Consider the following 53,595-nt stretch of genomic DNA (forward strand, 5'->3'; position numbering starts at 1 on the left):
AGCCAGTCATGCTGGGCATGCGGCGCGGCTGGCCCATGAGGGCCATCTTGTGCACGCCACATTCGCGCAGGATCTGTGCGCCCACGCCATAGGTGCGCAGGTCCATGCGGCCGCGTTCGGGCGCCTGGGCGGAGCGGGCCGTGCCTTCAAACTGCGCCAGCAGCTGGCCCGCGCTTTCGCCACAGTTGAGCAGCACCGCCACGCCCTTGCCTTGTGCGTTGAGGTATTGCAGGCTGGTGTCCAGGCCCCACGAGTGCATGGAGCGGTTGATTTCGAGTGCATCGAACACCGACAGCGGCTCGTGCACTCGCACGGGCACCACGTCGTCGGCGCTCCACTGGCCTTTGACCAGCGCCAGGTGCACCGCCTGGCTGGGCTTGTCGCGGAAGGCATGGGCGGTGAACTCGCCGTAGGCGGTTTGCAGCGTGCGCTGGCCCACTTTTTCGACCAGCGTTTCATTGCGGCTGCGGTGCTCGATCAGGTCGGCGATGGTGCCGATCTTGAGGCCGTGCTCGGCGGCAAACAGCTGCAGATCGGGCAGGCGGGCCATGGTGCCATCGTCCTTCATGATCTCGCAGATCACCGACGCAGGGCTGCAGCCGGCCATGGCAGCCAGGTCGCAACCGGCTTCGGTATGGCCTGCACGCATCAGCACGCCACCGTCCACCGCCTGCAGCGGGAAGATGTGGCCGGGCTGCACCAGGTCGGAGGGCTGGCTGCCACGGGCCACCGCCACCTGCACGGTGCGGGCACGGTCGGCGGCCGAGATGCCGGTGGTCACTCCCTCGGCGGCCTCGATGGAGACGGTGAAGGCCGTGCTGTATACGGTGCCGTTGCGTGCGGCCATGGGGGGGAGCTTCAGGAACTCGCAGCGCTCGCGGCTCAATGTCAGGCAGATCAGGCCCCGGCCGAAGCGCGCCATGAAGTTGATGGCCTCGGGCGTCACATGGTCGGCGGCCAGGACCAGGTCGCCTTCGTTTTCGCGGTCTTCTTCATCCACCAGGATGACGATGCGCCCGGCGCGCATCTCGGCCACGATGTCCTCGACGGGGGAGATCGGCACGGGGGTGAGGGGGGAGGTCATGGAAGGCTTGGGCTTTCAGAGGGGGCCGCTGGCGATTTGCCTGCTGGCGGTGTGCTGCAGCACAGGTTCCCGTGGCCGAAGGCAGCGGTGCCCCCAAGAAACCAACCCAAAGAACATGCGATGCGGCGCTGCCGCACGTCAAAGGGGCTGAGGGAGCCTCTGCACGAATCGCGCTGCGTGCATCTGCGGTCTCGGGCGGTCTGCTGCGTTGCAAATGCTCGCAATAGCCCCGCTATTGCTGCGCTTTGCGCTTTGCAACCCATCCCGATCCGCAGCGCACACTGCCGCGCGATTCATGCAGAGGCTCCCTTGCCCCCGAATGTGCGATTTTAGTGCACCGCGCCCCGGTTCGTATTCAAACGGGGGTGTGCCTGACGCAGATCAGATGGCACTGCCTTGCAGAACGACGTCCGACGCAGGGTATGCCACGCAGGGCAGCACGCAGCCTTCTTCCTTTTCTTCGGCCGTCAGGCCCGGCCATTCGATGGCATAGCGCACGCTGCCTTCCACCAGCTGGCCCATGCAGGTGCGGCAGGTGCCGTTGCGGCAGGAACTGGGCCAGTCGATGCCGCCTTGCTCCAGCGACAGCAGCAGGGGCTGCTCGGGCCAGGCGTCGCATTGTTGGCCGTCGGGTTCGACCTTGGCGATGAAGAAGGGGGCGGCGGTCGGGGTGCTCATGGGGCAGTTCCGTCAGAAGAAAAGAAGTTGGTCAGGCCGCAGTGGCGGGTGGGGCGCTGGTCCACACCAGCAGCAGGTTGTTGGCCGGCATCGCATGCCGTGCGGCCAGCTGCAGGCCGGCCTGGGCGGCCACAGCGGCCACGTCGTCGATGTGGCGGATGCCCCAGCTGGCGTCCTGCGCGCGCAGGCTGGTGTCAAAGGCCAGGTTGCCCGGGGCCGTGGGCACGCCGTCTTCCAGGTAGGGGCCGTAGGTGACCAGGCAGCCACCCGGCGCCAAGTGCCGGGCGGCGCCTTGCATCAGCCCCGCGCAGCAGGCCCAGGGGGCGATGTGCAGCATGTTGGCGCAGTAGATCAGGTCAAACGAGGCGGCGCCAAACGCCGGGCCCTCGCTGGGCCACGGGCTTTGCAGCACATCCAGCCGCAGCGGCGCCCGCACGTTGGCGGCGCCGGCCTGGGTGGCCCAGCCGGTGATCGAGCCAAAGTGGGTGGCCTGCTGGTCGGTGGGCTGCCAGGTCCAGCCGGGCAGGGCGGCGGCAAAGTGTGCGGCATGCTGGCCGGTGCCGCTGGCAATCTCCAGCGCGGCGCCGGCGGGCGGCAGCAGGGCCAGCAGCTGCGCCAGGATGGGGCCCTGGTTGCGTTCGGCGGCAGGGCTGTGCTGGAGGGGAGGGATGGGCACGGGGAATTCTGAGTGTTTTTGGCCGCTGACGCTTGTCTATAAAGCGCTGGTAGCTATGAAATAAAGAGCATTCCGAAGAGCGCCGACGTGGACTGTACCGCAGGCGCCTTGCCCGTACGGTGTTGCCTGTTTTTTAAGCGGTACAAGGAGTTTCCTTGTAAATCAATGACTTAAGACTGTCATACAAAGCTTGTGCAAGGTTATCCACACCATTGTCCAGTGTCGGCAGGGATAACCGGGGGTTTTGGGGAGGCTCTGCAAGGTGTCGGAGGGCGGATCAGAACAGATATCCGTATTGCCTGTTTTTTAAGCGTTACAAAGATAGTCCTTGTAAATCAATCACTTAAAACTGTCATACAAGGCTTATCCAAGGTTATCCACACCATTGTCCAGTGCAGGCTGGGATAACCATTGCCATGATTTTGTGTGCTGCCTAAAAATGAGGCATCGCAGGGTGTGCCCTTACAAATCAAGCACTTGGCACTGTCATACAAGGCTTGTCAAAACTTATCCACATGATTGTCCAGTGCTGAAAGGGATAACCCGCAGGCCGTGGGCTGCGGGTGGCTCAGGCGGAAACCTTCACGCCCTTCCAGAACGCCACACGGCCTTTGATTTCTTCGGCTTCGGGCTTGGGGTCGGCATAGAACCAGGCGGCGTCGGTGTTCATTTCGCCGTTGACCAGCAGCGACAGGTAGCTGGCCTGGCCCTTCCAGTGGCAGGTGGTCTTGTGGTTGCTGAAGGTGAAGTAGTCGCGGTGGAGCGCACTTTCGGGGAAGTAGTGGTTGCCTTCCACCACCACGGTGTCGTCGCTCTCGGCAACTACCACGTCGTTCCAGACTGCTTTCATGGGAAATCCTTGGTAAAAATGGTCGCTTGCGCTTAACAAATAAGCGCTGATAGCTATGAAATTGTGAGCAATCGGGTGCCGCAACAGGTGCTGCGCCCGAGGAGGGGGGCGAGGCCAATTATTCCCAATGCGCCGTGCCCGTGCACGCGGTACCTGACGACGCAGGGTTTTGGGCGCAGTGCACGCCCTTGCATTCATTCAGTCGCGTGCGCAACCGGTGACCTGTGCCGCGTGGCTTACAGTGCAGCGCGCGGCGCCAGCACATTGGGGCAGGCTGCCGGATACTTTTCTATTCCACCGATGGGTGGACCCACCAAGACAACAGGAGCACCTTCACCATGGGTATTGATTTCAAAGGCCGCGTGGCCATCGTGACGGGTGCCGGCGGCGGCCTGGGCCGCCAGCATGCGCTGGCGCTGGCGGCGCGGGGCGCCAAGGTGCTGGTCAACGACCTGGGTGGCACGGTGGACGGCAGCGGTGCCACCGTGGGAGCCGCCCAGGCCGTGGTCGATGAGATCCGCGCGGCGGGCGGCGAGGCCCTGGCCAACGGCGCGTCCGTCACCGACTTTGCCGCGGTCGAAGCCATGGTGCAGCAGGCCATCGACGCCTGGGGCCGGGTGGACATCCTGGTCAACAACGCCGGCATCCTGCGCGACAAGTCGTTCTCGAAGATGGGCATGGACGACTTCCGCCTGGTGGTGGATGTGCACCTGATGGGCGCCGCCCACTGCTGCAAGGCCGTGTGGCCGCACATGGTGGCGCAGCAGTACGGCCGCATCTTGATGACCACGTCGTCCACCGGCCTGTACGGCAACTTTGGCCAGAGCAACTATGGCGCCGCCAAGCTGGCCCAGGTGGGGCTGATGCAGACCCTGGCCATCGAAGGCGCCAAGTACAACATCCACGTGAACGCCCTGGCGCCCACGGCCGCCACGCGCATGACCGAAGGCCTGATGCCCCAGGAGGTGCTGGACGCCCTCAAGCCCGAGGCCGTGGTGCCCGCCATGCTGGTGCTGGCCCATGAAAGCGCCCCGACGCGCACCATCCTGTGTGCGGGCGCGGGCACCTTCGAGGCGGCCCACATCACCCTGACGCAGGGCATTCATCTGGGCATCGGTGCCGACGTGCCCGAGCAGCTGGCGGCCCGCCTGGCCGAGGTGACTGAGCGCGCGGGTGACCAAGTACCACAAAGTGGTGCAGCCCAAGGAACCAATGAAGTAGGAAAGGCTTTGGCCGCAAGGGCTTGACGCCCCTCTGGGCGGGCCAGCGCCCAACGTGCTAAGTTCCGGGCCGACAGAAGTTGGATCGGTATAAACATATGAGCAAATTGCACGAGAGACTGGCCGCCTACCCGGCGGACGCCCTGGGAGGGATTCGCCGCGGCATTGAAAAGGAAGGGCTGCGGGTGTTGCCCACCGGCGGCCTGGCCCTCACGCCGCACCCGCTGGCGCTGGGCTCGGCCCTCACACACCCGCTGATCACCACCGATTACAGCGAGTCGCAGCTCGAACTCATCACCGGCGCTCGCAAGGGCGTGCACGAATGCCTCGATGAGCTGACCGAGGTGCACCAGTTTGTGCACCACACCCTCAAAGACAGCGGCGGCGAACTGCTCTGGGCATCCAGCATGCCCTGTGGCCTGCCCACCGACGAGACGATTCCGATTGGCCGCTACGGCAGCTCCAACGTGGGCCGCGCCAAGAGCGTGTACCGCATGGGCCTGGGCCACCGTTATGGCCGGCGCATGCAGACCATTTCGGGCATCCACTACAACTGGTCGCTGCCGGGCGTGGACAGCGAGCAGTATTTTTCGCTGATCCGCAACTTCCGCCGGCACGCGTTTGTGCTGCTGTACCTGTTTGGCGCTTCTCCCGCGCTGTGCCCCTGTTTTGTGGAAGGCCGGGAGCACCGCCTGCAGCGCATGGAGGGCGGCAGCGCGCTGTACCTGCCCCATGCCACCTCGCTGCGCATGGGCCGCCTGGGCTACCAGAGCGACGCGCAGGCCACGCTGGCCGTGAGCTACAACGGCCTCACGGGCTACGCCAACTCGCTGCACGAAGCACTGACCAAGCCGTACCCCGCCTACGAAACCGTGGGCGTGCGCAACCCGGGCGGCGACTACAACCAGTTGGGCACCAGCCTGCTGCAGATCGAGAACGAGTTCTACGGCACCATCCGCCCCAAGCGCACCGTGCGCACCGGCGAGCGCCCGCTGCATGCGCTGCGCGAACGCGGCGTCGAATATGTCGAAGTGCGCCTGATGGACCTGGACCCGTTTGTGCCCGTGGGCATCACGGCGCCCACCATGCGCCTGCTGGATGTGTTCTTGCTGCACTGCCTGCTGTCCGACAGCCCGCCCGACACACCAGCCGAAATTGCCGAGCTCAAGCAGAACCAGCACCTCACGGCCGAGCGGGGCCGCGAGCCCGGCTTGCAGCTTTCGCGCAACGGCCAGAGTGTGTTGCTGACCGAATGGGGCGCCGAAGTGCTGGCCGCGTGTGCGCCTTTGGCTGCGGCGCTGGACGCCACCCATGGCACGGATGACTACAGCGCCGCGCTGCGCGACGCCCGTGCGCTGATGTCTGCGCCCGAGCGCACACCGTCAGCCCGTGTGCTCGACAGCATCGTGGGCGAGCATCACCACAGCTTTGAGTCTTTTGCCCGCCAACAGTCCATCGCTGCGCGTGACGCACTGCTGGGCCTGCCGTGGACGGCAGAGCAGCAGGCACGTTACCTGGCGATGGCGGATGAATCGATTGCCGCGCAGAAGGCCATCGAGGCGGCGGACACACTGCCGTTTGAGGAATGGCGCGAGCAGTACATGTCGGTGAAGGAGCTCGGGTGATGCGGCACGCAGGCTGCATTCACTCCTGATTTGATAGCTTCTTGCGCTTATCTTTAAAGCGCTAGAGGCCGATTTGGCTGAAAATTCAGCCCTCCAGCCGCAGCAGCGCCTCTTGCCGCCAGTATTCGGCGGCATCCAGAAACCCCTCCCACACGCAGCCATTGCAGCCACGTCCGCAGCAGGTGGTGGGCTCGGGCGGTGGGTTGCGCAGCGTGATGCCGGCCTGCGCGGCGCGTTGCTGCAGAGACTGAAACATTTGCTGCGCGGAGGCCCCGTCAACAGCCTGGGCTGGGGCGGGTGTGCTGGCGCCGGGCAACATCACGGCTGGCGGCGCGCGGCCTTGGCGCGGCGCATGCCGTACTGCACCCCGAACGCAATGCCCAGCACGAGCGCAAACCAGCCCACCAGGGCCGCCTGGCCCATGAGATCGCGCACGCTGGCGGAGCGCGCCACATAGGGCGCCAGCAGGATGACCAGGCCAATCAGTGCGCAGGTCACGCCTTTGAACAGCACTTCCTTGTCGGCCTTGCTGGCGGTGGCTTTGCGCGGGGTGTCGAGAGGTGCTGGCATGGAGGTCAAATAACGCGGCGGCGTGGGCAAGTGAGGACCGCGATTATCCTTGCCACCCTCAGACAGTATCGAAAACACAAGAAAGTACCCCCGCATGGCCATCCAGTGGTTCCCCGGTCACATGCACCTGACCCGTAAAGCCATCACCGAACGCATCAAGGACATTGACGTGGTGATCGAGGTGCTGGACGCGCGCCTGCCCGGCTCCAGCGCCAACCCGCTGCTGGCCGAGATCACGGGCCACAAGCCCACGCTCAAGGTGCTCAACAAGCAGGACGTGGCCGACGCCGAGCGCACGGCGCTTTGGGTGGACTGGTACAACGCCCAGAGCGACACCCGTGCCTTGCCGCTCGATGCGTCGGACCCGGCCCCCACGCGCAAGCTGATTGACGCCTGCCACCTGCTGTCGCCCAACCGGGGCGGCATGGCCAAGCCCATGCGTGTGCTGATCTGCGGTGTGCCCAATGTGGGCAAGTCCACGCTGATCAACACCCTCAGCAACAAACGCCAGGCCAAGACGGGCGACGAGGCCGGCATCACCAAGCTGGAGCAGCGCATCACGCTGGCCGACGACTTCTACCTGTGGGACACGCCCGGCATGCTGTGGCCGCGCATCATCGTGCCCGAAAGTGGCTACAACCTGGCCGCCAGCGGCGCCGTGGGCCGCAATGCCTACGACGAGGAACTGGTGGCGCTGGAGCTGCTGCGCCGCCTGCAGCAGAACTACGCCCCGTTGTTGGAGGCGCGCTACAAGCTGGGCCTGCCGCAGGGGGCTGTGGCATCCATGCACGACGAAGAGCTGCTCGAAGCCATTGGCCGCAAACGCGGCGCCATGCTGGGCGGTGGCCGGGTGAACCTGCAAAAGACGGCCGAGATCGTGATGACGGACTTCCGCACCGCCATCCTGGGGCGCGTGACCTTGGAGACGCCAACCGAGTTTGAAGCGTGGAGAGCTGCGGGCCTGGCCGAAGACGCCAAGCGCCAGGCCAAGAAAGACGCGCGCACCCACTCCAAGGGCAAGGGCTCCGGCGTGCGTGAACCGTCGTCCGGCGATGCGCCATAAACCCGGTTCATCGCCCGGCAGCACTGTGAGCGCGCTGAACTGATAGTACAACCCCCGGAGGGTATGCATGGCATCCACAGTCGTTGCCATTGGCCCGCATGGGTCAGTCGGGACAGCTGTGGTCAGGTGTCTTCCAAGGCGCCCGGTCACGGTGAGGGCCAGGGACTGTGCACATCGGTGTTTGCCATGGCAGCTGCCACGCGGGCCGCACCGCGTCCGCACCCACTCCCACACCAGTGGATATAGGGAAAACCTGCTGGCCGCCTGTTAAGAGATATGACATCGTATCTCTGCTCGCCAGCCGCGTGACGCCCTGATACCTCCGTCGTGAAGCAGGGCGCCACGCACCGGCGCCGCAGTGCTGTGCACCGCCGACTCGCAGGCCCTGCGATCGCGGTGACGATAACAACGACCGGGATTTTGTTCATGCAAACTTTGAGTGCAGTAGCGTGCGTGGTAGCCGCTTTGTCCGTGTGTTTCTCCGCGCCTGCCATGGCGCAGGAGACCTGGCCCACCAAGCCTTTGCGCCTGATCATCCCCTTCCCGGCAGGTGGCAGCAGCGACCAGCTGGGTCGGTTGATGGCCAAGGAGTTGGGGCTCAAGCTGGGGCAGCCGGTGCAGGTGGAAAACACCGACAGCAAAGGCACCAAAACCGCCGCTGGTGCCGCGCCGGATGGCTACACGCTGGTGCTGTCTGGCGTGGGGACCAATGCCATCAGCCATGCCCTCAATCCCCGGCTCGACTACGACTCCCTCAAGGACTTCGTGCACATCTCCCAGCTGTCCGAAGGCCCTAACGTTTTGGTCGTGGGCGCGGATTCGCCGCTCAAATCCCTGCAGGAGCTGATTACGGTGGGCAAGGCCCAGCCTGGCAAACTCACCTATGCGCAAGTGCATGCGTCGTCAGGGCACCTGGCGATGGAGTTGCTCAAGCAAACCATCAGCACCTGCGTGAACGGAGCATCCGGCACGCGCAACTGCACGACGCTGGGGCTGACCGGGGTGCCGTTCACCGGCGCCAAGCCCGCGTTGGATGCGGTGATGGACAACAAGGCAGGCATGATGTTCACCAATCTGGACGCCGTGGCCCCCCATGTGCGCAGCGGCAAACTCCGCGCGCTGGCGGTCACCAGCCTGTTCAGAAATCCGCAACTCCCTGACGTGCCCAGCATCTCGGAAGTGGGTTATCCGGGCTTCAAGGCCGTGTCGTGGGTGGGCATCTCTGCCCCCGCAGGCACACCCGCCGCCGTGGTGGGGCGGCTGGAAAAAGAGATGGATAGCGCTTTCAAGGCGTCCGAGACCCGCAAGCAGCTGGAGGCGCAGGGCCTGGTGGTTGTCGTATCACGGTCTGCGGAATACACCGATTTCATTCGCAGGGAAATGGAGCGTTGGCGCAGGGTGGTGAAGGTGGCCGGCATTCAGACGCCCTCATAGCACTCGTTGGCATTGGCCTCGGTGGTGCGAATCGAGAACCACCGGTAGCTGTGGGTGGATTGGTACAACGCCCAGAGCGACACGCGCGCCTTGCCGCTCGATGCCTCGGACCCGGCCCCCACGCGCAAGCTCATTGAAGCCTGCCACCTGCTGTCGCCCAACCGGGGTGGCATGGCCAAGCCCACGCGCGTGCTGATCTGCGGTGTGCCCAACGTCGGCACATCCACGCTGATCAACACCCTCAGCAACAAGCGCCAGGCCAAGACGGGCGACGAGGCCGGCATCACCAAGTTGGAGGCGCGCCACAAGCTGGGCCTGCCCGAGGGGGCCGTGGCCGCCCACGACGAAGAGCTGCTCGAAGCCATTGGCCGCAAACGCGCGGCGCCATGCTGGGCGGTGGCAGGGTCAACCTGCAAAAGACGGCCGAGATCGTGATGACCGACTTCCGCACCGCCATCCTGGGGCGCATCACGCGGGAAACCCCGCTGGAGTTTGAAGCCTGGCGTGACGCGGGGCTTGCCGAAGACGCCAAGCGCCAGGCCAAGAAGGACGCGCGCACCAAAGCCCAGGGCAAGGGCTCGGGCGTGCGCGAGCCTGCAGCGGGCGACGGCGAGTAAGCCGGAAAAAGCGCATTTCAGGGCGGGCATCGGCCTGTGCCTGCCCGGCGGTGGACATCGAAGACTCGATAGTCGCGATGTATCGGGTTACTATGCCAGCCTGGCTGTCACCGCCTTCACCATGCGCCCTGTTGACCCTTCCTGGCCTCCCGAGCGAGACGATGCCACCACTGAGCAGTTGGTGCGCGCCGGCTCATGGACGGTCATGCTCACGGGCACCCTCATTGCGGCCCTGCTGCTGCTGGACCGGCCCCTTTCCTGGACCCATGTGCTGCTCAATCTGGGCGCGGGCGCGATGGGCGGCATAGCGGTGCTGCTGGGCCGCTTGCACCGCTGGCACCAGGCTGCGCTGGTACTGATCTGGGGGGTGTGGGGCGTGGTCTCGGTGGTGGCCGCGACCAATGGGGGGTTGCGTGGCCCCAACCTGCTCAATTTCCCGGTGCTGATCGTGTTTGCCGGGTGGATCCTGGGGGCGCGGCCCACACTGATACTGACCGGTACCACGGGGGTGCTGTTCCTGTTGTTTGTCTGGGCGGACCTGCACGGCTGGCTGCCCCCGGCGCGTTATGGCAACCGGCTGGCGTATGTGGCCTACCTGAGCGGAATACTGGCAGTGACGGCCGCTGCGACCTTGCTGTCGCGGCGCAGCTACCTGCGCCGCGTGCAGGAGGCGCGGCACACGGCATCGAGCCTGGCCACCACCGATGCCGAGCTGCGCAAGCTGCAGCGGGCCGTGGAGCAGAGCCCCGAGAGCATCGTCATCACCGACCTGGAAGGGCGCATCGAATATGTCAATGCCGCCTTCCTCGTCCGCACGGGGTATGCCCGCGACGAGGCACTGGGCCAGCTGTCGGCCCAGATCTCCAGCAACGGCCTGACGCCAGCGCAGCTACAGGGGCTGCGCGATACGCTGGCGCGCGGCGAGAACTGGGCGGGCGAGCAGGTCAACCGCCGCAAGGACGGCGCCGAGATTGCCGAGGCCGTGGTGGTGGCCCCCATCCGCCAGCCCGATGGCCACGTCACCCACTATGTGGAGCTCAAGCAGGACGTCACCGAACGCAAGCGCGCTGCGCGCGAGATCCACCGCCTGGCGCATTTCGACAGCCTCACCAGCCTGCCCAACCGCTTCACGCTGATGGAGCGGCTGTCCGCGCTGCAGGGGCGCCGGGGCCGGGCGCCCACCACGCAGCACGCGCTGCTGCTCTTGGACCTGGACCGCTTCACCACCTTCAACGATGCGCGCGGCAGCGATGCGGGCGACCGCCTGCTGTGTGCCGTGGCGCTGCGCCTGTCCGAGATCCTGCCTGCCCAGGGCCTGCTCGTGCGCGTGGCGGGCGACGAATTTGCGGTGGTGCTCCACAGCCTGGGCGCAGATGCCTCGCTGGCCGGCCGGCATGCCCTGGCCTTTGCCGAAAAGCTGCAGTCCGCGCTGCTGAGGCCGCTGCGCCTGCAGGACAACGATGCCGAAGAGGCCCAGCTGGGCGCGAGCGTGGGCATCACGCTCTATCCGCAGAGCGCCAACGATGTCGCGCACGATGCCCTGCGCCGCGCGGGCACCGCACTGCACCGTGCCAAGCAGGCAGGTGGCGGGCGTGCGGCCTTCTTCGAGCAAGGCATGGGGGAGGCGGCCGAGCAGCGCTTTCGCGTGGAGCGCGAACTGCGCCAGGCCATCGGAGCGAACGAGTTGCGCCTGTACCTGCAGTCGCAGGTGGACGTGCAGGGCCAGCTCACCGGCGCCGAGGTGCTGGTGCGCTGGCAGCATCCGCGCGACGGCCTGGTGGCGCCCGGGGTGTTCATCCCCGTGGCCGAAGAGTCTGACCTCATCGTGAGCCTGGGCGGCTGGGTGCTCACCCATGCCTGCGCACTGCTGGCGCAGCCCGTGTTTCAGGAGCGCCGGTTGCGGCTGTCGGTCAACCTGAGTGCCCGGCAGTTCCGGCAGGCGGGGTTTGTGCCGCAGCTGCGCGCCATCCTGGCCGCCACCGGTGCCGACCCGCGCCTGCTGACGCTGGAGGTGACCGAAGGCCTGGTGATCGACGATTTTGACGACGCGGTGGCCAAGATGCACGAACTGGCGGCGCTGGGGGTGGACATGTCGCTGGACGACTTTGGCACGGGCTATTCATCGCTGGCCTACCTCAAGCGCTTGCCGATCCAGGAGATCAAGATCGACCGCTCCTTCGTGCGCGACGCACCGACCAATGCCGACGATGGCGTGCTGGTGGAGGGCATCCTGTCGGTGGCCCGCCACTTTGGTCTGCGTGTGGTGGCCGAGGGCGTCGAGACCCGCGAGCAGGCAGACTTCCTGAGCCAGCGTGCGCCCGACATCGTGTACCAGGGCTACCTCTTCGGGCGACCCGAGCCCGATACCGACTGGATCGCCCGTGCGGTGCAAACGGACGCGACAAGCACCCAGAGCTGAAGCAGAAAATCCAAATGAAAATAGCTGCTAGCGCTTGATGGTAGAGCGCTAGCAGCTATTGATGTGATAGCAAGCAGGTTGTGGGCGCATGCGCGCCACTGCGTTACTTGTTCTTTTCTTTGCCACGCGGAATGACGGAGGTCACCGGTGGCATGGGGCGGTCAGAGCCACCGCTTTCCTTGGGCAGCGAATTGTCCTTCTTGGGTTTCTTCGCCATCTTGTTGCTGCGTTGTTCGCCTTTTGCCATAGGGCCTCCTGTAAAGGTCTCGGAATGGGACCGTGCCGGCATGGTACGTCACAAACGGGGCGCTTTCGCGGTCACCTTTGCGGTGCTCACGCGGGCACTACCGCCGTGGCCTCGATTTCTATCAGCATGCCGTCGAGCGCCAGCCGGGGCACCGGGATCAGGGTGCATGCCGGTGCCGCCCCATCGGGCCACAGGCTGCGCGCCGCCTGGCTGAACAGCGCCAGCCGCTGTTCGGTGTGGTCCACCACCAATACCGTGAGTTTGGCCACGTCGTGCACGCTGGCCCCTGCGCCTGCCAGCGCCATGCGCAGGTTGGTGAATGCCTGGCGCAACTGCTCGCCAAAGTCGGGGACCAGCTGGCCCGCAGCGTTTTCGCCGCCCTGGCCCGCCACAAAGACGGTGCGCGACTGGGCGGGCGCCACCACCACATGGGTATAGCCATTGGCGCGTGGGTCGTACAGGCCGGGAGGGTTGATGAAGCGGAGTTTGGAAGCGGCCGTGGCAGGGCGCAGGGTCGTTGCGGAATCAGGGCGCATGGTGCAGAAGTCCAGAAGTGGGAGGTAACGGTGAAACCAAAAGCGGAATTGTCTAGAAAACCTGGGCGGCCGCCGCAGGAGCGGCGGCTTCACCGGTTTCGTGGGCTAGTATCAAACCTCAAGTTAAATTGAGGTCAATCACCATGAAGAAAACCTTTGAAGGAATGGTTGTGAAGCCAGGCAAGCCCAGCATCCCCGTTGCCCGTGTGGTAGCGGGCGCGCAGTCCGAACAATCCGAACAATCTGAGCTGTCGGTGGGCGAGGTCGCCAGCCGCAGCGGGCTGGCCGTGTCGGCGCTGCATTTTTATGAATCGCGTGGGCTGATCGCCAGCGTGCGCAATGCGGGCAACCAGCGGCGCTACCCACGCTCGGTGCTGCGCCGCGTTGCCGTGATCAAGGTCGCGCAGCGCATGGGCGTGCCCCTGGCCGCCATTGCCGATGCCTTGCAGGCGCTGCCCGCCGGGCGCACGCCCACGGTGGCCGACTGGCGCCGCCTCTCCGCCCGCTGGCGTGACGACCTGGACGAGCGCATCCGCACGCTGACGGCGCTGCGTGACCAGCTGGATGGATGCATTGGCTGCGGTTGTTTGTCGCTCAAGGTCTGCCCGCTGCGCAATGCGCACGACACGCTGGCCCAGGAAGGGCCTGGGCCTCATTTTTGAGGGATGGGGTGTGATTTGCGGCGTCTACCGACGCTGGTCAGCAATAGCACCGGTGAAGGCAGTGTCAAGAACCGACGAGCGGACTTGGTGCTGAAGTAGGCTGGTGGAACGGGTGGCTGCCATGCAGTGATTGCAGCAAGTGGATGGGGTGCGAACGGGGACTGGCCGCCAAAAGCCGCCCAACGCCCTGCGTCTGCAAGTTGACTTTCGTCCGAATGCGCGGTGGTATGGGGGCTTGTCTTGGTGGCACAGAGGTCCGGGGAACCGGGCCAACTCCTGCTCCACGGTTTATCGGTCGGCTCTTTGTGTTTTATGCCCGAATATCAATGCCGATGGCCTGGCCCTGATGCCGCTGGATGATTTGCATGGCTGATTCCAGCATCTTCAGGGACGTTTCGTCGTTGCGCGAGTGTGCGCCCTGGATGCCGTCACGCACCTTCTGTGTGAAGTCGTAACGTGTACCGTCGCTCTCGGCTGGCAGCTCGCCGCCCTGGCCGCCGCCGACCGGGATTTTCATGGTCATTGCCATGAAGGGCCGGCTGTCATCGAGCGACATTTCCCCGCTGCGAATCTGGGTATTGACCCAATCACGCATGTCCTGGCGGGTCATGTTGGTGAAGTCTGCCTGCATGGTGCCCTCTTTCTGGGTTTCGGCCAGCGCGGCCGAAAAGGACGTGGCCGAATGGTCGGCGGCCGAAGCCTGCAGGCGCTGGCCCGTGTGTATGTAGCTTGTTCCTGCATCAACTCTCATGGCATCCACCTTTTTCGATAGGGCAATCACAACACCATCACCTGCAAAACTTTTGCAAGGATGGCGCCTGCGATCACCGCAACGGACAAATAGTCTTAGTCTTCTCTGAATCGGCTTCCATCGAAGGCAGGAACAACAGGGGAATAGGTCTCGTATTTGGGGAATTGCCCGGGTGATGGATGGGGGACTTTGGTGGGGGCATTCCGCGTTGGTTCTTGGCCGACTGGCCGTGGAGACAGGCGCGGAGGGCGTTGCAGGCCCACCTGTTTGCACTGCGCATGAAAGAAGGACAGCCCCTCCAGATAGCGCTCAGCCATGGAGGCTGGTGTGCGAGCACTTCGCAAGAGAGAATCCGCCGCTGAGCACAGGCTTCTGATGAACTTCCGATACGGGCCCACAAGAGAGCATCATCTTTCAAGCGCTAAGCAGTCTGTCACACTGCCGTAGCGATCGTGTAAAGCGGACCCGACAGCGGAGACTTTCCTGGATCGGTTAAACCTCTCCATCCATTCAGAGCAGAGCAGAGCGCGAGCGCAGGTCCCTGGCGCAACAGCGATTTTCCGCACCGAAGATCCATGCCGGCCTGCATGTGGAGAGCCAGATTTGCCGAACACATCAACGTTAGACAACAGAAGGAAATTCCATGGAAGGCAGACCTACATTGATAGCCATCGACCACGATGACTACCATGCAGAGCACGTTGGTGTCACCAAAGACGGGCGTCAGTTCATTCTGACTACACCGTTTGATTCAGCTCGTGAAAACCATCCTGGATGTGAGTTTGTAGCACTGTATGTGTTCGACGAAACCGGACATCTCCTTGAAGCAAGGATCGATAGTTTTGGCCCACGTGCCAGCTTGGACCACAGTGCCCGTCGCAGCCTGGCCGATCAAAGACTGGCAAGTCTCGGGGACATATCCTTCGAGCGGGTGGAGGTCGTTCCGTTCAAGGTCGAGTATCTCGGAATTGACTTTGGCCTGGTCGTTCGAGAACCAGAAGATGAAGGCGATGTGTGGGCGGTAGAAATGCTGCCCGGGAACTACATGGCATTCTTTGAGCCATGGGACAGCGGCGAGTACGACACATGACGGCACGGTTGTCGAGTGCAGGTTGATCGTCTGGTCTGGCAAATGCGCAATGGCTGCTCCCGGCCGCTTGCCTTGCCGCATTCGCTACCAACACAACGGCGCCGCTTCATCACTCCAGAAAATCCACCGCCGCACCTCCGCATGCGGCGACGTACCGATGGAATACGGGTCCATCCCCGTCTCCACGCGCTCCAGGCGCACCAGGTAGCCGCCGTAGCTGGTGGCCCACAGCGTGCTGCCGTCGGGCGATATGTCCATGGCGCTGATGGTGCTGCCGATGTGGTGGCGCCACAGCGGGTGCCCGTCCTCGCTAAGGGCGTGCAGGTAGCCGTCGGCATCGCCCAGCACCACCATGCCGGGCAGGGTGGCCGAGGCGTAGACGCGGCAGCGTTCGTCGAGTGGCGGGGCGTCCTCGTCCGCAGCATCTTCCGGCGCCCCGCCGATGGGGATCGAGCGGGTGCTGCCCCAATACAGGTGACAGGAGTTGGCGAACAGGCGCGCGCTGTCGTGCGAGAAGGTGGCGTGGTGCGGGTAGGACGACAGCGTTTCGTATTCGGCCACCACAGAGCCCTGCGCATCGAGCAGGATGTGCTGGCTGTCCTGGTCGCCCACGGCGATGTGGCGCTCGTCCGGTGACAGGGCCATGTGCAGCATGTCGAGCGCCAGCACCGTGACCTCGGTGCCGTTCACCGATTCTTCCTGCTGGTTCTTGGGCCAGGTGTAGGGACCGTCTTCGTCGAAGGTCTGGGGGTGCAGGCGCTGCACGCTGGGGCTGCCCCCACTGCCCTGGCGGGCCAGGAGGTAGATGCCCGTGGGGTTGCGCAGCAGCACGCGCTGGCCGTCGTTGAAGGGGATGAGCTCGTCGCAGCGCTGGCCCAGCGGGCCCGGCGAACCCTCCACGTGGGGTGGCAGTCCTTCGTTGCCCTGGGGCAGTGCAAACCGGGCGATCACGGGGCCGTCAAAACCGTCGTGGGTGGTGATGTGCTGGCCGTCGCTTTGCGCAAAGCAGCGCCGGTTGGGTGAGCGGCCCAGGCCGTGCAGCGCAGGCAGGGGGGTGTGCCGCAGGCCCTGCAGTGCCACCCAGTGGGCGGCATCGTCGTAGGGGGCGCCGATGCGCGCCAGCACGCGGCCGTCCTCCAGCGCGAACACCGGGCCGATGAAGCAGCCCGCATCAGCGGCGCGCCGCACGAAAGCATCGGGGGCAAACGCAAAGCGCTGGCGAAAGCGGTCGGCCAGGTCTTCGTCGGCGTGGGTGTTGACCACGCGGGCCAGTTGCAGCACTGTGGCGGCCGCCGCCTTGCGCGGGTCGGAGGGCAGGTCGCTGTCTTCGTTTTCTTCTTCGCTACCTTCTTCGCCCCCGTCTTCGGTATTGCCTTCACTGTCGCCGTCTGCTGGGTTGGCGCCGCTGTTCTTTTGCGCCTCGGCCGCATCCCGGGCTAGCTGGTGGGTGCGAATGGCGGCTACATAGCCTTGCCCGTTGGCCTGCCATTGGTCGGACAGGGTCATCAGTTCCACGGGGAAGACCGCTGCGTCGGGCAGGTCGGTCGCCAGCGGGGGCGTGGCCAGCAGGTGCACGGCGGCTTCAATGCGCCGCGCCTCGGCCTGGCGGGCCTGCTCCTGTTCGTGCTGGGCGCGCACGCGCGATTGGACCGCACCGTAAAAACGCAGAAGCCGCGTTATGTGGTCAGCGGCGCTGCGCGGCAGGGTGCTGCGGGCATCGCTCTGGCGCTGGGCGTAGGTGAACTCCACCACTGCAGGCCCTTCCAGCGCGGCTTCCACGTTGATCTGGTAGGCGCTGTGGGCGTTGTCGTCTTCGTCGCCGGGGGCTTCGTCGCCGTTTTCCCAGCTGAGCTTGAGGGCGCGGCCCCAAGGCTCGCCTTCGTGCATGCAGGGCTGGCGCGCGCCCACCCACACATCGCCCTCCCACCAGCCGTTGCGGTCGCTGTCCCACCAGTCGTTGTAGCGCTCGGTGAACACGGGCAGGCTGGTGAAGTCTTCGATGCGTTCTGCGGTCAACTCGGCCAGCAGGCGCTGGTACAGCGGGTAGCGGGCGCGGTGCTGGCCCACGGCCTTGCGCAGGTAGTCCAACACGCCGCGCCAGGCCTTTGTGCAGGCCCGCCACGCCTCGGGGGCGGTGTCGGGCGCCAGGGGCAGCCACTCGCCGGGCTCGCCGTCGCTGTAGGCGCGGTGCACCAGCGTGAGCTGCGCGTTGGTCGGCACTTTGCGGCCCAGCACGGCGGCGGCCAGGCGTGCCAGCAGCCCCTGGCGTTCGGGCACCTGCGCCACCGACAGGTAGAAGTCCCAGGTCTTCCAGACGGTGATGAACACGTTGTCATCGCGCTGGTCGCCATCAGCGTCCACATGCCGCTGGCACAGCGAAAAATCGGTCTGCTGAAACCACCCGGTGGCCGTGTGCTCCTTGGGTCCGATCACGGGTGTACGCACTGCGGCGAGGATGTTGTGCACGCTGATCGCCTCATCGGCAAACAGGCCTGCCTCCAGTGGCAGGGTGGCGTGGATCTCGGCGTTGCTGCGCGTGGCGTTCTCGCCCGCACGCACGGCGGCCACCACGCGGGGGCGGCTGAGCATGCCGCTGATGCCGCTCTCTCCGTCGCCGCTGGGGTCATGGAACTCGGGCGCGAACACGATGCCCGCGATCTCGCTTGCGAACTCCGCAAGGTGCGGCACGCTGCGCACCTCGTCCATGAGGAACTCCACCTGCTCGGGCCCGGTGATGTCCACGTGGTATTCATCAGAGAACAACACCACCCGCGCGGTGAGCCCACCACGGACGGTGAGCCCGCCATGGTTGTAGTGGCCCCACAGGAGGTCGGCCACCTGCAGCGCGCCCTGCACATAAAACAGCTGGCCGCCCACCACGGCGTTGTGCATGCGCGCATCGCCCAGCACGACCAGGTGCGTGGCGCCATCGGTGTCGTCGCAGGTGAGCGCGCCGTCGATCTGCAGGTGCCCTTCGATCAGGATCAGAAAGGGCTGGCCCGTGGGAGCTTGGTTGGTGTTGTTGCCGCCCTGCAGCAGTGCCCGCAGCGGGCTGCCACTGGCCAGGGGCGCATCCAGGTGCAGCTCGGGCACCTGCACATCGCCCGTGATGCAGAGCACGGTTTCCGTGGCCAGCGCGTCCGGGTCCTCTGCAAGGCGCTGGGCGATCCAGCTGTCGGCAGGCAGTCGGGCGGCCACGTCGGCCAGCGGGCAAAGTCGGGCAGTGGGCATGGTGTGTCGGGGCGAGGGGACAACGGGCGGGGCATCGTACACCGCGCGCCATGTGGTTTTTGCTTTGCGCAGAGAATGATGTGTTGTCTTATTAGTTGCCATCCATGACGCAAAACTCTCCCGTCTTTGAAGTGCTTCCCCGTGACCTGTCTGCCTACCGCCAGGGCAATGTGGGTATCGACTACGTGCACCGTTTTGAATCGGGCCAGCCAGGCCCCCACGTGCTCATCAATGCACTCACGCATGGCAACGAAATCTGCGGCATGGTGGCGGCCACGCATCTGCTGGACACGGGCGTGCGCCCGCGCATCGGCACGCTGACCATCAGCTTTGCCAACGTGGCGGCGTATGCATCGTTTGACCCGACCCGCCCGTTTGAAAGCCGCCAGCTGGTGCACAACCTCAACCGCATCTGGTCCGCCGGTGAGCTGGACGGCACGGCCGCAAGCCCGGAGCTGGACCGCGCACGGGTGCTGCGCCCGGTGGTGGCTGCGGCCGACCACATTCTGGACATCCACTCCACCAGCCAGGACGTGCAGCCTTTCTGGGTGTACCCCGCTTATCCGCGCAATGCCCAGGTGGCGCTGGCCATCGGCCACCCGCCCGTGCACCTGGTGATGCCCAGCGGACTCGGCTCGGGCACGCCGCTCATCCAGCATGGCCGCCATGGGCTGGCGGAGAGCGAGGGGGTGGCTTTGGTGGTGGAGTGTGGCCAGCATTTCCGCCAGTCGGCGGCCGACGTGGCCACGGCCGTGGCGCTGGATTTTCTGGCGCACTTCGGTCTGGTCGAAGCCGCTGCTAACCGCCCCGCGCCAGGCCCACAGCGCCGCTATGAACTGCTGGAGACCTGCATGGTGCGCACGCCGGACTTTCGCTTCACGCGGCCTGTGCAGGGCTTTGAGGTGTTTGCCCAGGGCGAACTCATCGCCACCGATGGCCCGCACGAAATCCGCGCGCTGTGCGACGACTGCACGGTGCTGATGCCCACCCGCGAACCCATCGTGGGCCGCGAAGCGGTGTATCTGACCCGGCCGATCTGACCGGCAATCACCGGCAAGCTTAGAAGGACGATCCGGGCTGCGCGAGGAAGGCAATCTCCTGCGCGGTGGACGTGCGCCCCAGCACCACGTTGCGGTGCGGGTAGCGCCCGAAGCGCGCAATGATGTCGCGGTGCAGCACCTCGAACTTCAGGTTGTTTTCGAGCCCCGGCTGGTCAAATAGCACCATCGCCTGGGCGTGCACCACCAGCGACTCGCTGTGCATGTAGGGCATGTAGGCAAAGGCGCGTTCGGCGGGGGCCAGTGCCGTGTCATGCTGCCCGGCCACCAGTTCCTGCGCCAGGGCCAGCGCCTGGGTGTCCTGCGCAAATGCGAGCGGCGAGCCCCGGTGGATGTTGCGCGAGAACTGGTCCAGCACCAGGATTTCCGCCAGGCGGCCCTGGGGTGTGCTGCGCCAGCTCCACAACTCGCACCGCCGCGCCGCTTCCCAGGTGGCGCCGAAGCGGACACGGATCATCGCGTCGATGGCGTCCTCTTGTGCGAAGTGCTGGGCGGGGGTGAGTTCTTCGAACCAGAAATGAAGGATGTCTTCGGCGTGCATCGTGTTTTTTGAATGAAATAGGGCTCTAGCGCTTTATCATAAAGCGCTAACAGCTATCAATTTCATAGTATCCGGTGCTGCCGCACTGTGGGGCTCACCGACTGTCCTGCAGACGGATTTTCCCGTCGCGAACGTACTGGTTGAACTGGTCCTTCGGAATCGCGGCGGAGCCGACGGCATCGTTGTCGGCAGTCCAGCTCAGGGTGGTGCTGTCTTTGGAAGGCTCCAGCTCCACGGGGCCTTTCGGAATGGTCAGGGGGGCTCCGTCACCCGGGGTGTAGGTGACGTGGCCTGCAATGGTGGCGTGCTGGGTCATGGCGAAATCCTTTGCGGCGGTGCCGATGTGATGGAGCTTCCATTGCACTGCGCGCACGCGCACCGGGGTGTAAGACCATGCCGTGCGACGGCGCGGGCAGGTGCCGCCACCTGCGAGGTCGTCGTTGTCCTTGGCTCAGCGCATGAAACTGGCACGGCCCAGGCCAGTGCCACCGTGGAACTGGCTGTGCCAGGCCACCGGTGGCGTCCCCCTCCCGCGCAGCGAGAGACGGGGAAGGCGCCGAAGGCGACTCAGGGGGAGCTTCACCTTATGGAGGCACCACCGCCTGCGTCCGCTCCTGCCGCACCAGATACAGCCCGCTGCCGATGATGATCGCGCCACCCAGCAATGTGGAAACCCCCGGCACGGCCTGCCACAACACCCAGTCGAGCCCCATGCCCCAGGCCAGGGCTGTGTATTCAAATGGCGCCACCACCGATGCCTGCCCGTGCCGGAACGCCTCGGTGATCGCCAGCTGCCCCAGAAACCCCGTGACCGCCAGGCCCGCCACCAGCGGCCAGTGCGCCTGCGCCACACCCACCCAATTGGGCCAGGCCAGCGTGCCCGCACCCAGCGCCAGGAAGGCTGTGGTCCAGAAAACCAGGCTGGCGCTGGAGTCCGTGCGGCTGAGCACGCGCCCCGTGATGGCCGACACGGCATACCCACACGCCGCGCCCAGCACCGCCAGCGCGCCCAGCGTGAAAAAGGCCTCCTGGCTGGGCCGCAGGGCCACCACCACGCCCACCATGCCCAGCGCAATCGCCACCCAGTGCGCGGCGCGCACCTTCTCGCGCAGCACCACGGTCGACAGCGCCGTGATCAGCAGTGGCGCGATGAAGAACAGCGTGTAGGCCTCGGCCAGGCCCAGCTCTTTGAGCGCGTAGGTGAACAGGCCCAGCATGGTCACGTTGAGCACGCCACGCAGCAGGTGCAGCGGCCAGCGCACTTTGAGCAAGCTCCTCACCTCGCCGCGCCACAGCACATACAGCGCCACCAGCGGTAACGCAGCCCAGCCACGCAACGCCGCCACCTGCATGGCCGGGTAGCTGGCCGACAGGGTCTTGAGCAGGGCGTCCATCAACGAAAAACACCCCACCGCCGCGACCATGGCCACGATGCCGCGCAGGTTGGCCGAGGCTGCCGCCTGCGCTGTGGTGGCCGTCGCAGTCGCAGTTGTGGTCGCGGTCGCGGCTGCAGATGCCGCAGGCTGAGCCTCGGAGTCGCTCGTCCGCGTCATGGTTGTACCGCCGCAGGAAGGCTGCAGGCTGTGGCGGGTGGCAGGATGGTAAACGGCGCAGGGGCTGCGCCGCCAAGGCAGCGGTGCTGCGCTGGAAGACTGTGCATGGGATGACGGGAGGTGTCTGCCTGCGGCGCGTGGGCCTGCGCCGCAGCCAGGGGGTCGGTGGGCCAAAAAGTGTAGCGCAGCCCGCGCCAGCGGGCTGCCTCAGCTCGGCTCGGCCTGGATCAGTCCGACTTGTGGTTGGCCGCGTTGCGGCTCACCTTGTCGTGCAGCATCGGTATGGCCCACAGCACCACCAGCGCCAGCACCGTGCTCAGCACGGCCGTGGCTTCGCGGCCCAGCCCGGCGGCGACGCCGATGGCGGCCGTGAGCCAGATGCCTGCGGCCGTGGTCAGGCCCTTGACCTGGCTTTCGGCATCGCCCTTGAGGATGGTGCCCGCGCCCAGAAACCCCACGCCCGCAATGATGCCCTGCAGCACGCGGCTGTTGTCCGCCGCTTCAATGCCGGCCTGCTGCGCCACCAGCACGAACAGGGCCGCGCCCATGGCCACCAGCATGTGGGTGCGTACGCCGGCTGCCTTGCCGGCGTGTTCGCGCTCCCAACCCAGCAGCCCGCCCAGCAGCGCTGCCATGGCCAGGCGCACCACGATGCGCGTGGCCTGCTCCGCATCGGGCACGTCCGAGAATTCCGAGGCCACGGTGCTGGTGATCTGGTGCCAGAGGTCAGCCATGGCCATGTTCCTTGCACCCGGTGACCGGCGTTGTGGCAAGGGGGGGCGGTGTGCTCAGAGAGCGGTGCGCGTGTGGTGGCATGGCGGGGAGTCCAGCGGAGGAGGGGGCGCAGCAACAGTGCTGCCCTGCGACTGTGCTGCTCCGGCGCGGCAGCGTCTACCGGTGGCGGGCGAGCGCGGGGGTAGGACAGTGCCGACGCTGCCCACGATGTGCCTGGTGGCATGTGGGCGCCAGGTTTTGATAAAAAATGGCACCTGGCGCTTGATGGGAAAGCGCTGATAGCTATCAAAAGTGAAGCATCTGAGGATTGCAGTCCGTGGCCCCGTCCCTCCAGCGCTTCCCCCGCCCGTTTCTGCGGGTGGGGCACCTGCTGGGCGCTTGCGCCCCGGGGTGGCGCGTGTCACGATTTGCACTGGTGCCCCGCAGCGGCCGCCGCTACCGGCGGGCGTGGTTCCGTGAGGAGTGTTTGCCATGACGCCCAAGTGCATTGTTCTGATCCAGGGCCACCCGGACGCGAGTGCGCCCCACCTGTGCCACGCGCTGGCGCAGGCCTATGCGCAAGGGGCCATCGCGGCGGGCCATGAGGTGCGCGAGATCGAGGTGGCCGCCATCGACTTTGCGCTGCTGCGCAGCCAACACGAGTGGGAGCTGGGCCTGCTGCCCGCCGTGCTCAAGCCTGCGCAGGCGGACATCGGCTGGGCGCAGCACATCGTGCTGTTTTTTCCGCTGTGGCTGGGTGACATGCCGGCCTTGCTCAAGGGCTTTCTGGAGCAGGTGGCGCGGCCCGGGTTTGCCTTCAACACCGAAGGCAGCAACCCCTTTGGCCGCAAGGGGCTCACCGGCCGCAGTGCCCGGGTGGTGGTCACCATGGGTATGCCAGCGCTGGTCTACCGCTGGTACTTCCGCGCGCACAGCGTGAAGTCGCTGGAGCGCAATATCCTGGGCTTTGTGGGCATTGCGCCAGTGCACGAGACGCTGGTGGGCAGCGTGGAGCAACTGGGCGACGATGGGGTTGCCAAGTGGAAGGCGCGCATGCGCGCGCTGGGGGCCAAGGCGGCTTAGGCCGCAGGCTCAGTCCGTTGCGCGCCGCGGTGGCCTTCAGCCAAACGACCGCGCTGCGGCCAAGGCGCCCATGCGCTGGCTGATCGCAAAGAACTCTGCCACCGTCTCTTCAATGATCTGCTGGGCCGTCTTGACGGAGTCGATGAGACCGGCGGTCTGCCCCGCCAGCGCAGGCGCGGCCTCCATGTCGCCCTCAAAGTACACGCGCTGGATGCCCGCAAAGCTATCGGCGGGCATGAGGCCTGCCTCGTGGATGGCCTGGGTGCGCTGCGACTTGAGCGCGCGGATACAGGGGCTGGCCTTGGTGTTGAGCATCCAGGTGCCGGTCACGCCCGCATCGACGATGGCGTTCTTGTAGTTGGCGTGCACGGGGCTTTCGGCGCAGCTCACAAACCTTGTGCCCATCTGTACCGCCTCGGCCCCCAGCGCAAAAGCCGCCGCCATGCCGCGCCCGTCGCAGATGCCACCGGCCGCAACCAGCGGCACATCCACCCGCGCGCGGATGGCCTGCAGCAGCACCAGGGTGGAGACCTCTTCGGGGTTCTTGAAGCCGCCGCCTTCACCACCTTCGACCACCAGGCCGTCGATGCCTGCGTCCACACACCTGAGCGCGGTATCCACCGTGGGCACCGCGTGGTACACGGTGATGCCCGCATCCTTGAGCGGCGCGATGAACTTGGCCGGGCTGCCCGCCGAGGTGGTCACAAACTTCACGCCCGATGCGCAGACAAAACGCAGCATGGCGTCGTCTTTCAGAAAACGGATGGGCAGGTTCACGCCAAACGGCAGGCCGAGCGCGCTCATCTTCGTGATCTCGGCCTGGCAGTTGGCCGTCTCGCCGGAGGACGTCTCGATGATGCCCAGCCCGCCCGCGCGGGACACCGCCGAGGCCAGCTGCGTGCGCGCGATCCAGCCCATGGGCGCCTGGATGATGGGGTAGCGCGCGCCGGTGTGGGCGAGGACGCGGTTGGTGGCGGGTGGGGTCATGAACGGAGTCTCCTGTTTTTTGGAGAGCCCATTATTTCGACGGGCGTGGGGTCGCCGTGTCGCCCGGGTTACGGTGCTCCGGGCGTCCCCAGTGTCTCTTCCCATGGCAACCGTTCAAACAGGCGTTGCCAGTCGGCGCTGGGGCTGGTGTTTGTATCCTCTGCAGTGGTTTTCCCGGCACCCCATCCAGCAAGCCCTGGCCATGGCAGCCCGCTGTCGAAGGTCATGACCACCCCCGACACCGGGTGCGGCACCGTCAGCTGCCATGCATGCAGCCACAGCCTTTGCTGCCCCAGCCGCTCGGCCCACCAGCGGTTGAGGGGGCCTTTGCCGTGTGTCGCGTCGCCCAGGATGGGATGCGCCAGGTGCTTGAGGTGGCGCCGGATCTGGTGGCGCCGCCCGGTGGTGGGGATCGCCTCGACCAGCGAGGCGCGGGTGGTAGCAAAACGCACATCGCTGGCCTCGTCGAGCGTGAGCTGCGCCAGGCGCCGAAAGCGCGTGTGGGCCTCCTGCACGGCCGCATCGGCCGGGGCATCGTCGGGCTTCAAGGCGTGGTCCACCTCGATGACCCCGGGCGCCCAGCCGCGCACCATGGCCAGGTAGCGCTTGTGCGTGGCGCCGTGCTCAAAGGCCTGCGACAGCGCTCGCGCCGAGTCGCTGTGCAGCGCCATCACCAGCACGCCGCAGGTGCCCTTGTCGAGTCGGTGCACGGGGTACACATGCTGGCCCAGCTGGTCGCGCAGGGTCTGCATCACAAACCGTGTTTCGCCCGCGTCCAGCCCTGTGCGGTGCACCAGCCAGCCCGCAGGCTTGTAGACGGCCACCAGGTGCTCATCGCGCCAGAGAATGTGCAGAGGAGGCATGGAAGAAGAGAGAAAAAATGACGCGAGAAACTACGGACGGAGGCCCAACCGCACGACGGCATGGCCGATGCCGGGGGGCTGGGGCTTATCGGGGGCATCGTTTTTACTACACGGCGGAGGGCAGGGCGCCCGCATGGCTTGGTCTGCACACTGCTGACAGATTCTGGCAGCAGGGGCGATAAGCTCCCGGTCCACCAGAGGGGGCTTCATGATCCATCGCTTTCAATGCCAGTGTGCCAAGGTCGTCGGCGAAGTGGCCGACACGCGCTCCGCCATCCACGCCATCTGTTATTGCCGGGACTGCCAGGCCTATGCCCACCATCTGGGGCAGCCCGACGCGGTGCTGGACGCTCTGGCCGGCACCGAGGTGGTGGGCACGCATGCCCGCAACGTGTCTTTCACCAGTGGCACCGACCAGCTGGCCTGCGTGTCGCTGTCTGAGGCGGGATTGCTGCGCTGGTATGCGCGCTGCTGCAACACCCCCTTGGCCAATACGGGGCGCGACTGGCGCATGCCCTATGTGGGCCTGGTCCATCTGTGCCTGCGCGCGGGCGGCGCACCGCTTGCGCCTGCGTTTGTGCCAGTGCAGATGCACCTGGAGACCGCCAGCGCCAAGGGCACGCCGCCCCGCACGGGCTGGAGCCAGCTGAAGGCGCTGCTGGGCTTCATGCCCCGCATTGCCGCAGCGCGTTTCAATGGCAGCTACCGCCGCACACCTTTCTTCACAGCCGCTGGCGTGCCCGTGGTGGCGGTGCGTGTGCTGTCCGCCGCCGAACGCGAAAGGGCCATGGCAGCGGTGTAGCAGCTGGGCCGGGTGCAGTAGTTCTCTGCGCCACCAGCCATGCGCCAGGGCGTGCCAGAATGCCGACGGTTTACCGTGGAGCCCCCTGGCCTGGGTGCATGTGCATCGACCCGCGCTGCACTCTTCGCCAAACCGAAAAACAAAACAAGGAGACCCCATGTCGGCAGGAGACTGGAAAGACATGTATGCCGCCGCCGTGGCGGGCGACCTGGCGCTGGTGTGCCACCACATCAGCGCTGGCGTCAACCCCAACTACCAGCATCCCGAGATTTTGTGCACGCCGCTGGTGGCCAGCCTCATCCACGGCCACAACGAGATCGCGCACTACCTGCTGGCGCATGGGGCGGACCCAGAGCTCAAGTCCGACTTTGATGACATGACGCCCCTGCAGGCGGCCCGACGTTACCAGCGCAGCGAGTTCATTGCGCTGCTGCAGGCCAGGGGCGCCCGAGAAGAGCGTAAGCCGTTCTGGTGGCGCTGGCTGCCGGTGTAGCGGTGTCTGTGAATGGTCGAAAGCTTCCAGAGGCTCTTCGATCTGCGTGCAGCGGCTGATGTACGAGAAGCCTGGACAAACCCGACCCGACAGCTAGAAGCTTCCAAGATATCGTCCCAAAGCTGCGTTGAATTGCTGCGGGTCTTCCAGCGCCGGCAAATGCGCTGTGGCTCGAAGCACCATGCTTTGCGCCGCAGGTATGCGGTGCGCGAGCAGCTTGCATCTCTCCTGCAAGTGCGGCAGGTCAAGGTCTCCCCACATCACGAGGGCGGGGGGCTTGATCGCTTCCAGTTGCTCCCATGCCGAAGGTTCTTCGGATGCCATACCAGGATGTGCCGCCCGCAAGGCGGATCCGTTCATCGACAGAAAAAGTTGCCGAATCGCCCCTTCTACTCGCCCCGGTGGGCTCAAGGGGCCGTCCAGCCAAAGACGCGCCTGAAGCTCGTTTTTGGTGTCCAGATCACCCTGATGCGCAGCAGCGCTTATTGCGTTCATTAGGGCGTTCACTGAATCGCAGTGTTGGGGGACTGGCGCACCACTGACTCCGGGCGCGACAACCACCAGGCCCCTGACTCTGTCCGGTTGAGCCAGTGCGGCGTCAATGGCGACACGCCCACCCATGGAACAGCCGACCAGCACGGCACGGTCATATCCCAAAGAGTCCATCACTTTCCAAAGGTCTGCCACATGAGAGTGTGGCGTGGGGTTCAAGGTGTGTGACTCTCCAAAGCCCCGGCGGTCGTAGCTGATGACAGGATGGGAGGTTGCCAACCAGTCCCATTGCCCTTGCCACATGCGTCGATCCGCGACGTTGGCGTGCAAGAAAAGAACCGGAGTGGCTGTACCGCCATGATTTGCCTCGTACTCCACTGCCAGCAACGCGCCTTCGACTTCAACCAGCTTCATTGTTTTCATGGCAATGAAGATACTGATCGCGGCCTTTGGATGTCAAGACTGTCTACCCGCCGCTTGTGGCTCTTCGCAGTCTTCAAAGGCGTGCTGCTTCCTTCGCTCTCATCTTGGCCGCGATGTATTCACCATGCGTCACATGCAGCAGGCCCGCCACTTTGCTGATGGTGTGGTTCTCGTTGGCGTCGATGTGGGCGTCGGCGTACGCCACCTGCCACATGGCCTCGACCAATTGCACTTTCTGTGGCTGCGTGAAGTGCTCGTTCAGGCTGCTGGTAAAGCGCTGGTAGTCGTAGGCAGTCTTGGATGTGGTCACGGCCAGCTCCAGCAGGCGCTCCAGTTCATCGTCGCTCAGCGCAAATTTGCTGCGCAGGGCTGTCACCATGGCGGTGCGCTCGGCGTCGTCCATGGCGGCATCAAACCGCACCACCTCCACCAGTAGCACTGCAGCGGCCAGTTGCACGGCGTGGGCGCGCTCCTCGCTGGATGGGGCTGCGTTGGGCTGCATCAGGCTGTCGAGCAGGTCTTTGAGGGTCTGGAACATGGTGGTGGCCTGGTGGCAAAAGCGAGGTGATGGAGGGTGGAGGCAAAGCGGGCGGGCTTGGTTCCCAGGCGGGCAGGCGGCTACTTTGGTCATATAGCGCTCGCAGTGCGCCACCACCCCGGCGACAATTGCAGGCCATGACGAAGAAAACCATCCTCCCTCTGCAACTGCTGGTTGCCCCCGACAAGAACGATCCCCAGCCGCTCATCCTCTACCACGGGCGCAACTGCCCCGATGGTTTTGGCGCGGCGCTGGCCGCATGGTTGTACTACGGCGACCAGGCCGAGTACGTGGGGCTCGACCACGGCGATGTCAAGTCCGTGGACGACCTGCCGCCCGTGCAAGGCCGCGCGGTCTACATCCTGGACTTCTCTTTTGCCACCGAGGTGATGACCGCCATCGACGAGCGCGCCGCCAAGCTCGTGATGCTGGACCACCACAAGAGCGCCGCCGAAAAGCTCACAGGCTTTGCCTGCCGCTGCGGTGTGGTGCACTTCGACATGAGCAAGTCGGGCGCGCGCCTGGCGTGGGAGTTCTTTCACCCGCACGAGCCCATGCCCGCGCTGTTCAAGTACGTGGAAGACCGCGACATCTGGAAGTGGGAATTTGCCGAGAGCGCGGCGTTCCTTTCCGCCCTCGACATGGAAGAGCAGGGCTTTGCCCGCTGGCGCGAGATTGCAGCCTTCACGCCCGAGCAGCTCACCCTGTTCATGGCGCGTGGTGCGGCGATGGATGAGAAGTACCGCAAGCTCTGCGCCGATATTGCCGAAGGCGCGCAGCCGCTGGTGTTCAACGGTATCACCGGGCTGATGGTGAACGCACCTGGCATGTTCCACAGCCTGGTGGGCGACATCCTCTCGGCCAAGACCGGCACCTTTGCGCTGATGTGGAGCGCGGGCGACAAGGGCGTGAAGGTGGGGCTGCGCGCACAGCGCAACTTTGACTGCATCGCGCTGGCCGAAAGCATGGGTGGCGGTGGCCATGCGCAGGCCTGCGGTTTCAAGATGAAGGTCGAGCGCCTGCCTGAACTGCTGACCGGCACCTTCAATGCCTGAAGCCGGGGCGAAAATTTGAGTAGAAATGGCTGTGGGCGATTGATGAATAAGCGCTGATGGCTATTAAAAATATAGCTATCGAAGGTAGGGCGCTGGGGTGTGGCTACACAAGCCGAAGATCCGCGCCCTTCGTTCCCGGAAACACCCGCGCCACGGCGGCGGCGTTCAGCCCATACATCCGCGCGAACAGCCCGCCCAGCACGCTGCGGTAGTCGTTGAGCACCGGGTAGTCGCGGTTCTGAAAGAGCGTGCTGGCGGTGAGCGCCTGCTGTTCGCCCACAATGCGCCCGCCGCCCACGCCGCCGCCCAGCACCCAGAACACGGTGCCGTGGCCGTGGTCGGTGCCCCGGTTTCCGTTCTCGCGGAAGGTGCGGCCGAACTCGCTGACCACCACGACCACGGTGGATTTCCACGCCGGGCCCATCTCGTCGGCAAAGCCGGCCAGGCCCCGGCCCAGTTCCTCAAAACGGTTGGCCAGCGGCCCCGTGGCCGCACCCTGCGCCACATGGGTGTCCCAGCCGCCCACGTCCACAAACCCTAGCTGGTAGCGCGTCTGCATCAGCCGCGCCATGCGCCGGGCCGTGCCCTCGAAGCCTTTGGTGGAGAGCGCGTTGCGGCTGGCCGCCTCCATCTCGCCCTGCATGGTGCGGGCCACCTCATCGCGGGTGGCAAAACCTTCGTTCACAGGCGTGGCCAGCGCCGTGCCTCGGTACATGGATTCGATGAGTTCGGCCTGCCGCGCATCCACGCCGGTTCGCCCTGCGCCCGCACTGAGCGCCGTGTTGGGCACATCCACCGCGCCGCGCAGCACCAGCGGCAGGGTGCTGGTAAAGGCCATGGGCTGTACGGCCTGCAGCAGGCGCGCCAAGCGTTCGTCGCCTGCTGCTGCGGTGGCGGTGGAATCTGAGCCTGCGCGCGGGTTCAGCTCGGCCACCAGCCGGTTCAGAAAGCCCGATCGGAAGTCGCGCCGACCGCCCAGCGGCTGGCCCAGCTCCATGCTGTCCTGAGTATCGAAGTGGCTGCGCGAGAGGTCGTCCGTGCCCGCAAACGGCACAAAGGCCAGCTGGCGCTTTTGGTACAGCGGCAGCAACGATGGAGCCAGCGCAGGGTGCAGGCCCCAGTCGGCCGTGAGCTCCAGCGCGCCGCCGTCCTGCCCGGGTCGGGCGATGGCGATGTTCGGGCGCGTCTCGTAGTAGTAGCTGCTGGCCGTGGGCACAAGCAAGCTGGCGCAGTCATAGCCACCGCGCAGGAACACGAGCAGAAAGCGCGCGTCCTGGGCGCGGGGGGCAGCCATCGCGCTGGCGCTGTACACGCCGAGGGCGCTGGCGCCCAGGGCTTGAAGAAGGTGTCTGCGTTGCATCGTGATCTCCTCAGCCGTGCATGAATTCCGGAGATGCGAGGAACAGCAAGTTCCACTCGCGCGGCGACGCCGCCTGTGCCAGCGCATTGCGCGTGGCGGCCGACCAGGTGGACTGCAGGGCGCGCACATAGGCACTCTGCGCCAGCGGCGGGGGCGTGCGCTGCGATGCGGACTGCTCGGCCATCCTCATCTCCTTCTCGCGCGGGGTGGGCATGGGGGTGGTGGCCACCCCGGCACCGATGGCGCGTGCGATCTCGAACCTGGTGGACATCTGTCCCGAGCCCTTCCATGCCGCAGCGTCCAGCGGGTAGCCGTCGGGCGTGGCGCGGCCATACAGGGGCTCGGCCAGGCGCTGCAGCCAGCCCAACGCAGGCTCGGTGCCGGGCAGTACAGCGTCGCCGTGCGCCAGGCGCAGGCCCGCCAGCACGTAGTGCACCGGGTCGCGAAAACGCTGGCCCAGCGATGCGCGAAAGTCTGGGGTGTTGAAGAGCGTCTCCAGCACGGCAGCAATGTCGCCATCGGTGCGTTCAAAGCTGCGGGCCAGTGCCTGCAGCAGCGCAGGGGGCGGGTTATCACCCACCAAAAAGAGCGCGATCTTGCGTGTGATGAAGCGCGCGGTGGCCGGGGCGCGCGCCAGGCGGTCCAGCGCCTCGTCCACCTCGGCCAGGCCTTCGGCGCGCAAGGGTTGGCCCAGCAGTGTCTTGGGGTCCCAGTCGTGGCGCTGAGGGTTGAACTCAAACAGCCCCTGGCGCACGTAGTGGCGGCGCAGTGCGGGCTTCATGCGCGGGGGCTCTTCGCCGGGCGGGCGCTGCGATACGCCCACGCCGGTCAGCACGCGCGCCAGCTCCTGCACGTCCTGCTGGCTGTAGCCACCGTCCACGCCCAGCGTGTGCAGCTCCATCAGCTCGCGGGCATAGTTTTCGTTGATGCGGCCGGCGGCGTTCTGTGCGTTGTCCAGGTAGCGCAGCATGGCCGGGTGGCGCACGGTGGCACCCAGCAGGTCGCGAAATCGGCCCAGCGCATGGGGGCGCACGGCGCGCTCTTCGTAGTCGCCCACCAGTGCGCGCAGGCTGCCCTTGCCCGCGAACACGTTGAAGTGGTTCATCCAGAACCAGGTCATCTTTTCGCGCAGCTGGGCGGGCGAATACAGCGCGCGCAGCACAAAACGCGCAGCGGCTTCCTGCTGCAGGGCGCGCATGTCCTGTTGCCAGTCCTTCAGCGCGGCCTTGCGTTCGTCCTCGGTGGGCCTGGCCTTGGCCGCACGGTTGCGGGCGTCCATATCGGCCGCCAGCGTTTCAATGGGGGTGCGCGAGATGGCCATGGCGTCGATCTGCGCCTGGGCCTCGCGGGGCAGTGCGGCGTTGGCACCGGGGCGCAGTTGTGCCGCCAGGTAGGCGCCAATGCCCATAGCGCCCAGGGCCTGCGTACCCGACGCGGTGCAGCCCCAGGTCACGCGGTCCAGCAGGTGTGCCAGGGTGGGTTCGTCGGCCGCGCTCCAGGCGCCCGGGCCTGTTGTGTTGGGCACTGCGGCTGCGAGGGGCGCGGCTTGTGTGGCAAGTGGGGCGCCAAAGACGGCGCAACCCGCCAGGCCGAGCAGCAGGGTGCGGCGGTGGAGGTGCAGTGGGTAAGTGGGGGTCATGGAGCCTCGCGGGCAGCCGGCAAATGGCTGTCCGCATGGTGCCGCCGCCACCACCCGCATGCAAGCCCGCACGGCGGGTTTTACCTGCGCGACACAAACGCCAGGGAGGATGTATCGAGGGGTATCTCCAAACCCCCAGGCACGATCGTCTTAGAACAGGTTTTCAGTGCTATGGCGCTGCGCCCGTGGCCTGTGCGGCCTCTTCAAAACGGTCCACCTTGCGCAGGGTCTGGAACGCCAGCATCCAGCCGCCCACCACCCCCAGCGTGCACAGGCCGCCCACGACGGCAGCGGGCACCACGCCAAACCATGACGCGCTGGTACCGGCGCGGAACTCGCCCAGTTCGTTGGACGAGCCGATGAACAGCATGTTCACCGCATTCACCCGCCCGCGCATGGTGTCGGGCGTGGAGAACTGCACCAGCGCCCCCCGGATGTACACGCTCACCATGTCGGCCGCGCCCGCCACCAGCAGCGCCGCAAACGACAGCCAAAACAGTGTGGACAGCGCAAACACCAGATTGGCCACGCCGAACACGGCCACTGCGATGAACATGGTGCGCCCCACATGGCGGTTGAAGGGGCGCATGCTCAGGTACAGCCCCGCACCCACCTCACCCACGGCCATGGCACTGCGCAGTGCGCCCAGGCCGGCGGGGCCCACGTGCAGCACTTCTTGCGCATAGATGGGCAGCAAGGCCACCACGCCACCCAGCAGCACGGCAAACAGATCCAGCGAGATGGTGCCCAGGATGATGGGCCGGGTGCGGATGAAGGTGATGCCCGCGCCAAAACGCTGCCACATCGTGCCCTGCGCGGGGCCGGGCGCCGTGGCGTGCGCCACTACCACGCGCAGCAGCAACACTACGCCCAGCACAAAACAGGCACAGCACACGGCATAGGTCAGCTCGCCGCCGCCCAGCGCATACAGCAGACCGCCCAGCAACGGCCCGCCAATGCTGGCCACGCGCATCAGCATGCTGTTGGCGGCAATGGCCTGCGCGAGCTGGCCGCGCGGCACGATCTGCGGCAGCAGGCTCTGCATGGCCGGGCCCGAAAAAGCGCGTGCGCAGCCGTACAGCACCAGCACCGCATAGATGCCCGCCACGCCGCTGGCCCCATGGCCCGCCAGCCACCACAGCAACGCACTGCACACCGCGCCCACCGACCAGGCGAGCGCCAGGATGCGCCTGCGGTCAAAGCGGTCGATCAGGTCGCCCGCTGGCAGCAGCAGGCACAGCATGGGCAGGAACTGCGCCAGGCCCACATAGGCCAGTGCCAGCGGTTCGCGCGTGAGGTCATACACCTGCCAGGCCACCACCACGGCCTGCACCTGGGTGGCCACCACGGCCACCACGCGGGCGATCAGAAAGGAAACGAAGCCGGAGTGGCCGTAGACGCTGGAGGTCTCGGCATCGGGTGCTGCAGGGGGGGAATGGGGGGCTGTCATGAAAACGGAGCGGGCTCGGCCCGGGGCAGCGCGTGCTGTGGGGCCAGATGGGAAAGACCCTTGGATGCTAGCGGTTGTGCCGCCTGCACGCTGAGCGCTTGGGGAAAGACCCGCAGAAACGGGCCTTCAGGTTTTGCCCTGGCCCGTCGATAAGGCAGAGAGGAAGAAGCGGGTTTCCGGCCTGGGCGCTGCTGCTGCGTGGGGCTGGGCGTGCCGCTTCGCCCGGTTTTTACCGTTTGTCTCTTTATTCATCTACTTTGACCAGGAGTCCCCGGGGCGTGCCATGGCGTTGACGATCAACACCAATGTGATGTCGCTGAATGCGCAGCGCCGGCTTGGCGGTGCGCAGAGCGACATGGCCACGACCGTGCAGCGCCTGTCCTCGGGCTTGCGCATCAACAGTGCCAAGGACGACGCGGCGGGCCTGGCGATCTCCGAGCGGTTCACTTCGCAGATCCGGGGGCTCAACCAGGCGGTGCGCAATGCCAACGACGGCGTGTCGCTCATGCAGACGGCCGAGGGAGCTTTGCAGAGCGTCACGGCCAGCCTGCAGCGCATCCGTGAGCTGGCCGTGCAGGCAGCCAACGACACCAACAGCGCGGCCGACCGGCAGGCCATCCAGGCCGAGGTCACGCGGCTGGCGCAGGAGATCGACCGCACCGGGCGCACCACGCAGTTCAATGGCATGGACGTGTTCGACCGCTCCGAGGCCAGCGTTGTGGGCGACGAGAACCTGCTGGCCGTGTTCGATGGCCTGACCAGTGCCGGCAGCTGGCTGGAGAGCAGCGAGAACCTCATCCGCAGCTACTACGGCATCGAGGCGGATGGCGCGGCACTGGACATCCGCTACACCGGCTTCACCGACAACGCGGGCGGCGTGGCCGCCTATGTGCAGGTCACCGGCTTTGACGGGCAGGGGCGCGGCAACAACCTGGTGCTGCAGGTGGACATGGCCGACTTCGTACCGCCCAACATGCCCAATGGCGGCAGCGCGCCGTACTACAACGACCGCATCATCGGCCATGAAATGGTGCACGCCGTGATGGCCCGGTCCACCCACTGGCAGGACATCACCAGCAACCACCTGTGGTTTGCCGAAGGCTCGGCCGAGTTCATCCAGGGCGCCGACGAGCGCGTGCGCGGTGACGTGGCCAACCTCGGCGTGGCTGCCGTGGTGGCGGCCATTGGCGGGCCCACCAACACCAGCGAGTTCTACTCGGCCAGCTATTCGGCGGTGCGCTACATGCACGACCGCATCAAGACCGCGGGCGGGACGGGCATCAAGGACGTGCTCAGCTACATGGGCAACAACCCCGGCGCCACGCTGGATGCCGCCATTGCCGCCGCATCGGCAGGGGCCTTTTCCAACGGGGCGGATGTGCTGGCGCAGTTCGCGCTCAACGGTGCGGCCTTCATCGGCACGTTTGATTTGAACAATGCCGACACCGGCGCCATTGGCGGTGCCGACGTGGACGGTGGCATGGTGCGCGATGCCAAGGCGGCCATCCCCAACCAGGGCAGCCGTTCGGGCAAAGACGCGCTGCAGGGCTTTACCGAGACGTACGAAAACATTGCGACCTCTGGCAGCGCGATCAGCACCAAGGTGTTCCAGGTGGGCGCCAATGCCAACCAGACGCTCGAGACCCGCGTGGGCGCTGTGGGCCTGGGGGCCATGGGGCTGCGCAACACGCTGGATGTCACCACGTCGGCCGCGCAGACCATCGTGTCGGTGGACCGCGCGCTGGATTACGTGAACAGCCAGCGCGCTGTCATCGGCGCCCAGTCCTCGCGCCTGGAGTCGGCCATTGCCAACCTGCAGATCGGCAGCGAAAACCTGTCCGCCAGCCGCTCGCGCATTGTCGACACGGATTTCGCGGTAGAGACCGCCAGCCTGGCCCGCCAGCAAATCCTGCAGCAGGCGGGCAACGCCATGGTGGTGCAGGCCAACCAGATGCCCCAGGGGGTGCTGGCACTGCTGCGCACCTGATCCACTCTCCAGGAGCCGCCTGTCGTCAATGCTGGCTGTGCCGGTGCCGATAGTCCCACGGGGCCAGTGGGCGCCGCTGCGACCACAGGCCCGCGCCGCCGCTGCGCGCCTGCCGCTGCAGCGGTGCCAGGTGCGGATGCGCGGCTGCATAGGGCGTGTACACCCAGGCCAGGCCCGCGCGCACCTGGGCCGTGGCCACATCGGCGCCACCGCAGCGCACATTGGCCACCGTGCGGCCATAGCTGTCTTCGTCCACCGGTTGCAGCGCGGCGCGCTGCTTGAAGCACAGGCGTGCCAGGTTCTGCCGCGACTTCTGCCCGAACGCCTGGCGCGACTCGGGCGCGTCGATGGCGGCGATGCGCACCTTGACCTGGTGGTAGGCGCCGGGCGCGCCGCAGCGCGCCGTCAGGGTGTCGCCGTCGCTGATGGCGACGACCAGGCAAAACAATGAGGCAAGGGGCACGGCAAAAGAAGAGGAAAAAACGGGGGGAAGGACGGTGAAACGCTTGCAGAGCGGTCAGGGGGCTGGATTTTGTATCAAATTGCCCCTTGTCGCTTTATTTGCAAGCGCTTATAGCTATCAATAGTGTAGCATTCAGCGCCAGCCATCCGCCCGGTGCTGCAAATTGATACCTTGAAGCACGGGGCGATAAAAAGCGGGGCGCACGGGGTACCTCAGGGGGCGATGGGCCGGGGCCGCCGGGCTTTCAGCCCTTTGGCCGGCAAGGGCGTTGGGCCGGGCCGGGCTCCAGCCTTTCTAGAATCCGTGGGAACCGGGCACGGCGCAGGCCGTCAGAGCCCCATCGCGCCCGGAATGCCCCGCAGTGGCGTTTTTTTGGATGATTTTGATGACCCCGAAGGAGTGCTCGCCCTTGCGTTTCCGTCTTTTCCCGACCCGTTTCACCTTCCGCTCCGGTGCTGCCGTGGGGGGGGTGGCCGTGGCCGCTGTGCTCGCGGGCTGTGTGGGAACCACGCCCAAGACATTCGGGGTGCAGGAGAGTTTTGGCTCGGTGGCAACCTACTCGCGCCTGTTCGACGCTACACCCCAGCAGACCTGCGAGGCATCGCGCCGCGCACTGCTGAGCCAGGGCTACATCATCTCCACCCACCAGACGGAGCTGGTGGAGGGCAAAAAAAGCTTCCAGCCCGAAGCCGAATCGCACCTGCAGATGGTGGTGCGCGTGGTGTGTGTGCCCGAGGCCACGGATGGCAAGGTCAGCCTTGGCTTTGTGACGGCGCTGCAGGACACCTACGCCCTGCGCAAGACCAACAACTCGGCCAGCGTGGGCGTGGGCGCCATCGGCTCGGTGTCGCTGCCTTTTTCTGCCAGCAGCGAATCGCTGGTCAAGGTGGGCAGCGAGACCATCTCCAAGGACACGTTCTACGAGAGCTTTTTTGACCTGGTCAAGCGCTACCTCGTGATGGACCAGGCGCAAACGATCGGCGGTTGAAGCTGAGGCTCTGGGCGGGGGCCTCCGGCGTCACTCGCTGCGCCGGCGCGCCACCTGCGCCCACCCCTGCGGCCAGTCGCCCAGGCCGCTGTCGGCATTGAGGTGGCCCCGCGCGCCCAGCACCATGTGCTCGGCGTTCCAGGCACGCGCGCACTGCGCCGAAAAGCCAGGGGTGGAATACGGGTCGCTGGTGCTGCTCATCAGCACCCGTCTTGGCAGGGTAGGCAGGGCGGGTAGCTTGGCAGGCAGTGGCGAAAAACCTTGGGCGTCGGCCGGGAAATTCGGCCCGTCAGGGTCCGGCACGGCCACCAGCAGCAGCGCATGCACGGGCCTTGGGTGGCGTGCGGCCCAGTGCACCGCCACCAGGCAGCCCAGGCTGTGGGCGACCAGGATGGGGGGCTGCGGCGATGTGGCAATGGCGTCGTCGAGTGTGCGCACCCAGGTGTCGCAGTCGGGGTGGTCCCAGTCTGCTTGCTCCACCCGCGCCACGCCCGCGTGCCGGGTTTGCCACAATGACTGCCAATGCTGGGGGCCCGAGTTGTAGATGCCCGGGATGAGCAAAACAGGTCGCGTCGTCATCAAACTTCCTTGTTGTCAAAGCAGATCCATCACTGCCCGCCAACGATAGGAAATCGCCGCTGATTCGGCCAGAGGATCTCATCGGAAATCGGTCCTCCAAACCTTGAACTCATCGCAAGAAAACAAAGGAAGCACGGCCGTGGAGCTGGACAAAAAAGACCGACAGATCCTCATGGCCCTGCAGCACGACGCGCGGCAAAGCCTGTCGGCGCTGGGCAAGCAGATCGGCCTGTCGCAGCCCGCGATGAGCGAACGCGTGAAGAAGCTCGAAGACGCGGGCGTGATTGCCGGCTATGCGGCCCGCATCAACCTGGCCGCCGTGGGCCTGGGCCTGCAGGCTGTGGTGCGGGTGCGCACCACGCACGAACACATCCCGCGCTATGTGCAGCTTTTCCAGTCCCTGCCCGAAGTGCTGGACGCCGTGCGCGTGACGGGTGAAGACTGCTTTGTGGTGCGCTGTGCCTTCGGCCAGCCCGCCGACCTGGAGCGCGTGGTGGATGCGCTGGCGGCGTTTGGCAGCGTCTCGACCTCCTTGGTGCTGTCGCACCCCGTGAACAAGGCGGTGCCGCTGGATTGAGCTGATTTTTGCATCAAAAGAGCCACTGGCGCTGGATGGATAAGCGCAAGTAGCTATAAAAATAATAGCTTTAAGACTGCGGCTATGGGTTGCGTTGTGGGGCTGGCGGCACCTCGTACCTCAGTTCCGCAAAGAGGCCGCCCAGCGTTGCGACCGACTGCATGCGCAGCGCCGGTTGTGCGATCCGGCGCGGCAACAACGGCTTGCCCGCACCCAGCGTGACGGGTGCGATCTGCACGATCAGCTCGTCCAGCAGGCCCGCGTCATAAAACCGCCCCACCAGTTCGCCCCCGCCCACGATCCACACATTGCGCCCCGCTGCGGCCTGCACCATGGCCTGGTGCACCGGCCGCACATCACCTTGCACAAAGCGCACATCGGCACCCGGGATGGCGCGCTGCGTGCGCGAGCTGAACACCCACGTCGGCTGCGCATAGGGCCAAGGCTGGCCTGCGTCGATGGCGTGCCGGAGCATCCATTCGTAGGTGTGCGAGCCCATCGCCAGCGCACCCACGTCGCGGATGAAAGCGGGGTAGCTGGAGCCCTCGATCTCGCCAAACTGCAGCAGCCAGCCAAGGTCGTGGTCGGGCGTGGCGAGGAAACCGTCGAGGCTGGATGCGCCGTAGAACTGGGTCTTGCCGGGGTGGGTGTGGTTGCCTTGCGGGGGCATGGTGGGGGCTCCTCTCTGAGGGTGGGTACGTTCGCTGGCCCGGTGCAGGCGAAGCGGGCACGGTCACTGTAGAGAGGGGCTGCTGACAACGGCCTGGCAGCAGATGTCAGGCCGGGGTTAGCCCGGGCTGCGGGCACCGGCCTGCAGGGCCTGCACGGCAGCTACCAGCACGCCGGTGGCTTCTTCGGCGCTGAGCAGTCCGGCGCTCACGAATGCGCCGTTCACCACCACCGCAAGCTGGGCGGCCAGCTGCTCGGGGTGGGGTGCCTTCAACCGCACCGCGACCTCGTGCAGGCGGCCCCGCAGCGCCTGCATGTGCCGCCGCGCCACGTGCCGTGCAGGGTGGTCCTGCTCGGCGAACTCGGCGGCCACGTTGATCTGGGGGCAGCCCCGGTAGTTGGAGCGGGCCAGGCGCTCGCCAATCCAGCGCATGTGGGCCTCCAGTTCACCGGCGGGGTCGTCGGCGAACTGGGCCGCCACGCTGTCCCATTGGTCCCAGAACTCGACATCCTCCCGCTCGAGGAAGGCCACGATGAGATCGTCCTTGGTGGGGAAGTAGCGGTACAGGCTCGTCTTGGCCACGGCGGCTTCCAGCACAACCAGGTCCACGCCCACGGCGCGCACGCCGCGTTCGTAGAACAGCCGGGACGCGGTGTCGAGGATGCGGCTGCGGACATCGGCGGCGGGCTCGGTCCCCGGGGCCGGGCCGCTGGTGGGGGAGAAGTCCCTGGTGGAACGTGAATTTGTGGTGCGCATGCTTGACATGATACAGACCTGTCTGTAATCTTCAACAAACAGACAGGTCTGTATCGTTAATTTCAACCACCCACCCAACGCAAAGGATGACCATGAACCCGCAACAACACCGCCCCATCGCCGTTTACGGCGCCACCGGCCACACCGGCCAATTTGTCGTGCGGGAAGCACAACGCCGCGGGCTGCCCGTGGTGGCCGTGGGGCGCGACGCCGCCCGGCTGGACGAGGTGTTTGCGCCAGGCGTGCCCCGGCGCGTCGCCGATCTGGCCGACCCCACCAGCCTGGAACATGCCTTTGCCGGCTGCGCCGTGGTCATCAACTGCGCGGGCCCCTTTCTCGACACGGCTGCCCCGGTGGCGCAGGCCGCGCTGCGGGCAGGCTGCCACTACATCGATGTGACAGCGGAGCAGGCGAGTGCGCAGGCCAGCTTGGCCGATTTCGATGCTCCGGCCCGCGCTGCGGGCAAGGTGGTGATTCCGGCAGCCGCCTTCTATGGCGGTCTGGCCGACCTGCTGGCCAGCGCACTGGCATCTGCCGGCGCCATCGACGAGATCACCGTGGCGATCGGGCTGGACCGCTGGTGGCCCACGGCCGGCACGCGCAAGACGGGCGAGCGCAACACCGTGCCGCGCCAGGTGGTGGCCCACGGGCGCCTGGTGCCGCTGGTGCCTTCTGAGCACGTGCCGGACTGGGCGTTTGCCGCACCCCTGGGCAGCCAGGCCATGGTCGAAATCCCGTTCAGCGAGGTCATCACCATCGCCCACCACCTGCCGGTGGGCCACATCCGCTCGCTGCTCAACCGCTCGGCGCTGCAGGACATCCGCGACACCGGCACCCCGCCCCCCACCGCCACGGACGACAGCGGACGCTCTGCGCAGCGCTTCGAACTGATGGTGCAGCTGGTGCAGGGTGGCCAGACCCGCACCGCTGGCGTCCGCGGGCAGGACATCTACGCTGTGACGGCGCCCATTGTGGTCGAGGTGGCCCAGCGCCTGCTTGCCCCTGCGTACGCACACAGCGGCGCGCTGGCCGTGGCGCAGGCGGTGGACCCGGTGGATCTGCTGCGCTCATTGCATGGCACGGCGCTGGAGATGTTTGGAGAGGCCTTGCCTGCTTGATCCAGGCCCTCAGAACCTGTTCAAGATCTCTTCGGGGTCGCGCAAGCGCCGCAACGCCGCAGACCGCCCGGCAAGGCACTTGCCCGAAGGGTTGGCGTGAAATCGGGCGATTGGACGCCCCAGCTGCTTGCATGGGCATGAGCCCATGCGGCGCATCCAAGGCATCCACTCATCCCGATTGCACTCCAGCGCGACCCCCGAAAAGATTTTGAACAGGTTCTCAGGGCAGCGCCACCGTGTCCGCCAGATGCCCATACACCGCCGCAATGCGCCGCAGGTGGCGCGACTCCGGGTGCGTGAGCAGCCACAGCTCGTTGTCGCACTCGGGCAGCGAGCCGGTGAGCGGACGCAGGTCGCTGCGGCCCTGGGCCAGGAAGGTGGGCAGCACGCCCACGCCCGCGCCCCGGGCCACCAGGTCCAGCACGGTGAGCAGGCTGTTCACACGGTAGGTGGGCTGCACCTTGGGGTACTGCTTTTTGCGCCAGCGCACCGAGGGGTGGTCGGGCATGGAATCGTCGGGCGCGACCCAGGCTGCACGGCCGGCTTCCACCTCCGACATCGCCACCGCGTTCACCGTCGCCGTGTACAGGGCCGAGCGGATCATGCCCAGTTGCCGTCCCACCAAGTGCTGTGGCGGGCGTTTTGTGGCGCGCACGGCGATGTCGGTGTCGCGCCGCGTCAGGCTCACCAGTTCATTGCCCGCATGCAGTTCGTACACCAGGGCCGGGTGCCGGGGCTGCAGCACCTGCAGGGCGGGGGCGATGAGGCCCTGCAGGATGGTGTCGGTGGTGGAGATGCGCACCGTGCCCGAGACCTGCTCGGGCTGCGTCTGCGCGGCGGTGCGGGCGGCCTCCAGGGCAGCTTCCACACGCTCTGCCTGCTCTGCCAGGGCCTGGGCCAGCTCAGAGGCGCGGTAGCCCGCGCGTGAGCGCTCGAACAGCGGCTGCCCCAGCCCACGTTCGATGCGCTGGATGGCTCGGAACACGGTGGACGCGTCCACGCCCAGCCGCTCCCCGGCCGCCGCCAGCGTGCCGGTGCGCGCCATGGCCAGCAGCACCTCCAGCTCGGCAGCACCCAGTTGGTATTGCGCAGGTGCAATGGATGATTTCATAGATGCGTATTTTGTTTGCGTTGATGCAATCATAAATTCTGCCTGTCGCCGCATACAAATAGGTACCGATGGGTGCCAAGGGGCGACACCTCCCACCTTCTTTTTTGCACAGAAAGACCTGCCCCCATGAAGCTCTACTACGCCCCCGGTGCCTGCTCGTTGGCCATCCACATCGCCCTGCGCGAGGTGGGTGTTCCCTTCGACCTGGTCAAGGTCGATTTGGCCCACCACACCACCGAGACCGGTGCCAGCTACCTCGACATTTCGCCGCGTGGCTATGTGCCCCTGCTGGAGCTGGCCGACCAGTCGCGCCACACCGAAGGCGCGGCGCTGCTGCAGTACGTGGCCGACCTGGACCCGGCGCAGGCGCTGATCGGCAAGCCCGGCTCGCGCGAGCGCCTGGCCGTGCTGGAATGGCTCACCTTCATCAGCACCGAGCTGCACAAGGGCTTCAGCCCCTGGCTGTGGCACAAGGAGACGGCCGACTCCACGCGCCAGGCCGCCAAGGCCAAGCTGGCCGCGCGTTTTGTGGAGATGGATGGCGTGCTTTCGCACAGCGACTTCCTGGCGGGCGCGTACAGCGTGGCCGATGCGTATGGCTTCACCATCGTCAACTGGTCCCACCTGCTGGGCATGCCGCTCACGGCCTACCCGCACCTGCAGGCCTGGATGGCGCGCGTGGCGGCCCGCCCGCAGGTGCAGGCCGCGCTGCGTGCCGAGGGGCTGGCATCGTGAGCGCAGAGGTGGCCGCTGTGCCAGCGCTCACGCTGGTCTCGCATGCACTGTGCCCCTATGTGCAGCGCGTGGCCATCGTGCTGCACGAGAAGGGACTCCCGTTCGAGCGCCGCACCATTGACCTGGCGCGCAAACCCGACTGGTTCGTGGCCCTCTCGCCGCTGGGCAAGACGCCCGTGCTGCAAGTGCGCGGCCAGAGCCTGTTCGAGTCGGCGGTGATCTGCGAGTACCTGGACGAGGTCGCCATGCCCACACTGCACCCGCAGGACCCGCTGCAGCGCGCCCGCCACCGTGCGTGGATGGAATTTGGCTCCACGGTGCTCAACACCATCGGCGCTTTTTACGTTGCGCCGGATGAAGCCGCGCTGCAGGCCCGCGCGCAGGAGTTGCGTAGCCGCTTCGTGCAGCTTGAAGATGCCTTGGGTGAATTCAGCGGGCCGGGGCCGTACTTTGCGGGGCTGGACTTCGGCATGGTGGACGTGGTGTTCGGCCCCGTGTTCCGGTACTTCGACGTCATTGACACGTTGCCGGGCGTGGATGACCTGGGGCTCTGGCAAGGCTTGCCGCGTGTGCTGCACTGGCGCGCTGCGCTGGCCGCGCGCGCTTCGGTGCAGCAGGCCGTGGGCGCGGACTATGCCGAGGGGCTGCGTGCCTTCCTGCGTGCGCGTGGATCGGCACTGTCGCGCCGCATGGATACCGTGGCGGCGTAGCTGCCTCGATTCAATCGGCCCAGGTGCCCGGCGCCAGCCCGTCGAGCGTGTAGGGCCCGATGGCCGCGCGGATGAGCCGCAGCGTGGGGTGGCCCACGGCGGCCGTCATGCGCCGCACCTGGCGGTTGCGGCCTTCGCGGATGACGAGTTCGATCCACGCGGTAGGGATGGCCTTGCGCTCGCGGATGGGCGGGTTGCGCGGCCACACGGCAGGCGCGGGCTCCAGAAGGCGTGCACGGGCGGGCAGGGTGGGGCCGTCGTTCAGCACCACGCCGCTGCGCAGCGCGGCCAGCGCGGTATCACTGGGGATGCCTTCCACCTGCACCCAGTAGGTTTTCTCCATCTTGAAGCGCGGGTCGGCAATGCGGGCCTGCAGCGGGCCGTCGTTCGTGAGCAGCAGCAGCCCTTCGCTGTCGGCATCCAGCCGCCCCGCCACATACACGCCGGGCAGGTCGATGTAGTCCTTGAGGCCCTGCCACTTGCCTTCCGCGGTGAACTGGCTCAGCACGCCATAGGGTTTGTTGAAGCGGATCAGGCGCGAGGTCATGCGGGGAGTGATGTTTTGAATGAAATTGGCCGCTGGCGCTTGTCCATCAAGCGCAAGCAGCTATCAAAATGGTAGTTATGCGGGGATGAACAGCGCCGGGTCCACCATGGTGCGGTTCAGCATCACGCCCCAGTGCAGGTGCGGGCCGGTCACGCGGCCGGTGGCGCCCACCTTGCAGAAGGCCTCGCCCGCCTGCAGCACATCGCCCACGCGCACGTCCATGCTGCTCAGGTGGCAATACATCGTCAGCAAGCCCTGGCCATGGTCCAGCCACACCGTGCCGCCGTTGAAAAAGTAGTCGCCCACGTCGACCACGCGGCCCGGCAGCGGCGCCACGATGGGGGTGCCCGTGGCGGCGGCGATGTCCATGCCGCTGTGCGGATTGCGTGGCTGGCCGTTGAACACGCGCCGCAGCCCGAACGAGCTGGAGCGCCGCCCTGGTACCGGCACGCGCATGCGCAGTGATGGCTGCGCCTGGCCCGCAGGCTGCTCGGTGAAGGTGGCCATGACCCCGGCCTGGTGGTCGCGCTCGCGCTCGTAGCGTGCCTGGTCCTCGGGCGAGAGGTCCACCGTGCGCGGCGACACCTGCAGGTGCTGCTCTTTGTACTGCTTGTGTGCCACGGTGTAGTGCACCAGGCGCGGGCTGCCGCCGCCGTCGGCCAACACAGTGATGAACGCATCGCCGGGCGTAGCGGCCAGCGGGATGCCCACGATGGCCGTCCATTCGATGGCATCGCCCACCACCCGCAGCGGCACATCCACATCACCCTGGCGCACCTGCGCCACCGGCCGCGTGGCCGCGGGCCCGAGCGACAGCCGTGCCACGCCTCCCGGCACCTGCAGCGCCTGGGGCCACACCGTGGGCGCGGGTGGCAAGGGCTTGGCGTGCAGCAGTCCCAGCATGGCGGGCTGCGCCAGAAGGCCCGCCGCGCCCACCAGGGCGCTGCGGCGGTTGATGGAGATGGCGGGGTGGAAGAGGGCAGGGCGGGCAGATTCAGACACGGCAGGGCAACGGCAAATATGCAGCGGGATGTGTTTGGGGGGCGGGGGTGACGCGACCGCTGTCGCGACCAACACCGGCAATTGTGCCCCCGGCGTTGGCGGTGTCCGCCTACATTGCGCCCACAGGGCGCCGCCTACCATCGCGCCATGCCGAAAGCCGCCCACCGCCGCCGTTCCACCATGCTCACTGTTCTTCTCACGGCCCTGGCCACGGGCGCACTGGTGTTGCTGGCGCTCAACTTCACGGCGGGCGAGAAAAAAGTGCAGCAACAACTGCCGCGCCTGTACAGCACCGCCCACCCTCAGTTCGAACGCGCCCTGGGCAGCCTGCTGGGCCCGGGCATCGTGGGTGGCAACGAGGTGACCGAGTTGCTCAATGGCGACCAGATCTTTCCGCCCATGCTGGCCGCCATCCAGGCCGCGCAAAAGAGCGTCACCTTCGAAACCTACATCTACTGGTCGGGCGACATCGGCAAGCAGTTTGCCGACGCCCTGAGCGAACGCGCCCGCGCCGGCGTGCCCGTGCACGTGCTGCTTGATTGGGTGGGCAGCGCCAAGATGGAAGAGAGCTACCTGGCCGAGATGAAAGAGGCCGGGGTACAGATCGAAAAATTCCACAAACCGCACTGGTACAACCTGGCGCGCCTGAACAACCGCACGCACCGCAAGCTGCTGGTGGTGGATGGGCAGGTGGGCTTTACCGGCGGGGTCGGCATTGCGCCCGAGTGGACGGGCCACGCGCAAGACCCGGAGCACTGGCGCGACTCGCACTACCTGGTGCGTGGCCCCGCCGTGGCGCAGATGCAGGCCACGTTTTTGGACAACTGGCTCAAGGTCACCGGCAAGGTGCTGCATGGCGAGGCGTATTTTCCGGCCATCGCTGCGGCGGGCACGCAAAAGGCGCAGATGTTCTCCAGCTCGCCATCGAGCGGCAGCGAGAGCATGCAGCTCATGTACCACCTGGCTATCACGGCGGCCGAGCGCAGCCTGGATTTGTCGGTAGCGTATTTCGTGCCCGATGAACTGACCCACAAACTGCTCATGGACGCCCTGGCGCGCGGCGTGCGCGTACGCCTGGTGACCCCTGGCGAACACACCGACACCGAAACCGTAAAGGCCGCATCCCGCGCCACCTGGGGCTCGCTGCTGCAGGCGGGCGCCGAGATTTATGAATACGGGCCCACCATGTACCACTGCAAGGTCATGATCGTGGACCAGCTGCTGGTGTCGGTGGGCTCCACCAATTTTGACAACCGGTCGTTCCGCCTGAACGATGAGGCCAACCTCAATGTGTACGATGCAATGTTTGCGCAGCGCCAGACACAGGTGTTTGAAGACGACCTCAAGCGGTCACGCCGCGTGACCTACGAGGCCTGGCGAGACCGGCCGCTGCGGGAGAAGGTGTACGAGATGTTGACGGGCTGGATGCGGTCGCAGTTGTGACGATGCTTGAATGAAATCCGCTGCTAGCGCTTGTGGTCGAGACGCCAGGTGCGATAAAAAGTGTAGTTGTCTAGTTGTGACGCGTGGCGGCTGATACGCCGACCGGGGTCGTTGCACCCCAGCGGGCATTTCCGCCTTGCGGATCAGTGCGTCACAAACTCGTACGTCACCGCTTCGCTGTCCACCATGTCGAGGATGTCGTCCAACACGTCCTCGTCTTCGGTGCTGGCCCACAGGTCTTCAGGGTCGGCCGCAAACAGCGGTTCGATGGCGATGTCCATGTACTTGCCATCGGGCAGCTTGATGACGGGCGTGCCTTCGGAGGTGTCCGCCAGCTCCCAGTCGTCGGGCACAGTCATTTCGAGTTGGATGGTGACGTTGAGTTTTTTCATGGCGAATCCTTGTTGCTGAACTGGGCAGGGTAACCCAGTTTGAAAAGAAATGGGCGTGTAGCGCTTATTGGATAAGCGCAATGCGCTATAAAAAATAGAGCGTTTCCAAGGGCGGTGCCAGAACGCATTGGCACCGGTGCTGTGCGGCCTGCATGGCACGCCGATTGCGTTGCGTGGAGGGTGGTGGCGCTGAAGCTCGCAAGCGCCTGCAAACGGCCGTGAACGCTGGCCGTGGCCCGCCACGGCGCCATGTGCGACCACATCCGTGCATGCCCCCAGGTTTTTTGCCCTGGGGCCTGCTGTAATGTTGATTGCGATTCTGGTGGCCGGCACATGGGTCTGTGCATCTGATGCGCGATCTCATGTGTTGGCAGTCCGTTCGCCAAGCCGTCCCTCATCCTCTGGAGAACCTCGAAATGATCCCCAAGAAAACCCTCGCCGTTGCCGCAGCCGCCGTGGCGGCATGCCTTGCCTTCAGCCAGGCCGCGCAAGCCGGCCCCCGGCTCGACAAGATCATGGAGGCCAAGGTCATCCGCGTGGGCACGCCCGGCGACTACCGCCCGTTTGCCATCAAGACCGACGCGGGCTACAGCGGCCACGACATCGACGTGATCGAGACCATGGCCAAGGAGCTGGGTGTGAAGATCGAATACGTGCCCACCACCTGGCCCAACCTGGTGAAGGACCTGCAGGGCGACAAGTTTGACGTGGCGGTGGGCGGCATCACCCGCAACGTCAATCGCATGCGCATCTTTGACATGCTGCCCGGCTACGCTCCCTTTGGCAAAGTGGCCCTGGTGCGCGCCTCCGACAAGGCCAAATACACCAGCGTGGACGCCATGAACCAGCCCACCGTGCGCGTCATCAAGAACCCCGGCGGCACCAACGAAACCTATGTGCTGGCCAACCTGAAAACCGCCCAGGTCAGCACGCACGACAAGAACGCCGAGATCCCCGCGCTGATCGCCGAGGGCAAGGGCGACGTGATGATCACCGAAACCTACGAAGCCCTGCACTACGCCAAGGCCGACCCGCGCCTGCACGCCGCGTTCGTCGATGCGCCGCTGACCCCGAAGAACTACCTGGGCTTCATGCTGCCCACCGACGACGCTGACTATGTGCGGGTGATGGGCTTTGTGTGGGGCCTGGTGGACAGCCGGGGCACCATCAAGCAAGCCGCTGACAAGTGGTTGAAGTAAGCGGTTGACGAGGGCGTGGCGGTGGGCGGAGGCCCGGCCAAACCACTGAAACAGAAGGCGGGCGGCGCAATGCAATACCTGTGGTGGTGCCCGCCCGCCTTGCCCTTGGGCAGCGCTCGCTGCCCGGCGTGAGACGGCTTATTCCCCCGGAATCTCCGGCTCCACCAGCAGCGCCAGCAACTGCAGTGACTCCTGCCAGCCCAGGTAGCACATCTCGGTGGGTATCACCGCTGGAATGCCCGCTTGCACGATGGACACCTCGGTTCCCACGATCACCTTTTTCAGCTGGATGGTGGTGCGCATCTCGCCCGGCAGGTTGGGGTCGTCAAACCGGTCGGTGTGCACGATGCGCTCGCCCGGCACCAGTTCCACATATTCGCCGCCAAACGCGTGCGTGCCGCCGCTGCTCAGGTTGGTGAACTGCATGCGGTAAGTGCCGCCGACGCGCGCATCCAGGCTCAGCACGCGGCCGGTAAAACCGTGCGGTGGCAACCATTTGCACATGGCGTCGGCGTCCAGAAAGGCGCGGTAGATGCGCTCGGCCGGGGCGCGCAGCACGCGGTGCAGGGTCACTGTGCCGGTGGTGGTGTGGGTGGTCATGCTGGGTCTCCTTGGGGGAAATCAGGGGTGGATGAAAGCGTGAACCGCCAAACGATATCGCTCATTCAACGTGTTCACACCCCTACGACGAACGGGCCTGCGCATTTTCGACAGCCTGCCGCTGGCACAGCGGATTTTTTTGTCTCAGGCTGAAACCGTGCGGACCCCGAAGCTCTCGCTGCCCCGTGCCCAGGCCAGCAGCCGGTCGATGTTGGGGTGTTTGCCTGGGAACGCCTGCGCATCGGCCACGTGCTCGGCATACCACTCCAGCCCCAGGGTGGCGGCCGCAGGCGTGATACGGCCGCCATACAACGCCGCCAGCGCGGCGTACACCACCAGCGAGCCCGTCTGGCCGGGCTTGTTCTCGATGGTGGCCAGCACCTGATCGCCCGCGCCCAGCAGGTGCAGTGCGGCGAGGTGGCTGGCGGTGGGGAGTTGCTTGAGGCGGTCTGCGAAATTCATGGGCAAGGACAAAGGGTGGGTGCCACGGGCGGATTCCCCGGCCCGCAGCGGATGGATGGGTCGTGTGGGCCTGCATTGTCGTGCCGCCCCGGTGCGCCGCACAAACCATGCCGTGTTCCGCGCAGCGCGCCTGCATCTTTTTGTGGAGGGTTGACCAATTCATAGCCATTTGGTTATTATTCGTCATCCATAGCCAATGAGTTATATCCTGTGAAATCCCCTGAAGACCTGACCTTCGCGGCGTTGTCGGACCCCACGCGCCGTTCCATCTTTCAGCAGCTATCCCGGGAGGGGCAGCAGACCGTGAATGTGCTGACGGGGCGTTCCCACATTTCGCAACCTGCGGTGTCCAAGCACCTGGCCGTGCTCAAACGCGCGGGGCTGGTGGAAGACCGCCGAGCGGGGCGTGAAACCTACTACCAGGTGCGGCGCGAAGGGTTGGCGCCCCTGGTGGACTGGATGAGCGTCTATGCCGGCTTCTGGAACCAGCGCCTGGATGACCTCGAGAACCTGCTGGGACGCATGGACCAATGACTGCGCAACTCCACGCCACCGAAAACACCATGCAGAACCGCCATCACCCTTCCAGCCCGGCGCCTGCCGTCGCGTTCACCTTGCAGGCGGTGCGCCATGGCTGACGCAACCCGATCCCACGCCACCGCCCACGCTGCGCCAGGCACCCGGTCCCTGGTGTTCGAGCGGCAGATACCCCACCCGCGCGAGAAGGTCTGGCGGGCGCTCACGCAGTCCTGGCTGATGGAGGAATGGCTCATGCAGAACGACTTCGTGGCCAAGGTGGGACACCGCTTCACGGTGCGCGCGCAGCCGCTGCCCGGCTGGTCGGGCGTGACCCATTGCGAGGTGACGCTGGTGGTGGAGCCCAGCCAGCTTGCCTACCGCTGGGGCAACGGCACCGAGTCGGCCAACGGGCTTATCACCCACATCACCTGGACCCTGCAGGAGCACGACGGCGGCACGCTGCTGCGCATGGAGCAGGCGGGCTTCCGGCCCAACGACGGCATCAGTTTCGAGCGCATGGGCGGCCTGTGGCCGCGCATTCTGGAGCGCCTGGAGCAGGTGGTGCACGGCCACTAAAGCCCACCCAACATCCCCATCCCCTCACCCACAGTTTCTCAACCTATGAACTCAAGCATGAACATGACCACGCCCACTCCCCAAACCACCCGCACCCCAGGTGTACGCATCGCCATCGTCTTTCACAGCGGCTACGGCCACACGGCGCGGCAGGCCCAGGCCGTGAAAGAAGGCGTGGCTCAGGTTGAGGGCACCGAGCCCCTTCTGATGACGGTGGAGGAAGCGCCTTCACGATGGAATGACCTGGCATCTGCCGACGCCATCATCTTCGGCGCGCCCACCTATGTCGCCAGCGCCTCGGCGCAGTTCAAGGCCTTCCAGGAAGCGACGTCCAACGTGGTGATGGCCAAGGGCCTGGGCTGGAAGGACAAGATCGCCGCAGGCTTCACCAACTCTGGCTCGCGCTCGGGGGACAAGCTTTCCACCCTGATGCAGATGGCCCTGTTTGCCGCGCAGCACGGCATGCACTGGGTGAACCTGGCACTGCCCCCGGGCAACTGCTCGTCCACTGGGTCGGAAGAAGACCTGAACCGCCTCGGCTTCTGGCTGGGCGCCGCGGCGCAGTCGAACACCGACCAGGGCGCCGATGTGGTGCCGCCGGAGGCAGACCTGGCCACGGCGCGGCACCTGGGGGAACGCGTGGCCCACACCACGCTGCAGTTTGTGCGGGGGCGTGTGCACTGAGGCTGGCGGTGTGTAGCCTTCTGTGCTGGCCGCGGAAGGGCACTGCCGGACGCCGCCCGCGAAGCCCAGGGCCAATGAATTTGAATGAAATTGGCCGCCAGCGCTTGATAGATAAGCGCTGGCAGCTATCAAAAGTAGAGTGCACCCGATTCGAAGAAGAAGGAAGTTCGTCCACTGGAGCGCGAAAACATCGGGCTCAGGCCTGCCACACCCCAAACCCCGCCGACCGCAGGTCGATGCCAATCTCGATCTCCCGGTCCACGGCGTCCTCGTAGCTCATCGGGTTGAAGCCTTCATACAGGTCGGGCAGCAGGCGCAGGCCGTATTGCGTCACGAACCGGTTGGCCTGAATGCCCGCCTTGTGCTTGTCAAACCGCACGTCCGGGTCCAGGCCCGTCATGCCCACGTACACGCAGGGCTTGCCCTCGATGTAGCCCGGGTTGCACCGGCGAAAGCGCGGCTCCAGCAGCACGTCTTTGGAGAGTTCGACCACGTAGACGTGGTGATGTAGCTTGCGGCGGCGCATGGGCGAGTCAGGTAGACGTTGATGGGGGAACTGCGGCGGATCGTTCTGCGCGCTGCTGTTAGCTACTTATTCGTCATCGTCCGCATGCCCGTCGTCGCGCAGGCGGCGGTCGAGTTTGCCGCGCAGCGACTCGGTGTCTTGCAGAAACTGCTCCACCGGCACAGCAGGGGCCACGCGCAGGCTGGGCGGGAACAGGCTGCTCATGTACAGCGCGTCCGACAGGCGCATGCGGTTGAGCCACTGCGCACCCAGCCAGGCCGGCACGCCCAACGCCACCACGGCCACCACCGTCCAGGCCAGGCCCACACGGCGGCGCGGCAGCACGGCGGCCAAGTGGGCATACAGCCCCCCGGCCAGCACCAGAACCATCAGCAGGTAGGCCAGGTGCGCCAGCGTCTCCCAAGAGAAGGTGAAAGCGGCAAAGTGGCTCACCAGCTGCACCGCATCGGCCACCAAGTACATCGTGCAGGCAATGCGCACATGGCGCCAGAACTGCAAGTGCCCGGCAAACACCTTGTTGGCCACCGCCCACGTGCCCGACCAGACGCCCAGGAACAACAGCAGGCTTAGCAGCACGCCGGGTAGCGACTTGAGGTACTTGGACGCGTCGCGTGCCTCCAGCCATGACGACCCCAGCGCCACAGCCATCACCAGGGCCACCAGAGCGGCCGTGGAGGCCACCGTGCGCCATGGAAACTGCGGCAGGGCCTGTTCGTCGGCAATGGGCGTGTCGGCCAGGCGCAGCGCAATGTGGGTGCGGCCCAGGTCGATCGGTGTGCCGTCCGGCCAGTCGAAGCGTTCGCCTTTGCCATGGTGCTTGCGCTGCAGGCGCGCGCCGTTGCGGGTCTCCAGCACCTCCACCTGCACTATGCGGGGGCCGTCTGCCGCGCGGTCGATGCGCAGGTGGGTGGGCGCCACAAACGGGTCGTCCAGCACCAGGTCGCAGTCGAGCCCCCGGCCCACCGTCACGGGCCAGCGCGTGATGGGTGCGCGTGCCAGCAGCGCGCCATGGCGGTCAAAGGCTTCTATCACTCCGAGGGTCGGCATCATGGTGCGGCCTCCCAGCGAAACGCCTGCAGGTAGTGGTTGGCCAGCTTCATGCCGTTGTCGAAAGCGATGCCTTGCACGTCCAGGCGGCCCAGCACGCCTTGTGTGGGCTGGTTGACCGAAGCGGCCAGGATGGTCATGTTGTACAGGCCGGGCAGCTTGCGGTAGGCCGACAGGCAGACCACCGCACGCAGTGGCAGGCTGCCGGGGTCTACGTAGCGTTCACTGCACTCGGCCGCCGTCTGGTGGCGGTTGCCGCGTTTTGGCAACTGCTCGTTGGCAAAGCTTTGCGAAAACACCCGGGCAAACCGCACGGCGCCCAGCGTGGGGGCGTTGTAGGCCTCGTAGGCCAGGCGAACCGCGCCGGTGTTGAAGTCACCGGCCACCACATCGCTGTCGGCCTGGCACTGCGTGCGCTCCAGGTTCAGGCCCGGAAAGCCCGGGTCGCGCCCCGAGCCCCAGCACCTTGCGAGCGCATCGTCGGGCACCGGCACGCGGTAGTTGCCGTGGCGCTGCTCCCGAAACGGCGCCTTCAAAAACCGATGCGTCAGCAGTTGCTGGTGCCCCATCAACTGCTTGGTCATCTCGCCATACGCGGGCTGGGTGATGGGCTCCGCATTGGCAGCGCGCTGCACCAGCGCCTGGGCGAACTCGGCAGGGATCAAAAAGCTCACCTGTTCACCATCCAGCCGCTTGGCCACGTTGACACCCAGCACCCGTCCCGCATCGTCCACCGCAGGGCCACCGCTCATGCCGGGGTTGAGCGTGCCGCCAAAGAAAATGCGCGGGTAAAAGCTGCGCTTCACCAGCCCGTTGTAGGTGCCCTCGGTCACGGCAAAACCAATGTCCAGCGGGTTGCCCAGCGAGTAGATGCGCTCGCCCTGTGCCAGGGCTTCGGGGGCAGGCCGAAAGCTCAGCACGGGTGCGGCTGCAGTGCGGCCCTTGGCGCGCAGCACGGCCAGGTCGCGCTGCACGTCAAACGCCAGCAGCTCGACCTCGCCCTCCAGCCCCTCCATCGTCACGTACACGCCCCGGTAACGCTCGGGCTCTAGCGCCAACTGGCTGGCCACATGAAAGTTGGTGACGATCAGGCCATCGGC

Annotated in this window: 57 protein-coding genes and 1 pseudogene (2 of these 58 running past the window's edge); 24 read left to right on the forward strand and 34 right to left on the reverse strand. The window is 66.0% G+C overall.

Annotation, left to right across the window (positions count from 1 at the left end; all coding sequences use genetic code 11):
• The 4 genes from ribBA to ARADN35_RS0106340 form a co-directional block, all read right to left on the reverse strand.
• A protein-coding gene (gene ribBA, locus ARADN35_RS0106325) for a bifunctional 3,4-dihydroxy-2-butanone-4-phosphate synthase/GTP cyclohydrolase II (RefSeq protein WP_010460237.1) crosses the window boundary here: on the reverse strand, positions 1-1,084 show its 5' portion. The gene continues 38 nt to the left of window position 1, outside the view; the window shows 1,084 of its 1,122 coding nt (coding positions 1-1,084); the start codon lies at positions 1,082-1,084; its stop codon lies off the left edge, out of view.
• A 381-nt stretch (positions 1,085-1,465) separates the two neighbouring features.
• The gene (locus ARADN35_RS0106330) at positions 1,466-1,762 is read right to left on the reverse strand and encodes a 2Fe-2S iron-sulfur cluster-binding protein (protein ID WP_010460239.1); all 297 of its coding nucleotides are present in this window, start codon (positions 1,760-1,762) and stop codon (positions 1,466-1,468) included.
• A gap of 31 nt (positions 1,763-1,793) precedes the next feature.
• Complete coding sequence (locus ARADN35_RS0106335) at positions 1,794-2,438, reverse strand: DUF938 domain-containing protein (protein ID WP_010460241.1); 645 nt, start codon at positions 2,436-2,438, stop codon at positions 1,794-1,796.
• A gap of 568 nt (positions 2,439-3,006) precedes the next feature.
• Entirely contained in the window at positions 3,007-3,288 is a 282-nt protein-coding gene (locus ARADN35_RS0106340) for a DUF427 domain-containing protein (RefSeq protein ID WP_010460243.1), read from the reverse strand.
• A gap of 338 nt (positions 3,289-3,626) precedes the next feature.
• Between ARADN35_RS0106340 and ARADN35_RS0106345 the strand changes: the two genes are divergently transcribed.
• Together ARADN35_RS0106345 and gshA are read left to right on the forward strand one after the other, a co-directional pair.
• Complete coding sequence (locus ARADN35_RS0106345) at positions 3,627-4,535, forward strand: SDR family NAD(P)-dependent oxidoreductase (protein ID WP_010460245.1); 909 nt, start codon at positions 3,627-3,629, stop codon at positions 4,533-4,535.
• 71 nt (positions 4,536-4,606) lie between these two features.
• Complete coding sequence (gene gshA / locus ARADN35_RS0106350; protein WP_010460248.1) at positions 4,607-6,133, forward strand: glutamate--cysteine ligase; 1,527 nt, start codon at positions 4,607-4,609, stop codon at positions 6,131-6,133.
• Positions 6,134-6,218: 85 nt separating this feature from the next.
• Here the strand turns inward: gshA and ARADN35_RS25970 are convergent, their stop codons facing one another.
• Together ARADN35_RS25970 and ARADN35_RS0106360 are read right to left on the reverse strand one after the other, a co-directional pair.
• Positions 6,219-6,452: an oxidoreductase-like domain-containing protein gene (locus ARADN35_RS25970; protein ID WP_010460250.1), complete on the reverse strand. Its 234-nt coding sequence runs from the start codon at positions 6,450-6,452 to the stop codon at positions 6,219-6,221.
• Positions 6,452-6,703 carry a hypothetical protein gene (locus tag ARADN35_RS0106360; protein WP_029413519.1) on the reverse strand — a complete coding sequence of 84 codons (252 nt, stop codon included), beginning with the start codon at positions 6,701-6,703 and terminating at the stop codon, positions 6,452-6,454. Before ARADN35_RS0106360 ends, ARADN35_RS25970 begins: the two co-directional genes overlap by 1 nt.
• A 94-nt stretch (positions 6,704-6,797) precedes the next feature.
• Between ARADN35_RS0106360 and ylqF the strand changes: the two genes are divergently transcribed.
• From ylqF to ARADN35_RS0106385, 4 genes and pseudogenes are all read left to right on the forward strand, one after another.
• Positions 6,798-7,766, forward strand: a complete 969-nt coding sequence (ylqF, locus tag ARADN35_RS0106365; RefSeq protein WP_010460254.1) for a ribosome biogenesis GTPase YlqF — start codon at positions 6,798-6,800, stop codon at positions 7,764-7,766.
• Between the two features lie 426 nt (positions 7,767-8,192).
• A complete protein-coding gene (locus tag ARADN35_RS0106370; RefSeq protein ID WP_029413522.1) occupies positions 8,193-9,200 on the forward strand; it encodes a Bug family tripartite tricarboxylate transporter substrate binding protein in 1,008 nt (335 codons plus the stop codon).
• A 51-nt stretch (positions 9,201-9,251) separates the two neighbouring features.
• Positions 9,252-9,817, forward strand: a pseudogene (locus tag ARADN35_RS27225) (YlqF/YawG family GTPase); the annotation flags it as partial.
• A gap of 121 nt (positions 9,818-9,938) precedes the next feature.
• A complete protein-coding gene (locus tag ARADN35_RS0106385) occupies positions 9,939-12,236 on the forward strand; it encodes a putative bifunctional diguanylate cyclase/phosphodiesterase (RefSeq protein WP_029413526.1) in 2,298 nt (765 codons plus the stop codon).
• 103 nt (positions 12,237-12,339) lie between these two features.
• Here ARADN35_RS0106385 and ARADN35_RS28255 read toward each other — a convergent pair whose 3' ends face one another.
• Positions 12,340-12,483 carry a hypothetical protein gene (locus ARADN35_RS28255; protein ID WP_010460267.1) on the reverse strand — a complete coding sequence of 48 codons (144 nt, stop codon included), beginning with the start codon at positions 12,481-12,483 and terminating at the stop codon, positions 12,340-12,342.
• A gap of 86 nt (positions 12,484-12,569) precedes the next feature.
• On the reverse strand, positions 12,570-13,019 hold the full coding sequence (locus tag ARADN35_RS0106395) for a RidA family protein (RefSeq protein WP_010460269.1): 450 nt from the start codon (positions 13,017-13,019) through the stop codon (positions 12,570-12,572).
• A gap of 143 nt (positions 13,020-13,162) precedes the next feature.
• Between ARADN35_RS0106395 and soxR the strand changes: the two genes are divergently transcribed.
• A complete protein-coding gene (soxR, locus tag ARADN35_RS0106400) occupies positions 13,163-13,681 on the forward strand; it encodes a redox-sensitive transcriptional activator SoxR (RefSeq protein ID WP_010460272.1) in 519 nt (172 codons plus the stop codon).
• 310 nt (positions 13,682-13,991) lie between these two features.
• Here the strand turns inward: soxR and ARADN35_RS0106405 are convergent, their stop codons facing one another.
• Entirely contained in the window at positions 13,992-14,462 is a 471-nt protein-coding gene (locus tag ARADN35_RS0106405) for a hypothetical protein (protein WP_208856815.1), read from the reverse strand.
• A gap of 613 nt (positions 14,463-15,075) precedes the next feature.
• On the opposite strand from ARADN35_RS0106405, the gene ARADN35_RS27230 reads away from it, so the two are divergent.
• Positions 15,076-15,522 (forward strand): hypothetical protein, encoded by a 447-nt coding sequence (locus tag ARADN35_RS27230; RefSeq protein WP_010460276.1) that lies wholly within the window; start codon positions 15,076-15,078, stop codon positions 15,520-15,522.
• Positions 15,523-15,606: 84 nt separating this feature from the next.
• Here the strand turns inward: ARADN35_RS27230 and ARADN35_RS26910 are convergent, their stop codons facing one another.
• Positions 15,607-18,753 carry a hypothetical protein gene (locus tag ARADN35_RS26910; protein ID WP_010460278.1) on the reverse strand — a complete coding sequence of 1,049 codons (3,147 nt, stop codon included), beginning with the start codon at positions 18,751-18,753 and terminating at the stop codon, positions 15,607-15,609.
• A gap of 104 nt (positions 18,754-18,857) precedes the next feature.
• On the opposite strand from ARADN35_RS26910, the gene ARADN35_RS0106420 reads away from it, so the two are divergent.
• Positions 18,858-19,793, forward strand: coding sequence for a M14 family metallopeptidase (locus ARADN35_RS0106420; RefSeq protein ID WP_010460280.1), 936 nt, complete (start codon positions 18,858-18,860; stop codon positions 19,791-19,793).
• 19 nt (positions 19,794-19,812) lie between these two features.
• Here the strand turns inward: ARADN35_RS0106420 and ARADN35_RS0106425 are convergent, their stop codons facing one another.
• The 4 genes from ARADN35_RS0106425 to ARADN35_RS0106440 all read right to left on the reverse strand — a co-directional run bounded on the left by ARADN35_RS0106425 (position 19,813) and on the right by ARADN35_RS0106440 (position 22,639).
• Positions 19,813-20,352, reverse strand: a complete 540-nt coding sequence (locus tag ARADN35_RS0106425) for a DUF924 family protein (RefSeq protein WP_010460282.1) — start codon at positions 20,350-20,352, stop codon at positions 19,813-19,815.
• A 94-nt stretch (positions 20,353-20,446) separates the two neighbouring features.
• The gene (locus ARADN35_RS0106430; RefSeq protein ID WP_010460285.1) at positions 20,447-20,668 is read right to left on the reverse strand and encodes a hypothetical protein; all 222 of its coding nucleotides are present in this window, start codon (positions 20,666-20,668) and stop codon (positions 20,447-20,449) included.
• A 268-nt stretch (positions 20,669-20,936) separates the two neighbouring features.
• Positions 20,937-21,905 (reverse strand): DMT family transporter, encoded by a 969-nt coding sequence (locus tag ARADN35_RS0106435; RefSeq protein ID WP_010460287.1) that lies wholly within the window; start codon positions 21,903-21,905, stop codon positions 20,937-20,939.
• A gap of 227 nt (positions 21,906-22,132) precedes the next feature.
• Positions 22,133-22,639 carry an MgtC/SapB family protein gene (locus ARADN35_RS0106440; protein WP_029413539.1) on the reverse strand — a complete coding sequence of 169 codons (507 nt, stop codon included), beginning with the start codon at positions 22,637-22,639 and terminating at the stop codon, positions 22,133-22,135.
• A gap of 472 nt (positions 22,640-23,111) precedes the next feature.
• Between ARADN35_RS0106440 and ARADN35_RS0106445 the strand changes: the two genes are divergently transcribed.
• Positions 23,112-23,702 (forward strand): NAD(P)H-dependent oxidoreductase, encoded by a 591-nt coding sequence (locus ARADN35_RS0106445; RefSeq protein WP_010460291.1) that lies wholly within the window; start codon positions 23,112-23,114, stop codon positions 23,700-23,702.
• 36 nt (positions 23,703-23,738) lie between these two features.
• On the opposite strand, the gene ARADN35_RS0106450 is transcribed toward ARADN35_RS0106445, so the two are convergent.
• Positions 23,739-24,689 carry an NAD(P)H-dependent flavin oxidoreductase gene (locus ARADN35_RS0106450; RefSeq protein WP_010460293.1) on the reverse strand — a complete coding sequence of 317 codons (951 nt, stop codon included), beginning with the start codon at positions 24,687-24,689 and terminating at the stop codon, positions 23,739-23,741.
• 68 nt (positions 24,690-24,757) lie between these two features.
• Positions 24,758-25,552, reverse strand: coding sequence for a pseudouridine synthase (locus ARADN35_RS0106455; RefSeq protein ID WP_010460295.1), 795 nt, complete (start codon positions 25,550-25,552; stop codon positions 24,758-24,760).
• A gap of 208 nt (positions 25,553-25,760) precedes the next feature.
• On the opposite strand from ARADN35_RS0106455, the gene ARADN35_RS0106460 reads away from it, so the two are divergent.
• Together ARADN35_RS0106460 and ARADN35_RS0106465 are read left to right on the forward strand one after the other, a co-directional pair.
• Positions 25,761-26,354, forward strand: a complete 594-nt coding sequence (locus ARADN35_RS0106460; RefSeq protein ID WP_010460297.1) for a DUF6151 family protein — start codon at positions 25,761-25,763, stop codon at positions 26,352-26,354.
• A 157-nt stretch (positions 26,355-26,511) separates the two neighbouring features.
• Positions 26,512-26,847 (forward strand): ankyrin repeat domain-containing protein, encoded by a 336-nt coding sequence (locus ARADN35_RS0106465; RefSeq protein ID WP_010460299.1) that lies wholly within the window; start codon positions 26,512-26,514, stop codon positions 26,845-26,847.
• A 93-nt stretch (positions 26,848-26,940) separates the two neighbouring features.
• Here the strand turns inward: ARADN35_RS0106465 and ARADN35_RS0106470 are convergent, their stop codons facing one another.
• Positions 26,941-27,762, reverse strand: coding sequence for an alpha/beta fold hydrolase (locus tag ARADN35_RS0106470; protein WP_244265853.1), 822 nt, complete (start codon positions 27,760-27,762; stop codon positions 26,941-26,943).
• A gap of 73 nt (positions 27,763-27,835) precedes the next feature.
• Positions 27,836-28,300 carry a tellurite resistance TerB family protein gene (locus ARADN35_RS0106475; RefSeq protein ID WP_010460303.1) on the reverse strand — a complete coding sequence of 155 codons (465 nt, stop codon included), beginning with the start codon at positions 28,298-28,300 and terminating at the stop codon, positions 27,836-27,838.
• Between the two features lie 137 nt (positions 28,301-28,437).
• On the opposite strand from ARADN35_RS0106475, the gene ARADN35_RS0106485 reads away from it, so the two are divergent.
• Positions 28,438-29,355: a DHH family phosphoesterase gene (locus tag ARADN35_RS0106485; protein WP_010460305.1), complete on the forward strand. Its 918-nt coding sequence runs from the start codon at positions 28,438-28,440 to the stop codon at positions 29,353-29,355.
• Positions 29,356-29,458: 103 nt separating this feature from the next.
• Here the strand turns inward: ARADN35_RS0106485 and ARADN35_RS0106490 are convergent, their stop codons facing one another.
• From ARADN35_RS0106490 to ARADN35_RS0106500, 3 genes are all read right to left on the reverse strand, one after another.
• Positions 29,459-30,715 (reverse strand): DUF1501 domain-containing protein, encoded by a 1,257-nt coding sequence (locus ARADN35_RS0106490; RefSeq protein ID WP_010460307.1) that lies wholly within the window; start codon positions 30,713-30,715, stop codon positions 29,459-29,461.
• Between the two features lie 10 nt (positions 30,716-30,725).
• Entirely contained in the window at positions 30,726-32,354 is a 1,629-nt protein-coding gene (locus ARADN35_RS0106495; RefSeq protein ID WP_010460309.1) for a DUF1800 domain-containing protein, read from the reverse strand.
• Positions 32,355-32,523: 169 nt separating this feature from the next.
• Entirely contained in the window at positions 32,524-33,804 is a 1,281-nt protein-coding gene (locus ARADN35_RS0106500) for an MFS transporter (RefSeq protein WP_010460311.1), read from the reverse strand.
• 283 nt (positions 33,805-34,087) lie between these two features.
• Here ARADN35_RS0106500 and ARADN35_RS0106505 point away from each other — a divergent pair, with 283 nt between their 5' ends.
• The gene (locus tag ARADN35_RS0106505) at positions 34,088-35,791 is read left to right on the forward strand and encodes a flagellinolysin (RefSeq protein ID WP_010460313.1); all 1,704 of its coding nucleotides are present in this window, start codon (positions 34,088-34,090) and stop codon (positions 35,789-35,791) included.
• A gap of 25 nt (positions 35,792-35,816) precedes the next feature.
• Here ARADN35_RS0106505 and ARADN35_RS0106510 read toward each other — a convergent pair whose 3' ends face one another.
• Positions 35,817-36,254, reverse strand: a complete 438-nt coding sequence (locus tag ARADN35_RS0106510; RefSeq protein WP_029413543.1) for a thermonuclease family protein — start codon at positions 36,252-36,254, stop codon at positions 35,817-35,819.
• Between the two features lie 385 nt (positions 36,255-36,639).
• Between ARADN35_RS0106510 and ARADN35_RS0106515 the strand changes: the two genes are divergently transcribed.
• Positions 36,640-37,242: a DUF2242 domain-containing protein gene (locus ARADN35_RS0106515; RefSeq protein WP_029413546.1), complete on the forward strand. Its 603-nt coding sequence runs from the start codon at positions 36,640-36,642 to the stop codon at positions 37,240-37,242.
• 30 nt (positions 37,243-37,272) lie between these two features.
• Here ARADN35_RS0106515 and ARADN35_RS0106520 read toward each other — a convergent pair whose 3' ends face one another.
• The gene (locus tag ARADN35_RS0106520) at positions 37,273-37,821 is read right to left on the reverse strand and encodes an RBBP9/YdeN family alpha/beta hydrolase (protein WP_010460320.1); all 549 of its coding nucleotides are present in this window, start codon (positions 37,819-37,821) and stop codon (positions 37,273-37,275) included.
• Between the two features lie 139 nt (positions 37,822-37,960).
• Between ARADN35_RS0106520 and ARADN35_RS0106525 the strand changes: the two genes are divergently transcribed.
• Positions 37,961-38,398 carry an Lrp/AsnC family transcriptional regulator gene (locus ARADN35_RS0106525; protein ID WP_010460322.1) on the forward strand — a complete coding sequence of 146 codons (438 nt, stop codon included), beginning with the start codon at positions 37,961-37,963 and terminating at the stop codon, positions 38,396-38,398.
• Between the two features lie 82 nt (positions 38,399-38,480).
• Here the strand turns inward: ARADN35_RS0106525 and ARADN35_RS0106530 are convergent, their stop codons facing one another.
• A complete protein-coding gene (locus ARADN35_RS0106530; protein ID WP_010460325.1) occupies positions 38,481-39,068 on the reverse strand; it encodes a dihydrofolate reductase family protein in 588 nt (195 codons plus the stop codon).
• Positions 39,069-39,185: 117 nt separating this feature from the next.
• Positions 39,186-39,824 (reverse strand): TetR/AcrR family transcriptional regulator, encoded by a 639-nt coding sequence (locus ARADN35_RS0106535; RefSeq protein ID WP_010460326.1) that lies wholly within the window; start codon positions 39,822-39,824, stop codon positions 39,186-39,188.
• Between the two features lie 92 nt (positions 39,825-39,916).
• Between ARADN35_RS0106535 and ARADN35_RS25990 the strand changes: the two genes are divergently transcribed.
• Positions 39,917-40,942, forward strand: coding sequence for a saccharopine dehydrogenase family protein (locus ARADN35_RS25990; protein ID WP_010460328.1), 1,026 nt, complete (start codon positions 39,917-39,919; stop codon positions 40,940-40,942).
• A 220-nt stretch (positions 40,943-41,162) separates the two neighbouring features.
• On the opposite strand, the gene ARADN35_RS0106545 is transcribed toward ARADN35_RS25990, so the two are convergent.
• On the reverse strand, positions 41,163-42,053 hold the full coding sequence (locus ARADN35_RS0106545; protein WP_010460329.1) for a LysR family transcriptional regulator: 891 nt from the start codon (positions 42,051-42,053) through the stop codon (positions 41,163-41,165).
• Positions 42,054-42,179: 126 nt separating this feature from the next.
• On the opposite strand from ARADN35_RS0106545, the gene gstA reads away from it, so the two are divergent.
• Together gstA and ARADN35_RS0106555 are read left to right on the forward strand one after the other, a co-directional pair.
• Positions 42,180-42,788 (forward strand): glutathione transferase GstA, encoded by a 609-nt coding sequence (gene gstA / locus ARADN35_RS0106550; RefSeq protein WP_010460331.1) that lies wholly within the window; start codon positions 42,180-42,182, stop codon positions 42,786-42,788.
• Complete coding sequence (locus tag ARADN35_RS0106555) at positions 42,785-43,498, forward strand: glutathione S-transferase family protein (RefSeq protein WP_010460333.1); 714 nt, start codon at positions 42,785-42,787, stop codon at positions 43,496-43,498. The genes gstA and ARADN35_RS0106555 overlap by 4 nt, the downstream gene beginning before the upstream one ends.
• A gap of 10 nt (positions 43,499-43,508) precedes the next feature.
• On the opposite strand, the gene ARADN35_RS0106560 is transcribed toward ARADN35_RS0106555, so the two are convergent.
• The gene (locus ARADN35_RS0106560) at positions 43,509-44,045 is read right to left on the reverse strand and encodes a pseudouridine synthase (protein WP_010460335.1); all 537 of its coding nucleotides are present in this window, start codon (positions 44,043-44,045) and stop codon (positions 43,509-43,511) included.
• A 75-nt stretch (positions 44,046-44,120) separates the two neighbouring features.
• Positions 44,121-45,047 carry a M23 family metallopeptidase gene (locus ARADN35_RS0106565; protein WP_010460336.1) on the reverse strand — a complete coding sequence of 309 codons (927 nt, stop codon included), beginning with the start codon at positions 45,045-45,047 and terminating at the stop codon, positions 44,121-44,123.
• 180 nt (positions 45,048-45,227) lie between these two features.
• On the opposite strand from ARADN35_RS0106565, the gene ARADN35_RS0106570 reads away from it, so the two are divergent.
• A complete protein-coding gene (locus ARADN35_RS0106570) occupies positions 45,228-46,490 on the forward strand; it encodes a phospholipase D-like domain-containing protein (protein ID WP_029413554.1) in 1,263 nt (420 codons plus the stop codon).
• 143 nt (positions 46,491-46,633) lie between these two features.
• On the opposite strand, the gene ARADN35_RS0106575 is transcribed toward ARADN35_RS0106570, so the two are convergent.
• Positions 46,634-46,882 (reverse strand): hypothetical protein, encoded by a 249-nt coding sequence (locus ARADN35_RS0106575; RefSeq protein WP_010460340.1) that lies wholly within the window; start codon positions 46,880-46,882, stop codon positions 46,634-46,636.
• 416 nt (positions 46,883-47,298) lie between these two features.
• Between ARADN35_RS0106575 and ARADN35_RS0106580 the strand changes: the two genes are divergently transcribed.
• On the forward strand, positions 47,299-48,081 hold the full coding sequence (locus ARADN35_RS0106580; RefSeq protein WP_010460342.1) for a transporter substrate-binding domain-containing protein: 783 nt from the start codon (positions 47,299-47,301) through the stop codon (positions 48,079-48,081).
• A 138-nt stretch (positions 48,082-48,219) separates the two neighbouring features.
• On the opposite strand, the gene ARADN35_RS0106585 is transcribed toward ARADN35_RS0106580, so the two are convergent.
• Positions 48,220-48,681 carry an SRPBCC family protein gene (locus ARADN35_RS0106585; protein ID WP_010460346.1) on the reverse strand — a complete coding sequence of 154 codons (462 nt, stop codon included), beginning with the start codon at positions 48,679-48,681 and terminating at the stop codon, positions 48,220-48,222.
• Between the two features lie 144 nt (positions 48,682-48,825).
• Positions 48,826-49,143, reverse strand: a complete 318-nt coding sequence (locus tag ARADN35_RS0106590) for a DUF2322 family protein (RefSeq protein WP_010460347.1) — start codon at positions 49,141-49,143, stop codon at positions 48,826-48,828.
• Between the two features lie 210 nt (positions 49,144-49,353).
• On the opposite strand from ARADN35_RS0106590, the gene ARADN35_RS0106595 reads away from it, so the two are divergent.
• From ARADN35_RS0106595 to ARADN35_RS0106610, 3 genes are all read left to right on the forward strand, one after another.
• Positions 49,354-49,677: an ArsR/SmtB family transcription factor gene (locus tag ARADN35_RS0106595; protein WP_010460349.1), complete on the forward strand. Its 324-nt coding sequence runs from the start codon at positions 49,354-49,356 to the stop codon at positions 49,675-49,677.
• Between the two features lie 96 nt (positions 49,678-49,773).
• Positions 49,774-50,238, forward strand: coding sequence for an SRPBCC family protein (locus ARADN35_RS0106605; RefSeq protein WP_010460354.1), 465 nt, complete (start codon positions 49,774-49,776; stop codon positions 50,236-50,238).
• Positions 50,239-50,295: 57 nt separating this feature from the next.
• Positions 50,296-50,922, forward strand: coding sequence for a flavodoxin family protein (locus ARADN35_RS0106610; RefSeq protein WP_010460355.1), 627 nt, complete (start codon positions 50,296-50,298; stop codon positions 50,920-50,922).
• A 196-nt stretch (positions 50,923-51,118) separates the two neighbouring features.
• On the opposite strand, the gene ARADN35_RS0106615 is transcribed toward ARADN35_RS0106610, so the two are convergent.
• The 3 genes from ARADN35_RS0106615 to ARADN35_RS0106625 form a co-directional block, all read right to left on the reverse strand.
• Positions 51,119-51,448 (reverse strand): hypothetical protein, encoded by a 330-nt coding sequence (locus tag ARADN35_RS0106615; RefSeq protein ID WP_010460358.1) that lies wholly within the window; start codon positions 51,446-51,448, stop codon positions 51,119-51,121.
• Positions 51,449-51,514: 66 nt separating this feature from the next.
• Positions 51,515-52,498 (reverse strand): FHA domain-containing protein, encoded by a 984-nt coding sequence (locus tag ARADN35_RS0106620; RefSeq protein ID WP_010460360.1) that lies wholly within the window; start codon positions 52,496-52,498, stop codon positions 51,515-51,517.
• On the reverse strand, positions 52,495-53,595 hold the 3' portion of the coding sequence (locus ARADN35_RS0106625; protein WP_010460362.1) for a S1 family peptidase. It continues 327 nt past the right edge of the window; 1,101 of the gene's 1,428 nt are visible here — the last part of the coding sequence; its start codon lies beyond the right edge, outside the window; the stop codon is at positions 52,495-52,497. The genes ARADN35_RS0106620 and ARADN35_RS0106625 overlap by 4 nt, the downstream gene beginning before the upstream one ends.

The sequence above is a fragment of the Acidovorax radicis N35 genome (assembly GCF_000204195.1).
In the GTDB taxonomy this organism is placed as follows: domain Bacteria; phylum Pseudomonadota; class Gammaproteobacteria; order Burkholderiales; family Burkholderiaceae_C; genus Acidovorax; species Acidovorax radicis.

What these genes read in the sequence shown, in the direction of transcription:
- ARADN35_RS0106560 (WP_010460335.1), bottom strand. Translation starts at nt 44,045, where the DNA reads ATGACCTCGCGCCTGATCCGCTTCAACAAACCCTATGGCGTGCTGAGC.
- ARADN35_RS0106615 (WP_010460358.1), bottom strand. Translation starts at nt 51,448, where the DNA reads ATGCGCCGCCGCAAGCTACATCACCACGTCTACGTGGTCGAACTCTCC.
- ARADN35_RS0106575 (WP_010460340.1), bottom strand. Translation starts at nt 46,882, where the DNA reads ATGAAAAAACTCAACGTCACCATCCAACTCGAAATGACTGTGCCCGAC.
- ARADN35_RS0106445 (WP_010460291.1), top strand. Translation starts at nt 23,112, where the DNA reads ATGACGCCCAAGTGCATTGTTCTGATCCAGGGCCACCCGGACGCGAGT.
- ARADN35_RS0106495 (WP_010460309.1), bottom strand. Translation starts at nt 32,354, where the DNA reads ATGACCCCCACTTACCCACTGCACCTCCACCGCCGCACCCTGCTGCTC.
- ARADN35_RS0106520 (WP_010460320.1), bottom strand. Translation starts at nt 37,821, where the DNA reads ATGACGACGCGACCTGTTTTGCTCATCCCGGGCATCTACAACTCGGGC.
- ARADN35_RS0106535 (WP_010460326.1), bottom strand. Translation starts at nt 39,824, where the DNA reads ATGCGCACCACAAATTCACGTTCCACCAGGGACTTCTCCCCCACCAGC.
- ARADN35_RS0106605 (WP_010460354.1), top strand. Translation starts at nt 49,774, where the DNA reads ATGGCTGACGCAACCCGATCCCACGCCACCGCCCACGCTGCGCCAGGC.
- ARADN35_RS0106505 (WP_010460313.1), top strand. Translation starts at nt 34,088, where the DNA reads ATGGCGTTGACGATCAACACCAATGTGATGTCGCTGAATGCGCAGCGC.
- ARADN35_RS0106450 (WP_010460293.1), bottom strand. Translation starts at nt 24,689, where the DNA reads ATGACCCCACCCGCCACCAACCGCGTCCTCGCCCACACCGGCGCGCGC.
- ARADN35_RS0106425 (WP_010460282.1), bottom strand. Translation starts at nt 20,352, where the DNA reads ATGCACGCCGAAGACATCCTTCATTTCTGGTTCGAAGAACTCACCCCC.
- ARADN35_RS0106500 (WP_010460311.1), bottom strand. Translation starts at nt 33,804, where the DNA reads ATGACAGCCCCCCATTCCCCCCCTGCAGCACCCGATGCCGAGACCTCC.
- ARADN35_RS0106470 (WP_244265853.1), bottom strand. Translation starts at nt 27,762, where the DNA reads ATGAAAACAATGAAGCTGGTTGAAGTCGAAGGCGCGTTGCTGGCAGTG.
- ARADN35_RS0106430 (WP_010460285.1), bottom strand. Translation starts at nt 20,668, where the DNA reads ATGACCCAGCACGCCACCATTGCAGGCCACGTCACCTACACCCCGGGT.
- ARADN35_RS0106570 (WP_029413554.1), top strand. Translation starts at nt 45,228, where the DNA reads ATGCTCACTGTTCTTCTCACGGCCCTGGCCACGGGCGCACTGGTGTTG.
- ARADN35_RS0106515 (WP_029413546.1), top strand. Translation starts at nt 36,640, where the DNA reads ATGACCCCGAAGGAGTGCTCGCCCTTGCGTTTCCGTCTTTTCCCGACC.
- ARADN35_RS0106620 (WP_010460360.1), bottom strand. Translation starts at nt 52,498, where the DNA reads ATGATGCCGACCCTCGGAGTGATAGAAGCCTTTGACCGCCATGGCGCG.
- ARADN35_RS0106340 (WP_010460243.1), bottom strand. Translation starts at nt 3,288, where the DNA reads ATGAAAGCAGTCTGGAACGACGTGGTAGTTGCCGAGAGCGACGACACC.
- ARADN35_RS0106360 (WP_029413519.1), bottom strand. Translation starts at nt 6,703, where the DNA reads ATGCCAGCACCTCTCGACACCCCGCGCAAAGCCACCGCCAGCAAGGCC.
- ARADN35_RS0106385 (WP_029413526.1), top strand. Translation starts at nt 9,939, where the DNA reads ATGCGCCCTGTTGACCCTTCCTGGCCTCCCGAGCGAGACGATGCCACC.
- ARADN35_RS0106545 (WP_010460329.1), bottom strand. Translation starts at nt 42,053, where the DNA reads ATGAAATCATCCATTGCACCTGCGCAATACCAACTGGGTGCTGCCGAG.
- ARADN35_RS0106590 (WP_010460347.1), bottom strand. Translation starts at nt 49,143, where the DNA reads ATGAATTTCGCAGACCGCCTCAAGCAACTCCCCACCGCCAGCCACCTC.
- ARADN35_RS0106580 (WP_010460342.1), top strand. Translation starts at nt 47,299, where the DNA reads ATGATCCCCAAGAAAACCCTCGCCGTTGCCGCAGCCGCCGTGGCGGCA.
- ARADN35_RS27230 (WP_010460276.1), top strand. Translation starts at nt 15,076, where the DNA reads ATGGAAGGCAGACCTACATTGATAGCCATCGACCACGATGACTACCAT.
- ARADN35_RS0106490 (WP_010460307.1), bottom strand. Translation starts at nt 30,715, where the DNA reads ATGCAACGCAGACACCTTCTTCAAGCCCTGGGCGCCAGCGCCCTCGGC.
- ARADN35_RS0106610 (WP_010460355.1), top strand. Translation starts at nt 50,296, where the DNA reads ATGAACATGACCACGCCCACTCCCCAAACCACCCGCACCCCAGGTGTA.
- ARADN35_RS0106455 (WP_010460295.1), bottom strand. Translation starts at nt 25,552, where the DNA reads ATGCCTCCTCTGCACATTCTCTGGCGCGATGAGCACCTGGTGGCCGTC.
- ARADN35_RS25970 (WP_010460250.1), bottom strand. Translation starts at nt 6,452, where the DNA reads ATGTTGCCCGGCGCCAGCACACCCGCCCCAGCCCAGGCTGTTGACGGG.
- ARADN35_RS0106585 (WP_010460346.1), bottom strand. Translation starts at nt 48,681, where the DNA reads ATGACCACCCACACCACCACCGGCACAGTGACCCTGCACCGCGTGCTG.
- gshA (WP_010460248.1), top strand. Translation starts at nt 4,607, where the DNA reads ATGAGCAAATTGCACGAGAGACTGGCCGCCTACCCGGCGGACGCCCTG.
- ARADN35_RS0106435 (WP_010460287.1), bottom strand. Translation starts at nt 21,905, where the DNA reads ATGACGCGGACGAGCGACTCCGAGGCTCAGCCTGCGGCATCTGCAGCC.
- ARADN35_RS0106460 (WP_010460297.1), top strand. Translation starts at nt 25,761, where the DNA reads ATGATCCATCGCTTTCAATGCCAGTGTGCCAAGGTCGTCGGCGAAGTG.
- ARADN35_RS0106395 (WP_010460269.1), bottom strand. Translation starts at nt 13,019, where the DNA reads ATGCGCCCTGATTCCGCAACGACCCTGCGCCCTGCCACGGCCGCTTCC.
- ylqF (WP_010460254.1), top strand. Translation starts at nt 6,798, where the DNA reads ATGGCCATCCAGTGGTTCCCCGGTCACATGCACCTGACCCGTAAAGCC.
- ARADN35_RS0106440 (WP_029413539.1), bottom strand. Translation starts at nt 22,639, where the DNA reads ATGGCTGACCTCTGGCACCAGATCACCAGCACCGTGGCCTCGGAATTC.
- ARADN35_RS0106420 (WP_010460280.1), top strand. Translation starts at nt 18,858, where the DNA reads ATGACGCAAAACTCTCCCGTCTTTGAAGTGCTTCCCCGTGACCTGTCT.
- ARADN35_RS0106485 (WP_010460305.1), top strand. Translation starts at nt 28,438, where the DNA reads ATGACGAAGAAAACCATCCTCCCTCTGCAACTGCTGGTTGCCCCCGAC.
- ARADN35_RS25990 (WP_010460328.1), top strand. Translation starts at nt 39,917, where the DNA reads ATGAACCCGCAACAACACCGCCCCATCGCCGTTTACGGCGCCACCGGC.
- ARADN35_RS0106530 (WP_010460325.1), bottom strand. Translation starts at nt 39,068, where the DNA reads ATGCCCCCGCAAGGCAACCACACCCACCCCGGCAAGACCCAGTTCTAC.
- soxR (WP_010460272.1), top strand. Translation starts at nt 13,163, where the DNA reads ATGAAGAAAACCTTTGAAGGAATGGTTGTGAAGCCAGGCAAGCCCAGC.
- ARADN35_RS0106330 (WP_010460239.1), bottom strand. Translation starts at nt 1,762, where the DNA reads ATGAGCACCCCGACCGCCGCCCCCTTCTTCATCGCCAAGGTCGAACCC.
- ARADN35_RS0106370 (WP_029413522.1), top strand. Translation starts at nt 8,193, where the DNA reads ATGCAAACTTTGAGTGCAGTAGCGTGCGTGGTAGCCGCTTTGTCCGTG.
- ARADN35_RS0106475 (WP_010460303.1), bottom strand. Translation starts at nt 28,300, where the DNA reads ATGTTCCAGACCCTCAAAGACCTGCTCGACAGCCTGATGCAGCCCAAC.
- ARADN35_RS0106465 (WP_010460299.1), top strand. Translation starts at nt 26,512, where the DNA reads ATGTCGGCAGGAGACTGGAAAGACATGTATGCCGCCGCCGTGGCGGGC.
- ARADN35_RS28255 (WP_010460267.1), bottom strand. Translation starts at nt 12,483, where the DNA reads ATGGCAAAAGGCGAACAACGCAGCAACAAGATGGCGAAGAAACCCAAG.
- gstA (WP_010460331.1), top strand. Translation starts at nt 42,180, where the DNA reads ATGAAGCTCTACTACGCCCCCGGTGCCTGCTCGTTGGCCATCCACATC.
- ARADN35_RS26910 (WP_010460278.1), bottom strand. Translation starts at nt 18,753, where the DNA reads ATGCCCACTGCCCGACTTTGCCCGCTGGCCGACGTGGCCGCCCGACTG.
- ARADN35_RS0106345 (WP_010460245.1), top strand. Translation starts at nt 3,627, where the DNA reads ATGGGTATTGATTTCAAAGGCCGCGTGGCCATCGTGACGGGTGCCGGC.